34 protein-coding genes and 1 pseudogene (1 of these 35 cut by a window edge) are annotated in these 42768 nt (G+C 43.9%); 12 read left to right on the forward strand and 23 right to left on the reverse strand.

Features of this window, described 5'->3' with window-relative positions:
* Positions 1 to 26, forward strand: the final stretch of a protein-coding gene (locus H2O73_RS14515) for an amino acid ABC transporter permease (RefSeq protein ID WP_368737167.1). 859 nt of this gene lie to the left of the window's left edge; only the last 26 of its 885 coding nucleotides appear in the window; the start codon falls outside the window, past its left edge; it ends in the stop codon at positions 24 to 26.
* A 198-nt stretch (positions 27 to 224) separates the two neighbouring features.
* Complete coding sequence (locus H2O73_RS22135) at positions 225 to 449, forward strand: hypothetical protein (protein WP_182109582.1); 225 nt, start codon at positions 225 to 227, stop codon at positions 447 to 449.
* 116 nt (positions 450 to 565) lie between these two features.
* On the opposite strand, the gene H2O73_RS14525 is transcribed toward H2O73_RS22135, so the two are convergent.
* The 11 genes from H2O73_RS14525 to H2O73_RS14575 form a co-directional block, all read right to left on the reverse strand.
* A complete protein-coding gene (locus H2O73_RS14525) occupies positions 566 to 1738 on the reverse strand; it encodes a tetratricopeptide repeat protein (RefSeq protein WP_182109583.1) in 1173 nt (390 codons plus the stop codon).
* Positions 1735 to 2355 carry an energy transducer TonB gene (locus tag H2O73_RS14530; RefSeq protein WP_182109584.1) on the reverse strand — a complete coding sequence of 207 codons (621 nt, stop codon included), beginning with the start codon at positions 2353 to 2355 and terminating at the stop codon, positions 1735 to 1737. The genes H2O73_RS14525 and H2O73_RS14530 overlap by 4 nt, the downstream gene beginning before the upstream one ends.
* Positions 2355 to 2759 carry an ExbD/TolR family protein gene (locus tag H2O73_RS14535; protein WP_182109585.1) on the reverse strand — a complete coding sequence of 135 codons (405 nt, stop codon included), beginning with the start codon at positions 2757 to 2759 and terminating at the stop codon, positions 2355 to 2357. The genes H2O73_RS14530 and H2O73_RS14535 overlap by 1 nt, the downstream gene beginning before the upstream one ends.
* On the reverse strand, positions 2756 to 3319 hold the full coding sequence (locus H2O73_RS14540; RefSeq protein ID WP_182109586.1) for a MotA/TolQ/ExbB proton channel family protein: 564 nt from the start codon (positions 3317 to 3319) through the stop codon (positions 2756 to 2758). The genes H2O73_RS14535 and H2O73_RS14540 overlap by 4 nt, the downstream gene beginning before the upstream one ends.
* Positions 3319 to 4686 carry a MotA/TolQ/ExbB proton channel family protein gene (locus tag H2O73_RS14545; RefSeq protein ID WP_182109587.1) on the reverse strand — a complete coding sequence of 456 codons (1368 nt, stop codon included), beginning with the start codon at positions 4684 to 4686 and terminating at the stop codon, positions 3319 to 3321. The genes H2O73_RS14540 and H2O73_RS14545 overlap by 1 nt, the downstream gene beginning before the upstream one ends.
* 1 nt (position 4687) lies before the next feature.
* Positions 4688 to 5449, reverse strand: coding sequence for a DUF3450 domain-containing protein (locus tag H2O73_RS14550; RefSeq protein ID WP_182109588.1), 762 nt, complete (start codon positions 5447 to 5449; stop codon positions 4688 to 4690).
* A 191-nt stretch (positions 5450 to 5640) separates the two neighbouring features.
* Entirely contained in the window at positions 5641 to 7755 is a 2115-nt protein-coding gene (locus H2O73_RS14555) for a TonB-dependent siderophore receptor (protein ID WP_182109589.1), read from the reverse strand.
* A 135-nt stretch (positions 7756 to 7890) separates the two neighbouring features.
* Entirely contained in the window at positions 7891 to 9207 is a 1317-nt protein-coding gene (locus H2O73_RS14560) for a sensor histidine kinase (RefSeq protein WP_182109590.1), read from the reverse strand.
* A 76-nt stretch (positions 9208 to 9283) separates the two neighbouring features.
* Positions 9284 to 9949, reverse strand: coding sequence for a response regulator transcription factor (locus H2O73_RS14565; RefSeq protein ID WP_182109591.1), 666 nt, complete (start codon positions 9947 to 9949; stop codon positions 9284 to 9286).
* A gap of 168 nt (positions 9950 to 10117) precedes the next feature.
* Positions 10118 to 12679, reverse strand: a complete 2562-nt coding sequence (locus tag H2O73_RS14570) for a TRAP transporter permease (protein ID WP_438696068.1) — start codon at positions 12677 to 12679, stop codon at positions 10118 to 10120.
* Between the two features lie 180 nt (positions 12680 to 12859).
* Entirely contained in the window at positions 12860 to 13831 is a 972-nt protein-coding gene (locus H2O73_RS14575) for a TAXI family TRAP transporter solute-binding subunit (protein ID WP_182109593.1), read from the reverse strand.
* 558 nt (positions 13832 to 14389) lie between these two features.
* On the opposite strand from H2O73_RS14575, the gene H2O73_RS14580 reads away from it, so the two are divergent.
* The 4 genes from H2O73_RS14580 to H2O73_RS14595 all read left to right on the forward strand — a co-directional run bounded on the left by H2O73_RS14580 (position 14390) and on the right by H2O73_RS14595 (position 18129).
* Positions 14390 to 15124, forward strand: a complete 735-nt coding sequence (locus H2O73_RS14580) for a glycerophosphodiester phosphodiesterase family protein (protein ID WP_182109594.1) — start codon at positions 14390 to 14392, stop codon at positions 15122 to 15124.
* 218 nt (positions 15125 to 15342) lie between these two features.
* Positions 15343 to 15738: a SulA-like leucine-rich domain-containing protein gene (locus H2O73_RS14585; protein WP_182109595.1), complete on the forward strand. Its 396-nt coding sequence runs from the start codon at positions 15343 to 15345 to the stop codon at positions 15736 to 15738.
* A gap of 231 nt (positions 15739 to 15969) precedes the next feature.
* Entirely contained in the window at positions 15970 to 17073 is a 1104-nt protein-coding gene (locus H2O73_RS14590) for a phosphoribosylaminoimidazolesuccinocarboxamide synthase (protein WP_182109596.1), read from the forward strand.
* 132 nt (positions 17074 to 17205) lie between these two features.
* A complete protein-coding gene (locus H2O73_RS14595; RefSeq protein ID WP_182109597.1) occupies positions 17206 to 18129 on the forward strand; it encodes a LysR family transcriptional regulator in 924 nt (307 codons plus the stop codon).
* A gap of 5 nt (positions 18130 to 18134) precedes the next feature.
* Here H2O73_RS14595 and H2O73_RS14600 read toward each other — a convergent pair whose 3' ends face one another.
* The 6 genes from H2O73_RS14600 to gyrA form a co-directional block, all read right to left on the reverse strand.
* On the reverse strand, positions 18135 to 19013 hold the full coding sequence (locus tag H2O73_RS14600; RefSeq protein ID WP_182109598.1) for a YjjW family glycine radical enzyme activase: 879 nt from the start codon (positions 19011 to 19013) through the stop codon (positions 18135 to 18137).
* A gap of 5 nt (positions 19014 to 19018) precedes the next feature.
* Entirely contained in the window at positions 19019 to 20560 is a 1542-nt protein-coding gene (locus H2O73_RS14605) for a YjjI family glycine radical enzyme (protein ID WP_182109599.1), read from the reverse strand.
* Positions 20561 to 20711: 151 nt separating this feature from the next.
* The gene (locus H2O73_RS14610) at positions 20712 to 22595 is read right to left on the reverse strand and encodes a methyl-accepting chemotaxis protein (protein ID WP_182109600.1); all 1884 of its coding nucleotides are present in this window, start codon (positions 22593 to 22595) and stop codon (positions 20712 to 20714) included.
* Positions 22596 to 22776: 181 nt separating this feature from the next.
* Positions 22777 to 23034 (reverse strand): hypothetical protein, encoded by a 258-nt coding sequence (locus H2O73_RS14615; protein ID WP_182109601.1) that lies wholly within the window; start codon positions 23032 to 23034, stop codon positions 22777 to 22779.
* A 71-nt stretch (positions 23035 to 23105) separates the two neighbouring features.
* Positions 23106 to 23735: a LysE family translocator gene (locus H2O73_RS14620; RefSeq protein WP_182109602.1), complete on the reverse strand. Its 630-nt coding sequence runs from the start codon at positions 23733 to 23735 to the stop codon at positions 23106 to 23108.
* Between the two features lie 168 nt (positions 23736 to 23903).
* The gene (gene gyrA / locus H2O73_RS14625; protein ID WP_182109603.1) at positions 23904 to 26555 is read right to left on the reverse strand and encodes a DNA topoisomerase (ATP-hydrolyzing) subunit A; all 2652 of its coding nucleotides are present in this window, start codon (positions 26553 to 26555) and stop codon (positions 23904 to 23906) included.
* Between the two features lie 279 nt (positions 26556 to 26834).
* On the opposite strand from gyrA, the gene ubiG reads away from it, so the two are divergent.
* From ubiG to yfaE, 4 genes are all read left to right on the forward strand, one after another.
* Positions 26835 to 27542, forward strand: a complete 708-nt coding sequence (ubiG, locus tag H2O73_RS14630) for a bifunctional 2-polyprenyl-6-hydroxyphenol methylase/3-demethylubiquinol 3-O-methyltransferase UbiG (protein ID WP_182109621.1) — start codon at positions 26835 to 26837, stop codon at positions 27540 to 27542.
* 455 nt (positions 27543 to 27997) lie between these two features.
* Positions 27998 to 30280: a class 1a ribonucleoside-diphosphate reductase subunit alpha gene (nrdA, locus tag H2O73_RS14635; protein ID WP_182109604.1), complete on the forward strand. Its 2283-nt coding sequence runs from the start codon at positions 27998 to 28000 to the stop codon at positions 30278 to 30280.
* A gap of 83 nt (positions 30281 to 30363) precedes the next feature.
* Positions 30364 to 31497, forward strand: coding sequence for a class Ia ribonucleoside-diphosphate reductase subunit beta (nrdB, locus tag H2O73_RS14640; protein WP_182109605.1), 1134 nt, complete (start codon positions 30364 to 30366; stop codon positions 31495 to 31497).
* Positions 31497 to 31775 carry a class I ribonucleotide reductase maintenance protein YfaE gene (gene yfaE / locus H2O73_RS14645; protein WP_182109606.1) on the forward strand — a complete coding sequence of 93 codons (279 nt, stop codon included), beginning with the start codon at positions 31497 to 31499 and terminating at the stop codon, positions 31773 to 31775. The genes nrdB and yfaE overlap by 1 nt, the downstream gene beginning before the upstream one ends.
* Before the next feature lie 83 nt (positions 31776 to 31858).
* On the opposite strand, the gene H2O73_RS14650 is transcribed toward yfaE, so the two are convergent.
* Complete coding sequence (locus H2O73_RS14650; protein ID WP_182109607.1) at positions 31859 to 32113, reverse strand: 30S ribosomal protein S6 modification protein; 255 nt, start codon at positions 32111 to 32113, stop codon at positions 31859 to 31861.
* Positions 32114 to 32293: 180 nt separating this feature from the next.
* Entirely contained in the window at positions 32294 to 33532 is a 1239-nt protein-coding gene (locus H2O73_RS14655; RefSeq protein ID WP_182109608.1) for a CinA family nicotinamide mononucleotide deamidase-related protein, read from the reverse strand.
* Between the two features lie 175 nt (positions 33533 to 33707).
* On the opposite strand from H2O73_RS14655, the gene H2O73_RS14660 reads away from it, so the two are divergent.
* Both H2O73_RS14660 and H2O73_RS14665 read left to right on the forward strand, forming a co-directional pair.
* Positions 33708 to 34592, forward strand: coding sequence for a DUF3943 domain-containing protein (locus H2O73_RS14660; protein WP_182109609.1), 885 nt, complete (start codon positions 33708 to 33710; stop codon positions 34590 to 34592).
* A gap of 206 nt (positions 34593 to 34798) precedes the next feature.
* On the forward strand, positions 34799 to 35311 hold the full coding sequence (locus H2O73_RS14665) for a glycine cleavage system transcriptional repressor (RefSeq protein WP_182109610.1): 513 nt from the start codon (positions 34799 to 34801) through the stop codon (positions 35309 to 35311).
* 82 nt (positions 35312 to 35393) lie between these two features.
* Here H2O73_RS14665 and nspC read toward each other — a convergent pair whose 3' ends face one another.
* The 4 genes and pseudogenes from nspC to H2O73_RS14685 all read right to left on the reverse strand — a co-directional run.
* Positions 35394 to 36527: a carboxynorspermidine decarboxylase gene (nspC, locus tag H2O73_RS14670; RefSeq protein ID WP_182109611.1), complete on the reverse strand. Its 1134-nt coding sequence runs from the start codon at positions 36525 to 36527 to the stop codon at positions 35394 to 35396.
* 70 nt (positions 36528 to 36597) lie between these two features.
* Positions 36598 to 37842: a carboxynorspermidine synthase gene (locus tag H2O73_RS14675; RefSeq protein ID WP_182109612.1), complete on the reverse strand. Its 1245-nt coding sequence runs from the start codon at positions 37840 to 37842 to the stop codon at positions 36598 to 36600.
* 15 nt (positions 37843 to 37857) lie between these two features.
* Complete coding sequence (locus H2O73_RS14680) at positions 37858 to 40743, reverse strand: pyridoxal phosphate-dependent class III aminotransferase (protein ID WP_182109613.1); 2886 nt, start codon at positions 40741 to 40743, stop codon at positions 37858 to 37860.
* A gap of 498 nt (positions 40744 to 41241) precedes the next feature.
* Positions 41242 to 42768: pseudogene (locus tag H2O73_RS14685) on the reverse strand (M10 family metallopeptidase C-terminal domain-containing protein); the annotation flags it as partial.

The raw sequence follows: 42768 nt of genomic DNA on the forward strand, positions 1-42768 counted from the left end.
CTCTCGAAAAGCGCCATAAAGGATGATCTTTTAAACAAAATCCACTCAACCTTGTCTAGTTAAGCCGTAAATAGTGTCAGATTTTGATCTTTGCCACACTCAAAGTGTCTATTTATTGAGCAGTCAGCAAAATCCCTTCTTATAATTTAGTAGTATCAGATTTTCATACAGAAAGTAACGCATGAAAAATGAGCTTCACTGCGTTAACACTAGAGGGATTGACCATGAAACGGGATGTTTTTGGTATTTGCCTATCAAAAAGTATGTTGTCTCAAAACCTTTCAAGCACTTTCACTCATGTCCGTGCTTATTCTCGATCTGAGCTAATTGAGGACGCGCAAGTGCGCCATGCCTACCCACAAATTTCGGGGCAAGATCTACTGAATAATATGCAAACGGATAAGAGCTTATTCTGGCGAGCTGAATATGTTTGTCGAATAGGAAAATGAGAAGCGAACCGACACCCCTTCTCATTATCCTCAAACCAAAGTCCCACCAAGCAAAAAGGGAGCTTGCCGCTCCCTTTTGAAGTTTTAAGACCTTTATTAGTCCAATATTATCTATGCTAACTAACCTGTGGCTTACTCACTTTGCGCAGTTGTGTCAGGTACTTTATCCAACCTTTTGACTGCTTACTTGGGGTAATATTATTGGCTTTTTTCGCTTGTATAAGCGCCTGCTCAAGCTGGTTTAACTTATAGTAAGCTCGTGTCTTTGCCAATGCGACTTGCTCTTGTCGACCTTTCACTTTATCTAAAACGCCTAGCGCTTGTTGATATTGACCTTGCTGCACCATCAGTTGCGCTACATTCCAGTGGTATTTCTCATTATATTTCGCGGCAAGTTGCCACTGCACTAATGCCTCATCCCACTCGCGAGCATGTTGCCAATAGCTGGCTTGAGCGACGATAAGTTGAATATCACTGCGTGCTTGATCAAGCTCACTCAATTCAATCGCCGCACGTTCCGGAATGCCTTGTTGGGCATAAAGTTGCGCAAGTAACCGGCGATCTTGTTGCGAGAGTCTAATTCCTTGCTGTTTCGCCAAAGCTAACGTTGATAACGCCCCCTTGTTATCATTGACTTGCATCTGCAAACTCGCCAATTGTCTCCACCAACTGACCTTTTCTGGTTGCAATACAATCAGCTTCTCTAAAGTCGGAATCGCATCTTTCCAGCGCTTAAGCTGTAATTGCGCCCCCAGTTTAAGTGAAAGCGGCTGTAACTCATCTTTAGATTGAAAACGGCGATACTTGTCAACGGCAGGAATCACACGTTTCCACTCACTGACTTGATAATGAGCCTGTGCAATACGTAGCCAAATTTCGTCAGCTTTTTGTGTTTCTGGTACTTGTTTCGCAAGGTGATAGTAGTGTGGTAAGGACTGACTGAATTGCTGATCATTTAGTAATAAGTCAGCCAACATTTTTTGCGTTGTCCAAGCTTGCTCATCTTGTAGCTGTTTCGAGTTAACCGCGGCTTTCAACTGCTTGATCGACGATTTAACCTGACCATCTTGCCAATAAAAGACGCCTAACATACGAGCCACAAATGCTTTGTCATAGGCGCGCGATGTGTCAATTGCCTTTAACGCTGTGATGGCTTGTTTTAGTTGTTCCTCTTGCGCCATTTGGTTAGCTTTTTGCACTCGAACCGCCGTGTACTGGCTTAACTCCGCGGCAATCGAGTGAGCGGAGCACAAGCTAAGTAAACTAAGCAATAATATACGTATCATCATTTTGCCAACTTAAACTCCAAGCGAACGGTTTGCCCTAGTTGCGCTAACGCGTCGCCATTTTCCACTTTTGGTTGATATTTCCATTTGCGTAGCGCACGTATCGCTTCTTTTTCAAACATACGCCTCGGATTGGCATCCACCACTTCAATGTTCATTGGTCTTCCGGTTGGATCGATAGTAAATCGCAGCACAACAAAACCTTCTGCACCTCGTCTTAGCGCTTTGGCAGGGTAACGTGGCTCTACTCGATACAATGGCATCGCTTGCTGGTTGACGCCAAAATCACCAAAACTCGGCGCACTGATCGCCAGCCCATCGATTGCAGTGTCTAAGCCAAGCGAAGGCTGCATTGACAACGGCGACACTGCCGACGCTTTCGCTTTCGCCTGAGAAAGTGGCATCTGCTCTGGCACTTCAGGTGGTTTAGGCTGCTGAGGCACCGAACGTTGACGACGCTGAACGTCTTGTTCGTTCTCCATCATAACCATATTGAAGCTCACTGCAGCACTTGGCTCAACAGCACGACGATGTCCGCCGTCTACCATCCATGCCATAAAGCTAAACAAAGCAAGTGCTATTGCCGCAGCAATGGGAAGCGAGAGTAAGATCCGTAGCACTATCTTTTCTCCGCTGCCAAAGCGATATTTTTAACACCTGCGCCTTTGGCGGCATCCATTACTTTCACGACCGTGCCGCTGTATGCATGCTCGTCAGCCTGAATAACCAGCGATGCTTCCGGTTTATCGAGCAACAAGTGCTCCAATGTTGCCTGAACGCGCTCGACATCCACCACTCGCTTATCAATATAAATATCGTTTGCCGAGGTGATAGCGACGAAAATGCCCGCATCTTTTTGACTGACAACATTTGAAGCTTGTGGGCGATTAACTTCTACCCCTGATTCGCGTACAAACGAACTGGTAACAATAAAGAAGATCAGCATGATAAATACTATATCAAGCATCGAAGTTAGGTCGATTTGCGCCTCTTCTTGTTTATGCTGGCGTCTACCGAGTCTCATCGCTGACTCCTTAACGATTTTTCTAATTTAAACTCTCGAAGTTGGCATGCTTTAGCTAACCGTGCGTGCACGAACATTCCAGCCAACGCGGCGACCATTCCAGCCATGGTAGGCAATGTCGCCAATGAAATGCCTGATGCCATTAATTTCGGGTTGCTACTGCCTTGGTTGGCCATCACATCAAAAACGGTGATCATACCCGTTACAGTGCCCAGTAAACCCAGCATTGGGCAAATCGCCACAAGCACCTTAATCATATTGAGATTTTGATAAAGCGCCATGTGCGCTTGGGCAATCCAGCTCTCTCGAATCGATAATGCATACCACGAATGCTGCTCTGTACGTGCATGCCATTGGCTGATCCATGCTGAACGCATCTTAGGAAATTGAATAAGGAGAAATATGACACGCTCAATAATCAATACCCAGCAGACAAGAACCACAAGACCTAACCACCAAAGTACCTGACCGCCCTGCTCCATAAAACTTTGCAGTGACAGCAACCAGTGACTCGACTGAAGGCTCTCGGGCAACCATGAGAAGGAAAATAGAGAAGACATTACGCCGCATTCCCTACCGCTTGTGGCTCTGAAAGTTTGCTCAAACTGGCTCTCTCTGCTTGTTCTGCAACTAAGCCGATACCCTGCTTTTCAAGGATATTACGAATATTCTCAGCCTGTGAACTTAAGATGTTATGCGCCAATAGTAGTGGCATGGCAGCAACCAAACCTAATACCGTTGTCACCAGTGCCATCGATATACCACCAGCCATCACTTTCGGATCGCCATTACCAAATTGAGTGATCACTTGGAAGGTTTCGATCATACCGGTTACAGTTCCTAACAAACCCAGCATCGGTGCAAGTGCAGCAAGCAACTTCAACATGGATAAACCACGCTCAAGATTGGTCTGTTCATCAACCACCGCTTCAAGTAAACGCAGTTCTAAAGCTTCTAAGCTGCGGTTTTGCTCTTTGCTATATACCGCAAGAATACGACCTAATGGGTTATTGCCAGGCTCACTTGGTTTTTTAAGTTGAGCTCGAATTTTCTGCCGTGTCGTGGCTAAACTCGCACCGCGAACCAATGCAATCACACCGCCAATCGCCAAAAGACCAAGGATGATTTTACCAATCACCCCACCCGCTTGTAGGCGGTCCATCACACTAGGTGTTAGCGCAAGTTGCTCTAACATCACACCACGTGAAGGATCAACTATGACATTGGAAACCTCACCTTGTGTCATTGAAACAAGCGAGTCTAGCGTTGGGGCATTGTCAGGTTGCTTCACATACGCCGTTGCTTCCTGTCGGTCTCCACTCCAAGCTAGATAGCCTTGCTTTCCGACTAAAGCGATAGAGCCTAGACGCAACGCATCCACTTCGGCTTTCTTGCCTTCTCCATCAATAAATGGGATTTGAACACTTGCCACTTTACTGCTTGCGGAGATTTGCTCATCCATTGCTTGCCAAAGAGCCGTTAACTGCGGCATGGAAGGAAGCGCGGTCGCCGCGATAATTTGGTCAATTTGAGCATTGTAAGATTGAGCATCCGCTCCGGTTACCGAGTACTTAAGCTCACTTTGTAGCTCTTTCGCATTTTGGCGAACAACACCAAAAACTTCACCCAAACTGCCTGTTTCTAAACGAAGCTGTTCTTCTAGGCGAGCCAGCGTATCTTCATTTTGGCTGAACATCTCCGCTAATTTGTCATTGTTGGCTTGAAGCTGTTGACGCTTTGCTATCAATTGCGCCTTAAGCGTTTTTAGCTCTTTTTCTGTCGCTTTAAAGCCGGATTCACGCACTTGGTTGTGCTGCGTTTGTTGCGCGCTCTCTTGGCGAGCTTCAGCGACAAAATCAGCAGAAGCAAACGTAGGTATAGTAAGTGCGGTAACCGCAAGAATGGTGGTGACAAATTTACACTTCATATTATTTCACCTCCGCGATAAGAGACACAGGCAAGGTGATTAAACTTGGTGCCGTTTGCTTAGCTGCAACACCGTATGCTTTATCAAGTTCGGGTTTCATCGAACCATCAATATCAACCCACGTATTGTTCTTTTTGTCCCAAGACCAGTATTTACTGCCGTTTAAACTTCTCGCAACCAATGCGATACGACCAAGGTGTAGAATATCGGTCTCGCGCTCTTCGCCCGCCACTAGGATTTGACCTTGGTATAGCCCCAGCTTGATGCCGTAATCCATTTCGATTTGGTACGCTTCTAAGATTCGGCGGTATTTTTCAGCATCACTAATATCGGCACGAGTCATTAATGCCTCTAGCTTCTCAATACGCGCTTGGCGCTGCTCAAGCTTAATTGGCGCGTCTTGTTCTACGATATTTTTAAGACCATCAACCATTTGATACATTAATGGCACAACGCCTTGGCGCGTGATTTTTATCTGTTGTATCTGGCCATCAATGCTTGCCATTTCTTCATTTTGACTCGCGACTAGCGCAGTTAAATGCGTTTGATATACCTGCAAATTCTTCACTTCCTCTTGAAGTTGCTCAATCTCTGCTTGCAACAATAAAGAGGAATCTGCGCTGTTATTAATGCGCTTTTGGCTCACAGCGGACGCTGAATTAGTTTTATTTTGAATGGATTGTGCATCATTCAAATTTGAAGCTAAAGCTGGCGCTACCATTGTGGAAAGTAAAATGGCTAAACTGGTTTTTAATCGGTTCATAATCGTAGTCGGTTACCTCAGGCTATCGATATTTTGCTTTTAGCAATTCTCAATGAGGTTTTATTAGTGTCCAAATTTTTGTTGATAAATATTATCATTAACAATTAGCAACGCATAGTAACGATTTTTTCTGTCTTTTCCAACGAATACAGGGGAAGGGCTCCCTTCCCCTAAAATAATTCGATGTAATTCTAATATTTTACTTGAAGTGTCGCCATGTAGTTACGACCTTCGCCAATCACAACATCTTCTGCAAACTGGTGTTTAGACGATGTTGTCCCGCCCCCCGCTAAGTAGTCCGTATCAAATACATTTTCAACAGCAAATCGAGCAATTAATTCTAAGTTCTCATCATATTGATGGGTATAGGCAACACCCATATCAACACGGGTATAGCCATCCTTCTTGAAGGTGTTCTCTGCGTTGCCATATCGAGAGCCTTCATAGATTAAACCTACATTTAAATCTAACTCATTGGTTGCCGCGTAAGTTGACCAAACGCTTGCTGCAAACTCTGGCACATCGACAGGACGATTTCCGGAGAATGTCTCATGCTTTTTGATCTCCGCATCTAGATACATCGCAGAAGCTGTCATTGAGAACTGCTCAGTTAAGTAACCCTGTACACTAAGCTCCGCACCATTATGTACTTTCTCACCAGATTGCGTTCTGTTCACCAATGTCTTGCTTGCATCATTTGGATCCGCACCTAAATCCACATCTAACTTGATATCTTGTTGAGTGATGTTAAACACCGCGCCGGAAACAAAAAGTTGCTCATCAAGCAATTCCCACTTTGTTCCAATTTCATAAGATACACCTTTGGCTGCATCTAGAATCTCACCGTCATTCACGTATGTCGTTTTACTGTCAGACATCACTTTACCTTGCGGCTCAAAACTTTCTGCGTAAGAGAAATACACGCTGCCATTCTCAGCAGGGTGATAAATCACGCCTAACTTTGGTGACACACTCTCTTCGGCAACACCTTCTTCCACTTTACGGTCAAAACGCACACCTGCGATGACTTGCCATTGGTCATTGAGCGTGACCATATCTTGTAGATAAAAACCCCAGGTATCGTATCGGCTTGAACGGTTAAAGGAATTGCCGCTATATTGTGGATTGCCGACTGAATCCCCAGGAGCCACTTCTTGAGAAATAAACGATTCTTGTGCACGTAGATAACGGTAACCTAGCCAGTTTGCTCCGATAAGCATTTGGTGATTCATACCAGCAATATCAGTATCGGCAATGAAGTCCATGTAAGCTGTTTTAAAGCGCCACTCATCATTGCGGTGGTTGCCGCCCTGCGTCACGGTACCGGAACCATCGAGCGCGATATTAGCGAAGCTTGGGTAGCTTTCGATATCAACACGAGAGAAATCTTGATAGTTATACCCCACTCGCATAGACCACACATCATTTAAAGACGCATCAACATCAAAACCAAGGTTTTCAACATCATTTTCAATTTCGGACCACTGAGCATCCCAAATATGATTCTTACTTCCAACTCGTTGACCATCTAATGTGTAGAGCGCTCCAGAATCAACACTACCGTGATCATTGGTTTTATCGTAGTGCACCGAAACGGTGACATCGTCACTTAAATCATATTCGACAAATAAGCCTGCTACTAAGCGATCCGTTTGCGGTGATGAGCCATCACCATATTCACGCCAAGAACTGTAGCTTTCTTTTGAAATCACTGTACGGGCACGCAGTGTCTCTGCTTCATTCAATGCACCACTCACATCAACCATGGTGCGTGAGTGATCATCAGATCCAATATCTTGGCTAACGCTAATCTGAGTATCATTGCTCGGTTTCTTGCTCACCATATTAATGAGACCACCTGGCGCTGATGCGCCATAAAGCAAACCAGAAGGACCTTTTACTACTTCCACTTGCTCTAGTAATTCTACTGGTTGGCGATAATGCGACCAATGCTGATTACCATCTTTTAGGAATCCTGTTGAGCTGTTTACTTCAAAACCACGTAACGAAAAACGCTCGCGGTTACGCCCTGTTCCGCCAGCGCTCACACTAGCGTCGTTTTGCAAAACCTCACCTAAGGTACTTGCACGCTGCTCATCAATAATTTGTTCACCAATAACCGCAACTTGCCCAGGAGTTTCTAACTGAGTCGCTTCCATTCGCATTGCCGTTGAGTTGGTTTCGGCTTTATAGCCATACTCTCGGCCTTCCACGACCATATGCTCATCTGTTTTTACACTCTCTGCCATTGCAGGAGTAGCTAGTACTGCGCCTATCACTAGCGCTAGCTTACTCTTAGTAAACATCTTCTTCTCCGAATTTATATGCAGTCTTACCAAAGCTGCTTGTCATTTTCGAAGCGGAATATAAGTGATAATCAGTATCATTAGCATTGAATTTACATTCTTTGCATTCGCACTGTTAAAACAAAAACACGCTGATCAGCGTGCTTTAGAAATTGGAAATAGCAACTCGATATGTAAACCACCATTTTTCCGGTTTCGTACTCGTACCTTGCCTTTCATTAAATCCATCGACTGCTTAACAATCGCGAGCCCAAGACCATAGCCACCAGCTTTCTTATCACGCGAAGATTCGATGCGCGTAAACGGTTGGAAAATATCTTCAAGCTTATTCTCTGCGATCCCTTTTCCATTATCTTGCACTGCAATTGCTATGTATTTATGCTCACCCTCCGTTAGAGCATGAATAAACACATCAATAGCGACCTCTTCACCAGCGTATTTGATCGAGTTGGAAAGTAAATTGCGTACGCATCGTACTACGAGTCGTTCATCTGCAATAACCTGTTTGGTATCATCACTCGCCCAAAAACTCAGTTTTTGATTCCCACCAATATCCAGTTGGCTCTGCTCCACCTGCGAACGGGTATAACTTTCTAAACACACTGGTTTTAGGCTTACTTCGTAGCGTGCATTTTCCAGCTGACTGTAAGTCAAAATTTCCGCCACTAGGTTATCCATCTCTTCAACTTCACGCTCAACACGTTCAACAAGTGCTATGTCCTGATCGGACACTTTATGCTTGAGCAGATGGAGTGCAAGATTTTGCCTTGCTAACGGCGTACGCAGCTCATGGGAAACATCACGGATAAGGCGCTTTTGCTTCTCAGCTAAAGCATGAATCTGCCGACTCATCTCATCAAAATCTTGAGCCAGTTCATTGAACTCAATGGTTTGCGACTGAAGCTCTGCAACCACACTGCCGCTGAACTCACCTTGAGCCAACCTATGACTCGCCTCTTTAAGTCTATTAAGCGGTTGTTGCAACTTACGCGCCAGTATCAACGAAAACAGGGTCAAGATAACTAAGGCTATGACCACTTTGCTCACATTAAGATAATTGAGAAAACGATGAGCTGGGTGCAATTGACTGGGTAATTGAATCACCAAGGTACTCTGCTTGCTCAAAGGAATACCAATGAGCGGTTTATTGACTCGCTCCCCCATATTACCGCCCAGCTGGCGCAAAAACTTAAGCTTAAACTCAAAATGAGGATGCATATCCCGGTGAGTGATCGGCTGGTTATTCTTATTGAGGACAAACAGGTAAAACGGTTGAGCATTTTCCCAATCAGCCAACTCATCCATATCGCCATCTTCGATCAATACATTTGCTTGATAGGCTAAATTACGCATCTGCTCTTTCACTGGCTCAGGCAGTACCAAGAGCGTTCGGATCAGTGCTTGTTCTGTGGCAGATTGAAGCAACAAAATGCATAACACCACAGCTGACATATAGCTAAAAATCTCAAATGCCAAACTGTGTTTATGTTTTTTGAAATTAGAAAGAAATGTAGAACAATTCAAAGCACTATTCTCTGACACTAGAAACAAAGCTATAGCCTTTGCCTCGAACAGTTTTGATATGCTGCTTAGACAAACCCGCCTCTACTAACTTTCGGCGTAAGTTACTAATATGCATGTCTAAGTTTCGGTCAAATGGACTGAGTTCTTTTTTCAGCACTTCGATCTGCAATTGGGCTTTTGATATCACCACACCTTCATTACGGATGAGGTAATTGAGTAAGTCAGCTTCCGTGCCGGTAAACGGCAAGCCCGAAATCGCCTCACCAAAGCTATCTTCTGCTAATGCATTATTTTGACGCTGCTTTTCTAGACCAACCCGACGGAAGATTGCCTTAATACGAGTAAGTAACTCAGGGACTTTAAATGGCTTAACGACATATTGATCGGCACCCGCTTGATACCCATCAAGCATTGATGACTCATCATTTAGTGCAGTGAGCATCAAAATGGGGGTGGCAAAACGTTGGCAAATGCGGCGAGCCACTTGTAACCCACTTAACTGAGGAAGCATCACATCCAGTAACACCAAATCTACGGAATGTTTTTCTATGTAATTCAGAGCTGCCTCACCGCAGTGAACGCAAGTTACTTGATACCCCTCTAATTCCAGAACTTCAGAGATGAGCTGGCAGAGTTCGATATCATCATCAACCACTAAAATTTTCGACATCTTTATTCGCAATAAACAACAAGGAATGCGATTCTAAATCGCAACTATTATCAGTACAAGCCCGTTTGTTAAATTACTCCTTTCCAGTTGATTGCGACAGAATAAAACAAAAACCCGACAATTGCCGGGTTTCTGTTTTATTCTCACTTTGAATGTCAATTCGCTGAATTATTGCGTTCGTTTTATCCGCATACGCTGCATCATCACAACCCCAACAAACAACAATAATGCAGGTATCCACATCCACTCTTTACGAAAACGCTCTACTGGAATTCTGACATCAACTATTTGCTGGTCGAACTGAAGACCAACTGCCTCTGCTGGGCTAGCAAAACTAACGACATCAATCAATGTCTGCTCGCCTTGCTGATAAGTTGCAATACCCAATGCGTCAAGCCTATCTTGACCACTACTACCATGCGGAACTTCGAATAACACCGAGAAATCTCGCATTTTACCGACACTATCTTCCCCACTAATTCGCATTCTAAGCACACTACCCTGCTCTAACGATTCTAGAGTTTGTGCTAGCTGTGCAGGATTACTCGATTGATAAGGTTCAATGACTTGATCTACCCAGTAGCCCGGTCGGAACAGAGTAAAGGCGACCAACAGTAACAATATCCCTTCATACCATTTGTTACGGGTTAGAAACCAACCTTGTGTCGCGGCGGCAAATATCAACATAGCAATGGTCGATACAATAAAAATGGCAATCCCATGCGCCCAATCGACATCAATCAACAGTAAATCGGTATTAAAGATAAATAGAAATGGCAGCGCGGCAGTGCGTAAGCTGTAATAAAAGGCGGTTATGCCGGTCTTTATTGGGTCGCCTTTCGACACCGCGGCAGCCGCAAATGAAGCCAGACCAACCGGAGGGGTCACATCGGCCATAATACCGAAATAGAACACGAACAGATGCACAGCGACTAACGGTACGATCAAACCATGTTGCTCACCAAGTGTCACAATAACTGGAGCTAGCAAGCTCGACACAACAATGTAGTTAGCTGTCGTTGGTAAACCCATGCCCAAAATCAAGCTCAATACTGCTGTCAGAAGAAGCATCAGTACCAAGTTGCCCATCGAGAGCATTTCCACCAAATCCGCTAACACCAAACCAACACCGGTTTGAGAAACTGCACCAACAATAATACCCGCCGTCGCTGTTGCGATGCCGATACCGATCATGTTGCGCGCACCCGCGACTAGACCTTCACGTAGGTCGATTACACCATCTTGAATGTTGCCATAATCGTGCCTGCCATCTTTTCGTAGCCAATTAAGTAGTGGACGCTGGGTCAACAGAATGATGACCAAAATCACCGTTCCCCAAAATGCTGAGAGACCCGGCGACAAACGTTCAACCATCAAACACCAGACCAATACCACCACTGGCAGCAAATAGTGCAATCCAGAGAGTAACACTTGTCGAGTCTCGGGTAATTGGTCAAGAGGCTTATCTGGGTTTTCTTGCGCCAAAGGTTCATTACTTGCGGCGATTTTTAATAACCCTATATAAACCAGCGCTAACAACACTGCGACACCTTGCAGGGTGTAATCACCGAGTATGGGCTTGAGCCAACTTAAACCGTAATAGACCAACAAGGAAATGCCGCTCACTAGAGCAACACCAAAAGCAAAGCCCGTTAAACGTAATAACCATGGTTTGGATTGCACGGTTTCCAGAGGCTGCATACCGAGTTTAAGCGCCTCTAAATGAACGATATAAAGCAGTGCGATGTATGATATTGCCGCCGGTAAAAAAGCATGCTTGATGATTTCAACGTAAGGAATACCGACATACTCCACCATTAAAAATGCGGCAGCCCCCATCACCGGTGGCATAATTTGCCCATTAACCGACGATGCCACCTCTACAGCGCCAGCTTTCTCTGCGCTAAAGCCTACTTTCCGCATCATTGGAATAGTAAACGTACCTGTAGTGACTACGTTAGCGATCGATGAACCTGAAATTAGACCGGTTAAACCCGAAGCAACCACAGCCGCTTTTGCTGGTCCCCCTCTAAGGTGCCCTAACAAACTAAACGCCAGCTGAATAAAGTAGTGTCCTGCTCCCGCTCGTTCTAGTAATGCGCCAAAAAGAACAAACAAAAACACAAAGCTAGTTGAAACCCCTAGCGCAATGCCGAACACCCCTTCGGTGGTGATCCACTGGTGGTTTGCCAAAGCTTCAAGTTGAACACCACGGTGCGACAACAGACCTGGCATCCATGGTCCTGCAAGGCTATAGCCAACAAATGCCAGTGCGATCAATGGTAACGCTGGACCTAGCACACGGCGCGCCGCCTCTAGTAGTAGCGGTAAACCAATCAATGCAGTGGTAAAGTCGCCAATGGTTAAAATGCCCGGACGAGTAGCCAATTGTTCATACAGCACAAACAAATAGAGGGATGACGCGCAAGCAACCAAACCCAGAATCATGTCTGTCGCTGGCACTCTATCTCTTGGAGAACGCTTAAACGCTGGAAAAACTAAAAAGGCTAATAACAACGCAAAACCTAAATGGATTGCTCTTGTCTCTGTATCATTCATCACGCCAAAACCGATAATAAAAGGTAACGGTGATGCAATCCAAAGTTGAAATAGTGACCAAAATAATGCCAGTAGCGCAATGGATTTCTCCATCACCCCACCAGGTAGACGAGCGCCAACATCCTGAGCGATCAACTCTTCAGCCGACGTCGGAGCTGCAGTTGCAGACATCGGTTTGTCCATAATAATTCTCGAAATTAAAAATCAAACCCTACTCAAGGAACCCATGTAAGGCTTAGAAGAAAAGGAAAACATAGAACTTTAGAAAGCACGCGTCACCGTGCTTTGCCATTCAACTTTCTCATCCAGTATTATCATTCGAACAGATGAGAGGTGCTGTTTTATAAAAGCTTACAGCCAACCGCGTTCTTTGTAATAACGAACCGCGCCTTCATGTAGGGGTGCCGATAGCCCCACTTCAATCATTTCACTCTGTTGGAGATCTTTAAAGGCAGGGTGAAGACGCTTAAAACGGTCAATGTTATCGAACACTGACTTTACTAACTGATAGACCAACTCTGGATCGGTATCAGCCGTGGTAGACAACACCGCTTTACCACCGATTGAAGGTGTGTCGTCTGGATTACCTCGATACATTCCTCCCGGAATCACCGCTTTAGTAAAGTAGGCTTTGTCTGCGAGCAACTGGTCAATTTCAGGTCCTGTTACAGCAACCAGTACCGCGTCTGTCGTGGTTGATGCTTCTTGAATTGCACCATTAGGGTGACCGACAAAATAACTCATAGCATCAATGTTATTATCACTCATCGCTGATGCTTGTTCAGCTGGCTTTAAATCTGAAACTAAGCTAAATACTGATGGTTCCCAACCCTTAACCTTCATTATTTGCTCAAAGGTATCTCGCTGCCCTGAGCCCGGATTACCAATATTGACCCGCTTACCTTGCAAATCATCAAGGTGAGCAACATTGGCATCTTTGCGCGCAAGAATCGTGAAGACTTCGCTTTGCAAAGAGAAAACCGCACGAATGTTTTCCATCGGTTGGCTATTTTGGAATGGAGCTACCCCTACGAGTGCTTTGTATTGGTGATCTGACTGCATGATGCCGAAATTATATTCACCACTACGTAAACCATTCACGTTAGCAACACCACCACCACTTGCTGGCGCGTTGCACTTAATACTATGTTCATCAGCACCACGATTTACAAATCGACAGATTGATTGCCCAGCAACGTAATAGACTCCGGTTTGTCCCCCTGTTCCTATAGTGATAAATTTATCCGAAGCAACTACATTCTCACTCAATGAGATACCACCAAATGCTAGAGCACACATTGAGACTAGCGTTAATCCTTTCATGACCAATTCCCTTATAAAATGCCACTGCCGTTCTATGCGCAGCAAAGTCAATATCCACAATCTGTGTTAGAAACCAACACGCGCGCAATACCTTGCAATAAAAAGCCATTTAACCAATGCACTAACAAATACCAGCAACAACACTTGAATAAATATGCCGATATATTTTTTATGTTGATTAAAACTATTTCAAATTTAATGTCAGCGCTTAAAAAAATTAACACAGACACCAACAAAGTGATAAACAGCAAAATAACAACATTTCTCACAATATAAGAATGACTAAAAAATTAGCATTTTAGAAAATACTAAAATGACAGGGTGAATTTTCGATAACCTCATGTTTTGGCGGGGCATTTCGAACAGAAGCGCTCTCCATTGCCGGATGTTGATCAAAGGCTATTTCTCAAGCTATCTACGTAGCACGCTAAAACGCATAGAGCTCGTGAAGTGATTAAATGAACCTTTCGCTGTACAGCAATGGTGAATTTTGCGATACCTTGCAGCTCAAGTTGAAGCTAAAATAGCGTTAATAAAAATATAATAAGAGGAAGAGCAATGGCACTCACCATTGTGGGACATCGCGGAGTCGCCGGGTTATACCCGGAAAATACACTCGTCAGTGTTCAAGCAGCCATCAAGATGGGACTGAGTTGGATTGAAGTCGACATTCAACCGACCAAAGATAAACAACTTGTCGTTTGCCATGACCATACTATCGATCGCTGTAGTAATGGCTTCGGACGCGTTGACCAATACACGCTAGAAGAGCTTCAACAATTCGATTTTGGTGGCTGGTTCGCACCTCAATTTAGCTTTCAACCGATAATGAGCTTGTCACAACTGCTTGAGCTAATTGCACCACTGGATATTGGTTTAAACATCGAAGTAAAAATTGATACTGACCGATATACAGAAGTAGTGAGCGAATTGAAAACACAGTTAGAACGCCACCACATAGCAAAAAGTAGAATCCTTATCTCAAGCTTTGACCACGCCACCTTACGAGAAGTGCACCGTGCAAAACTGAACTACCCCATCGCGGTTCTAAGTGAAAAACTGGATAAAAAAGCGTGGCAACTATTGGAAGAAATCGATGCTGTGGCGTGTAACTTAAACGCCAAACACACAAATAGCCATCAAATAGCAAAGCTACAAAAGTCAGGCTATCAGGTGTGGTGTTTTACCGTGAACAACCCAAATCAGTTAAGAGATTTACAGCATGTAGACGCTATTTTTAGTGACTATCCTCAACGCTTTCTCACCACACCTAACAGTAAAACTACTGTATAAAGCCTAAACCATACTGTACACAACCAGAGTAAAGCCTTGCCAAAGCTCTGGTTCCCCCCGCTGCCTTCCCAAAATAAATACCTTTAAATATCATAAGGTTAATAATCACACATCTATTCAACACGTCAAATACGCTTAATATTCACACAAAGTACTTGACCATTACTGATAAAATAACTACTGTATAACCATACAGCATGTATAAAAGGACAGTAATCATGATTTATTCACAAACTCAAAGTCGCACTTTCTCTAAGTACAATGTTTTGGCTCAACCAACTCAGCCAATGAATATTAACGACACTGTGTTGAATCGTCTTGCCGGTCTTTCTATGCAAAAACAATGGATCTTTTTTACCGCGGAGTGTCCACGCCCAGATTACTCGCAGTTTGCTGCATCAAATGTTAGCTGCCAAAAAATTATCCAACTTAAATCGTCTAACTCACAGTCAGAGCTTGAAATCGTCATCAAAGCGATCAAATCAGGTAATGCTAGTGCAGTCGTTGCCACGACTCAGATTGACTGTGTAAACCAATCATTACTACATGAACTTGCAATAAGCCATGGCTGCGAAGTATTTTTTGTTGAAGGCAGAGCGAATCAGTTCCATTAATAAGTTCAACAGAATCCAGCACTGTCTTTTGCCCCTTTTTGATTAAGGGGCTTTCTTTTTTCTTCTCGACTCCACCGGACACCCATTGTGTTTTTTAAATTTTCAATCATCACAAGCACGCCTCATAAAAAATACGCAAACGTTTGCTTTTTATCTGGAAGCCAATCTCAATTCTGGTATGATGCTTTCAAATCGCACTACTCATTTTTATGTAAACGATAGGAATGTCTCATGAGTCTCGCAGATCAAGTCCTCGCCGTTAACGACGATCTCCCTATTCGCACCAATAAACCCGTTCATAGTGGCAAAGTTCGTTCCGTTTATTGGCTAACCGAAGAAGACAGCCAACGTCTAATCAAGGAAAAAGGTTACGACGTTGCGCCAAATGCCCCGCTCGCTATCATGGTGATCAGCGATCGTATTTCAGCCTTCGATTGTATTTGGCATGGTGAAGGCGGTTTAAAAGGCGTCCCTGGTAAAGGCGCAGCACTGAATGCTATCTCCAATCACTGGTTTGATTTATTTAAGAAAAATGGTCTAGCAGATAGCCATATTCTTGATATCCCTCACCCATTGGTTTGGATTGTGCAAAAAGCCAAACCAATCATGATCGAAGCTATCTGCCGTAAGTACATCACAGGTTCTATGTGGCGCGCATATAGCAAGGGCGAGCGTGACTTCTGTGGTATTGAGCTTCCTGAAGGTTTAGAAAAAGATAAGCAACTGCCTGATCTGCTAATGACACCTTCAACCAAAGGCATTCTAAAAGGCATTCCAGGGGTACCTGAAGCCGATGATGTAAACATTAGTCGCAGCAACATTGAAGAAAACTACGCAGCATTTAACTTTTCTTCAGCAGATGATATTGCTGTGTACGAAACCTTACTTAAACAAGGCTTCAATGTGATCAGCAACGCGCTAGCTGACGTCGATCAAATCTTTGTCGATACTAAGTTCGAGTTTGGTTACGTTACAGATGCTTCTGGTCGTGAAAAACTGATCTACATGGATGAAGTGGGCACACCTGATTCATCTCGAATTTGGGATCAACAAGCTTACCTGCAAGGTAGTATCGTAGAGAATTCGAAAGAAGGTTTCCGTCAGTTCTTGCTCAACCATTTCCCTGACCCTGACATTCTGTTGAATAAAGAGCGCATGCCAGAGCGTGAAGCCTTAGCGCGCGATAATGCACTTCCGTTAGATGCACTTATGAGCGTATCTAATACTTATACTGCAATCGCCGAGAAAGTGACTGGTCGTCCGATCACACTGAGTGACAATCCAAAACAAGAGATCATTGATATTCTTGGTGCTCACTATGGCTTGATTGACTAACCACTCGCGAATAGAAATGTAAAAAACGCTCAGGTAGTTGGGCGTTTTTTATTTTACGCCAATGAAATTGATCGACAATTTACCAGTAAGAGATACTATCGCTTACTGCACCAATTTATCGAACCGATCGCCATGGATTTTCTCGCTCTTTCCCGCATTAGCTTAAAGCACTTAACCGTTTTGCATGTGATGCTGAGCACGCACAGTGTTACACAAACAGCGAATACACTTTGTGTGACGGCGTCCAGCGTAAGCAAAACCATTAGCCAACTGCGTGAGCAACTCAATGATGAGCTTTTCTATCGTGATGGCTCACAATTGGTTCCCACTCCTTTTGCTTTAGGCATTGCACCGCAGATACACAAAATTCTCGCCAGTATGAACGGTATTCTTCATCAAGGGGATTTCAAACCTGATAGCTTCACCGGTTCTGTTTCACTCTCGATGCGCGAAAGTACATTTGAATTATTCGCGACCAAGATTAGCCAGATCTGTGCAAAGCTACCCACTGCCAATCAAATTAAGGTGTACGCCAAAGAACAGATGAGTTTTGATGCGCTTATTCGTGGGCAAGTGGACTTTATGCTACTCCCCCATGACATCAGCCAACCACCAACAAAAAGCCGTGAACTGGTCTGGGAACAAATTTTAAGTGATGAGATGGTGTGCTTAATGAATCCACAGCACCCATTAGTGGATCAAGATCTGACAATTAAAGCGTACTTGAGCTATCAACACATCGGCATTCATGACAAAGATTTGTCTGAACCTTATTTTGAGCAAAATCTGAAACAACAACATGGCAGCCGTAATGTGGCGATTTCCGTTGCGGATTTTGGTTCGGCGGCGGTGTTATGCCATCAATCTAACTACTTGCTCACCTGTTCAAAAATGTGGGCAAATCAGGCATTGCAGGCACACGGCTTGGTACAAAAACCATTGCCATTTGAATATGGCAAAGTCGCGTACAGTTTAGTATGGAATGAGGCGAGTCTTAACGATCCCGCCCTTCAATGGCTCTATTCACAGTTAATTTCTGGTAACAACAGCAATTAATCGCACTAGAGGTAAACGCTAGGAAGCACGATGGAATTGGTAATTTTCCCACTAAGTGATTGATGAAATTCTTCTATTTGTCGCTCTGTACATTTCGACCAATTCAGTGCTTCACCCACCACGCCATGATGTTGAAAAGCATTTAAACGTACAATTACGCTTGTCGGTAAGCGGTTAATCAAAGTTGCGATCGCATCAACCTCGTCATCAAGATCACTCTTACCTGGGATGTGCAGTAAGCGCAGCTCATAGAGCTTATCTTGTGCTGCCAACAACCGTATAGACTCAATCACACGGTGATTGTCTCGCCCCACCAACCATTGATGCGTTTCATTTTGCCAAGACTTTAGATCGATCATCGCCCCATCTAAATAGGGTAATACCCTTTGCCAACCACTTTCGGCTAAATAACCATTGCTGTCGATAAAGCAGCTCAAGTGGTTTAGTTCAGCATCCGATTTAATCGCTTTAAACAGGTCAACAATAAACGGCAACTGCAGCGTAGCTTCCCCGCCGGAGACGGTAACACCGCTTAAAAATAGGTGCTGCTTGCGGATCAACGCCATCACATCACTAACCGTGTAATGACGGACTTTAGGGCTCGAGCTTTTAGGGCAAGTGTCCAAGCATTGGTCGCACTGAGTACAAAGACTTTCATCCCATACAACCTTCTGCTGCTGATTGATCGACAGAGCTTGAGCCGGGCAACCAGCCACACAATCACCGCAATGATCACAGTGATTGATGGTATGTGGGTTGTGACAACTGATGCAGTTGAAGTTACAACCTTGCAAGAAAATGACCAGGCGATTGCCTGGTCCATCAACACAAGAGAAGTTTAGAATTCGGCTTATAATTGCACGCTTTTCAGAAACAACACTCATCATCACTACTTATACGTTGGAGCCATTTCCAAACTGACTACACGCGGTGCACGCTCAAGAATACCCGTATTTTCTGCAGCACCCGCGCCCAAGAAGGTGGTATTAGTCCGTGAACCTTGCTCGGCAAATTTCGCAATATCAGACAGCTTCACCATGTAGCCAGTCACTCGAATCAAATCGTTTGATGCAACATTGGCAGAAAACTCACGATAACCTAAGCCCAGCGCACCTTTACAAAGGTTAAACATTGCTTGTGGATTCGATTTCACTGTTTCATCAATGGTAAGAATGTCACTAATACCCGACTTGTAGTATTGGTGATGACCAGCAGTCGCTTGAACATAAGTCACTGGATCAGGTTCCGTTCCGTAAGGAATACGTACACCCGGAGTGACTGCTTCATCGATATTGATGCCACCCTGAGCATGCAACAAAGAGCGACCTTCCAAACCGTATTTCACTGGCGAACTTTCTACAATCTCAGCCAACTTAGCTGAAATGACATGACCAAGTTCATTCGCTTCAGCAGCATGACCGTATTGTGCAGAGTTACCCTCTTTCTCCAGCAGGATATGTACCGCTTCAGCCATACCATAAATACCAAACATTGGCGCAAAACGGGACTCTTCAAGCAGTCCTTCTTGAGTCAAAAAGCCTTTAAAGAAATTTGATTGCTCATGAAGATGGCTACTACGTGCATCAATGAGGTTGATCATCAATGCGCTGTAATGTGGCAACACATTATTGAGGAAATCTTGCGTATTCTCTGCTTTGCTCGCAACTTGCTTTAAGTTCATACGAACTAATGTGTTTGCGCCACCAGCTAGAGGCAATGAGTTATAGCAACTGACGATACCAAACTTTTTGTCGCCATAGCTTTGCGCATGAACTGGGTAGTTAGCAATATGTGGCTTGCTGCATTCACAAATATTAGTCGTCGCTTGCAGTAACAAATCGTCCGGTGTGATTGCAGGGTCGTACATAAAGGTTAAGTTAGGTGCGATCTGCTTTAGCTCAGCATCTACTTTTAAAATTGTACGACAAATGATGTTGTCTTGCGGACCAATATTCACATGCATAAAGGCATCCGGCAATGTGCGGTCCAGCATGATCCAGAAGCGTTTTAGTTTGGTGTAAATCTCTTGTTCAGAGAGCTCACCAACATATGGCATTAACACATCATCAAGTTGACCTAGGTAAACTGGGATATTGGTAACGGAAGGAACATGATGATAAATGATCGTTAGTAGATTCAATGCATCATCAAAATCTTGCGCGGATTCAAGCTCTAAATATTCTGAACCTTGTTGTAAGAATTTCGCGTAGTCAGGCAGAACATAACGAGGCTTAAAAGGGGCGTGACCTTCAAACATGTCACACAGCATGCCCTCTTCCATCGCTTGTCTCACCTCGTCCGAAATTGGCATATATGGCAAGTTTGCTTCGGCTTCCGACGCTAGAAATTGACATTTCTGCTTTGGGTTCAGATTGGCATCGGTCACGATATCGTGAATACGCTGTTGGAATGTATCGAGAGAGTTGGACATGGTGTAATTCCTTATTATTTTTAAGGATTTTATGTTGCTTTATCGATGTCCACAATTGAAATTAGATGAAAGACATTTTTCCAAAATGGAAAATAGGAAAGACAAAAAAGCTCGGAAGATCCGAGCTTTGATTGGAGGGTCAGTTTACCAATTATAGCTTGAAGCGATTAATTTCATTTTCAAGTTCATAGGAAAGCTGAGAAAGCTGAGTCGCTTGTTGCGCGGCATCCGTTGCTTCCGTTGCAAGCTCTAGAGAAACGTCGCGAATGCCAACAGTATTGCGTGTAATTTCAGCCGTAACAGATGCTTGCTCTTCCGCCGCGGAAGCAATTTGCATTGCCATATCGCTGATTGCTTCAACAGCCTTTTGAATTTGCGTCAAACTCACTGCCGCCGAATCGGAGTCAACCACGCTGGTATCAGCCAGTTGGCGGCTGTCTCCCATGATGCCGACCGCTTTCAATGTAGTCGCTTGCAACGTTTCAATCATTTGCTGGATTTCTTGAGTTGAAGAGTGAGTACGTTGGCTTAATACTCGAACCTCATCCGCAACAACAGCAAATCCTCGTCCTTGTTCACCCGCTCGCGCAGCTTCAATCGCCGCATTCAATGCCAGTAGGTTTGTTTGCTCGGCAATACCTTGAATGGTAGACAAAATAGTATTGATACTGTGGCCATGTGCTTCCAGTTCTTGAATAACATGCGTTGCAACTTCCACTTCTCTTGCAAGATTTTGAATTGAAGACTGTGTTTGAACAACTTGTTCACCACCGTGAACACAGACATCAACTGCTTGAGATGAATGTTGAGCCGTGTTGTCGGCATTGCCTGCTATTTCTTGAGTCGCTGCCGCCATCTGGTTTACAGCTGTTGCTACCATGTTAATTTCGTCTTGCTGCGCACGAATACGCGCACTACGCTCATCCGCTTGTTGTGCCGTCGCCGTTGCCTGCTCACTCAATGAAGCGGAAACTAGGCTCAATTTCGACACCATTTCATGCATATTACCGACAAAAGTATTGAAGCTTATCGCCAAGCGACCCACTTCATCATGACTGTTTGGCACCAAGCGTTGAGTCAGATCAGCTTCGCCAGAAGCAATCTCATCAAGTGCTTTTGAAACGCGCACAAGATCGCGGAACAAAAAGCTTACTAACCATGAAACCGCAACACCCACTAACAATGTAATGATGGCAGCCGTTAGCAATAATTCAGTAAGCAAAAAAGTGTGTCCGGCTTGCTCAGTATCGCGGTCCATTTCAATCGCGAATATCCAATTCGTGTTTGGTACTTGCTTGAAATAAAACAGTTTTTCTACACCTTGGCGCTCAACAATTTTGATACTTCCATCTTTCGAATAAGAATCAACCACATTCATGGTTAATTGTTGAGACAATGCCGTGATAGGCTTAAGCAGCATATTGTTATCAGGGTGAGCAAGGAAAGTACCGGTTTGCTTATCGATCAGCATTGCATAGGCATTCTTACCGGCATCTAGATTGATCACGTCACTAATCAATTGGTCAATCAGAACATCAGCACCCACGACACCAAAAAGCTGACCATTTTTGCGGATAGGTTCAGCAATAGTCACCAATAAAGAACCAGTAATTGCATCTTTATACACAGGGGTAATCACTTGTTTACCCGCTCTTGTCGCATCTTGGTACCAAGGGCGAGTTCGTGGATCATAATCAGCACGATGACGCTCTGGGTGCGAACGATACATATCACCCGCAGGCGTGCCTAAAAAGATATCGTCAAAACCACCAGCGATACGGGCCTGCTGTAAGAAAGGGACAACATCAGGTTGAGTCGCATAACCATTGAAAGCTGATGCGATATCTTCTCTCACTGCTATCCAGTCAGAAATACCAATCGCGGCAGTATTCGAAAGACTTTCCGCTCTCGCGTACATACCATTTCGAGTTTGTTGATAAAGTTGATCGGCAGAAAGCCAAGTTAGCGCTCCTGCCATTAGGATGACGGCTAACAGGCTTGAGCCAATGAGTTTTTGTTTTAATGAGAGGTTCATGATGAGCTTTGTAGCAATGCAGAAATACAGTGTGCGAATACTAGCTACAAAAATATATAGATGCACGATAATTTAAGTCAAATTTATATAATCAAATCAATAAACGATTATTTAAAAACCGACCAATATGAATCAAATTTAATAAAATATTATCTCAGCATGGACTTAAATTATGCCGTGGCTATTTAGAGGGTTTATTTTCCAACCAATTGAGCAATTCTTGTCCATAAACAACTTCTGTTCTTAAGTGCAAAACCAACAGAATGATAAATGCCAGACCAATAACAACATTTAAATAATTGGTGTATTTTTTCTTAGTGACATCAGCGTAACAACACATTTGCACCACGACCAATGCAAAAGGATAAGTTAAAAGTAAAAAGATCAAACCGCCTAAATAGGCACTGGTTGCCATTTCTGTCATTTGCCCATCAGGCATAAAATGCTCCTACCTTTGTTATATTGATAAAGCGAATATAACAAAGGTAACGAATATACGTTGCGAGGCACTTATGCTTTTGAAGCGGTAGAAAGAATCGTCCCTGCGCCGATAAATACCCCACCAGACACGCGATTAAAAATCTTAGCTCGACCTTTAGCAAACAACCAGTTGGATGACTTTGCTCCTAGTAAGGCATAAATCGCCAGCCATGAAAATTCCATAACCATAAAGGTTGAGGTAAAAATAAGATATTGACTAAGCAGTGACTGCTCTGGGCTTATAAACTGAGGAAAAAGTGCGGTAAAGAAAAGAATCGCTTTCGGATTACTGCTGCCGACAATAAAACCGGATACATAGTGTTTAATCGGTGTCGAGGCATCTTGCTGCTGGCTTTGCTGCAATTGATATTCTTCTTCTTTTGAGAATATTGCACGTAGCCCTAAATAGATAAGATAAGCTGCACCAAGATACTTAATCACATTAAAGACCAACTCTGAAGAGCCTATCACTAACCCTAGACCAGTAAATGATAAGGTAAGAATAATCGTAATAGCAGTTAAACTGCCTAAAGCCGTGAATAATCCAACTTTAAAACCCTGTGTTACTCCTTTGGTCATGCACAATAATGAACTGGGTCCCGGTGAAGCGGTTAGTATTAATATCGCGATAAAATAGATCGCCCAAGTTTCCAAACTCATGCTCATCTAGCTCCTTGCTGACTGTGTGAATTTATTTTGTTAACTTCCCTGTAACACAACCAATTCAACAGAAATAAAGGCATTTGTCTAGAAAAACACTAACTTTCGCGGGAAATAGACAAAAAAAACCGAGCACTAGGCTCGGTTTTATATATCAAGTATTAAGCGTTATTCAGCAGAGTCTTCTGATGAGTCATCCGCTTCAGCTTCGTTTTCAGCTGGAGTTTCAGTTTCCGCTGTTGCTTCAGTTGCAACAACTTCGCCTTCTTCACCCTCTTCTAACAATTCTACTTCTTCAATCTCATCAATGCGCTGTAGACCAACCACTGATTCATCTTCTGCAGTACGGATTAACGTAACACCTTGAGTATTACGACCAACCTGGCTTACTTCAGATACGCGAGTACGTACTAGTGTACCAGCGTCAGTGATCATCATCATTTCATCGCCGACTTCAACTTGAACAGCACCAACGACTGGACCGTTACGTTCTGAAACTTTGATTGATACAACACCTTGCGTTGCACGACCTTTGGTCGGGTACTCTGCAAGTTCAGTACGCTTACCGTAACCATTTTGTGTCACTGTTAAGATGTCGCCTTCATTTGAAGGAACAATCAACGACACAACTTGGTCTTCGCCAGCCAATCTCATACCACGGACACCCGCAGCAGTACGACCCATTGGACGAACTTTATCTTCACTAAAGCGAACTACTTTACCCGCTTTAGAGAACAGCATGATGTCACTTTGACCATCCGTGATATCAACGCCAATTAGCGCATCATCATCACGAAGGTTCACAGCGATCAGACCGTTTGAACGTACGTTTGCGAATTGATCTAAAGAAGTCTTCTTAACCGTACCATCACCCGTCGCCATAAAGATAAACTTGTCAGCGCTGAACTCAGAAACAGGTAGAATTGCGGTAATACGCTCACCATCTTCCAGTGGAAGAATGTTAACAATTGGCTTACCACGTGCAGTACGGCTTGCTTGCGGCAATTGGTATACCTTCAAGCGGTAAGTCTTACCACGAGTTGAGAAGCAAAGAATGTTATCGTGAGTATTGGCAACGAGTAGACGCTCGATGAAATCTTCATCTTTCATTCGAGTTGCACTCTTACCTTTACCGCCACGACGCTGTGCTTCGTAGTCGCTTAAGATTTGGTATTTAACGTAGCCTTCGTGAGATAGTGTTACCACTACGTCTTCACGTGCAATTAGCTCTTCAAGATCGATATCATGGCTTGCAGCTGTGATTTCAGTACGACGAGCGTCACCGAAACCATCACGAACAGACTCAAGTTCTTCACGAATCACTTCCATCAAACGCTCAGTGCTTGCAAGGATATGCATTAACTCAGCAATTTCTTCTAGTAGTGTTTTGTATTCATCAAGAATCTTTTCATGCTCAAGACCGGTTAAACGGTGTAGGCGCAATTCAAGAATGGCTTGTGCTTGTTGCTCAGTGAGGAAGTATTGACCGTCACGGATACCGTATTCAGCTTCTAGCCACTCAGGGCGAGCTGCATCTGTACCAGCGCGTTCAAGCATTGCAGCTACATTACCAAGGTCCCAACCACGAGCGATAAGACCTGCTTTCGCTTCTGCTGGTGTTGGCGCACGACGAATCAACTCGATGATTTCATCGATATTCGCTAGTGCAAGAGCCAAACCTTCAAGGATATGTGCACGTTCACGAGCTTTACGTAGTTCGAAGATAGTACGACGAGTAACAACTTCACGACGGTGGTTAACAAAGCACTTCAACATCTCTTTAAGGTTGAATAGCTTAGGCTGACCATTATCTAGGGCAACCATGTTGATACCGAAAGTCGTTTGCAGCTGTGTTTGAGCGTATAGGTTATTAAGAACCACTTCGCCTACTGCATCGCGCTTACATTCAATTACGATACGCATACCATCTTTATCAGATTCGTCACGTAGCGCACTGATGCCTTCTACTTTCTTGTCTTTCACTAGCTCAGCAATCTTTTCAATCACACGAGCTTTGTTCACTTGGTATGGAATTTCAGTAACAATAATGGTTTCTTTACCATTCTTGTCTGCCTCAATTTCCGCTTTTGAACGCATGTAGATTTTACCGCGACCTGTTTTGTACGCGTCTACAATGCCTTTACGACCGCTGATCAATGCTGCGGTAGGGAAATCAGGACCAGGAATGTATTCCATCAACTCATCAATAGTGATTTCTTCATTATTGATGTAAGCAAGACAGCCATCAATGACCTCAACTAGGTTGTGAGGTGGAATGTTGGTTGCCATACCTACTGCGATACCGGATGAACCGTTAACCAATAGGTTAGGAACTTTCGTTGGCAGAACCGCAGGAATCTGCTCTGTACCATCGTAGTTAGGTACGTAATCTACCGTTTCTTTATCTAAGTCAGCCAATAGTTCGTGCGCAATTTTCGCCATACGAACTTCGGTATAACGCATTGCTGCTGCTGAGTCACCGTCGATCGAACCAAAGTTACCTTGACCGTCTACTAGCATGTAACGCAGTGAGAATGGCTGAGCCATACGTACGATAGTATCGTAAACCGCACTATCACCATGCGGGTGGTATTTACCGATTACATCGCCAACAACACGGGCAGATTTTTTATATGATTTGTTCCAATCGTTGCCTAGTACGTTCATCGCGTAAAGCACGCGGCGGTGTACTGGTTTTAGGCCATCACGCACATCCGGAAGAGCACGACCCACGATAACTGACATCGCGTAGTCTAGGTACGAACCTCTAAGCTCGTCTTCAATGTTTACGGGCGTGATCTCTTTAGCTAAATCGCTCATAGAGCCATTATCCCTCTATTATCTGATCGTAAATACGATACGTGTAAGGTGCAAAAATATAACATAGAAATAGTCACTTCGGCATCACTTTCCCTCTCCTTTTATCAGGTTGTGAGGTCCGTTGTGAATCAATTGCCGACTATTTGCACACAACTTACATATCCCGCTGATAGTTGGTTATATTCTAGCCAATTCCTAACAAAAGATGCATTCTCTATGGAGAGCGGCTCATTTCCCGTTATAATGCCAAACGAAGTTTGCCAACAAGATATATGGATGATGACAAAAGCACAGAATGTAGATCCAAATGAGATCAAGAAGTTTGAAGAAATGGCTTCACGTTGGTGGGATCTAGAGGGTGAATTTAAACCTCTGCATCAAATAAACCCACTGCGCCTCAATTATGTATTAGATAATGCGGAAGGTCTTTTTGGTAAAACGGTACTCGACGTAGGATGTGGCGGTGGGATTCTTGCCGAAAGCATGGCAAAAGAAGGCGCCGTTGTCACAGGGCTTGATATGGGTAAAGAGCCACTAGAAGTCGCACGACTGCACGCTTTGGAAACCGGTACTAAGTTAACTTACATTCGTAGCACCATTGAAGATCATGCCGCAGAAAATGCGGGGCACTATGATGTGGTCACCTGTATGGAAATGCTTGAGCATGTCCCTGACCCACTTTCTGTCATCAAATCATGTGCAGCATTAGTGAAACCAGGTGGTCACGTCTTTTTCTCAACGTTAAACCGCAACTTGAAGTCTTACTTATTTGCTATCGTCGGTGCTGAAAAGCTATTGCGTATCGTGCCAGAAGGGACCCACGACCATGAAAAATTCATTCGCCCTTCGGAAATGATCAAAATGATCGATCAAACTGATCTTATTGAATACGGTATTACTGGCTTACATTACAACCCTCTTACCGATAGTTATAAATTGGGACGTAATGTTGATGTGAATTACATCGTTCACACGCGTAAATTCTAAGCTGAGCACAAATCAAACGTTCCAAGGCGGTCGCACATTGCGACCGCTTTTTTGACTAAATTTGCATAAATTCCGTGCGATCGATTCCAAAATAATCACTCTCAATTCCATCTCCAACTTTTGTCTAAGATCAAGGGATTTTTTTTTCGTCATGGTTAACAATAAAGCGAATCAAAAATCATAATTTCCTACAGTCACGCCACACCTAATTTCAACAGTTAGTATCCACTTACTGATTTTTTTTTATTTACCAGTTATCCACAAGAACTCCAAGATCTTGAACTTGAAAATCCCACTTGATAGCACTATCTTGTAATCCGCAGGCAAGATTACCCCTATATCTTGTGTTTGCACTACAATATACAGATAGATTTCGATCACAAAGCCGAATTATAATTTACAACAATTACACTAAAACACGGCTTTCATCAGTTTTCTTAGGGAAATGAACCAGAATGAAACAACAACTCACTGTCACAAAGCGTGATGGCCGTAAAGAAACCATTGATCTAGAGAAGATTCACCGCGTCATTACATGGGCGGCTGAAGGTCTAGACAACGTATCGGTCTCACAAGTAGAACTAAGAGCTCACATTCAGTTTTACGATGGTATTACTACATCCGACATCCACGAGACTATCATCAAGTCTGCCGCTGATCTGATATCTGAAGAAACACCAGATTATCAATATCTGTCAGCTCGCTTGGCGGTATTCCATTTACGTAAAAAAGCGTACGGTCAATACGAGCCACCAACGCTGTATGATCACGTGTCTCGTCTAGTAGACATGGGCAAGTATGACAAGCATATTCTTGAAGATTACACGAAAGCTGAGCTGGATGAGCTAGACGCTTACCTACAGCACAGCCGTGATTTAGACTTCTCATACGCCGCAGTTAAGCAGCTTGAAGGTAAATACTTCGTTCAAAACCGAGTGTCTGGTGAAATCTACGAAAGTGCACAGTTCTTGTACATTCTGGTTTCTGCGTGCCTATTCGCTAAGTACCCGAAAGAGACCCGTCTTGACTACATCAAACGCTTCTATGATGCGACGTCAACGTTCAAGATCTCTCTGCCGACACCAATCATGTCTGGTGTACGTACCCCTACTCGTCAGTTCAGCTCATGTGTACTGATCGAATGTGGTGACAGCCTAGATTCAATCAACGCGACGGCAAGCTCAATTGTACGTTACGTTTCACAACGCGCAGGTATTGGTATCAATGCAGGTCGCATCCGTGCACTTGGCTCTGAAATCCGTGGTGGTGAAGCATTCCACACAGGTTGTATCCCATTTTACAAATACTTCCAAACAGCCGTTAAATGTTGTTCTCAAGGTGGTGTTCGCGGTGGCGCTGCAACTGTTTTCTACCCAATGTGGCATGGTGAAGCACGTTCACTAATGGTGCTTAAGAACAACCGTGGTGTTGAAGAAAACCGTGTTCGTCACATGGACTACGGCGTTCAGCTAAACAAGCTGATGTACCAACGTCTTGTTGAAGGCGGTAACATCACCCTATTTTCTCCTTCTGATGTCCCAGGGCTTTACGATGCGTTCTTTGAGAACCAAGCAGAGTTCGAGCGTTTGTATGTAAAATACGAAAACGATCCATCAGTGAAGAAAGAGACGGTAAAAGCGATAGAAATGTTCTCTTTGCTGATGCAAGAGCGCGCTTCAACGGGTCGTATCTACATTCAAAACGTGGATCACTGTAACACACACAGCCCATTTGATTCTGAAGTCGCACCAGTTCGCCAATCAAACCTATGTTTAGAAATCGCTCTACCAACCAAACCACTGGTTAATGTAGAAGATGATTCAGGTGAAATCGCACTGTGTACACTTTCTGCATTCAACCTTGGTGCAATCAAAGAACTTGACGATCTAAAAGAGTTGTCTGAGCTTGTGGTTCGTGCCCTTGATGCGCTACTTGATTACCAAGACTACCCACTACCGGCTGCGTACAAGTCAACCATGAACCGTCGCACTTTGGGTGTGGGTGTGATCAACTACGCCTACTACCTAGCGAAGCACGGCGTGAAATACTCAGACGGCAGTGCGAACGGTCTAACTCACCGTACCTTTGAAGCGATTCAATACTACCTATTGAAAGCCTCTGTTGAGCTAGCGAAAGAGCAAGGTAAGTGTCCGCTGTTCAATGAAACGAACTACGCGAAAGGCTTGTTGCCAATCGACACTTACAAGAAAGACATTGATAGAATCTGTGATGAACAACTTCATTATGATTGGGATGAGCTACGCCAAGAGATCATGGAACATGGTCTACGTAACTCTACCCTAACAGCATTGATGCCTTCTGAGACCTCTTCACAGATTTCGAATGCGACAAACGGTATTGAGCCACCACGTGGTTATGTATCAGTGAAAGCATCGAAAGACGGTATTTTGAAACAGGTTGTGCCTGACTTCATTAACCTCAAAGACAACTATGAGTTGCTATGGGACATCGGTTCTAACGATGGTTACTTGCACCTAGTCGGTATTATGCAAAAGTTTGTCGATCAAGCTATCTCTGCGAACACCAACTACGACCCGAGCAGCTTTGAAAGTGGCAAAGTGCCAATGAAGAAACTGATTCAAGACCTGCTAACCGCATACAAGTTTGGCGTGAAAACGCTTTACTACCATAACACTCGTGATGGTGCGAAAGACGATCAGAAAGACGCGGTTCAACCCGTTGATGACGATTGTGAAGGCGGCGGTTGTAAGATCTAATTTAGGTCCTAAGTCGACAATATTTTTCTTTAACGAACATTTGCCTCTTGAGTATCGAGAGGCTTAAAAGGAATTGAGGCATCATGGCTTACAGTACTTTTAACCAAAATAAAAATGACCAGCTAAAAGAACCTATGTTTCTTGGTCAATCGGTTAACGTTGCACGTTACGACCAACAAAAATTTGAGATTTTCGAAAAACTGATCGAAAAGCAGCTCTCTTTCTTCTGGCGTCCAGAAGAAGTCGATGTATCAAGTGACCGCATCGACTACAACAAGCTACCCGATCATGAAAAACATATTTTCATCTCAAACCTAAAATACCAAACGCTGTTGGATTCTATCCAGGGTCGTAGTCCTAACGTTGCGCTACTGCCGCTTGTTTCTCTACCAGAATTGGAAACTTGGATTGAGACTTGGTCGTTCTCTGAAACGATTCACTCACGCTCGTACACACATATTATCCGTAATATTGTGAATGATCCGGGTATCGTATTTGATGACATCGTAGAAAACGAACATATTTTGAAGCGTGCGAAAGATATCTCTCGTTACTACGATGAACTGATTCAGATGACGAATGACTTCCATCGCTTTGGCGAAGGGACGCATGAAATTGCGGGTGAAACAGTCAAACTCAGCCTATATGACCTCAAGAAAAAACTGTATGTGTGCTTGATGTCGGTAAACGCACTTGAAGCCATTCGCTTCTATGTTAGTTTTGCTTGTTCATTTGCGTTTGCTGAACGTGAGTTGATGGAAGGTAACGCAAAAATCATCAAGCTAATCGCTCGTGATGAAGCACTGCACCTTACTGGTACTCAACACATGATTAACTTGCTGCGTAACGGTCAAGATGACTTCTCGTTCATGCAAGTGGCCGAAGAGTGTAAGCAAGAGTGTTTTGACTTATTCAAAGAAGCAGCAGAGCAAGAAAAAGAGTGGGCAGAATACCTATTCAAAGACGGTTCAATGATCGGCTTAAACAAAGATATTCTTTGCCAATATGTTGAGTACATTACTAACGTACGTATGCAGGCTGTCGGTCTACCAATCGCCTACCCTGGTGCAACATCAAACCCAATCCCTTGGATTAATGCTTGGTTGTCTTCTGACAATGTTCAAGTTGCCCCGCAAGAAGCTGAAATTTCATCTTACCTTGTTGGCCAAATTGAAAGTGACGCAAGAGTCGATGACTTTAAGGACTTCGAACTGTAATGCCAAACGTAAAAATCAACGACGATATCAGTATCACGTCGAATCCTAGCAATACTCTATTAGAAACATTGGAGAACGCGGGAATCGAGGTTGAATACAACTGCCGAGATGGACATTGTGGCGCCTGCCGCTGCAAGCTTAAATCGGGAGAGGTTGAATACGTTGGTTTTGCAATGGCGTACACTCAAGCCAATGAGATTTTGCCTTGTATCACTCGAGCAAAGAGTGATGTTGAGCTAGAAGACGTCGTTTTTAAGCTCAAAGAGAAACGAGCATAAACGCAAAAAGACCAGTCTTAGACTGGTCTTTTCAATTCTACCGCTGCTCTCTATTACCGCTACCGGTAAAATAAGCATCAAGACTAGACGTCATTCAAACACGTACCTGAGAGCAATAAGTCAGCTGTACCCATCGAAATGGCTTTACCCGCAATTTCTCGACCACCATCATCATAAAGTGATAAACGAAACCCCATCTCTTGATGCGGCTCATTCTCTTCTGGTGCTCGACGCCACAAAGAATGAACATCATACTTACTAGAGTTAAATGCTTCACCTAACACAACTTTTTGACTGGCTACTTGATACCAAACCAAAATCTTAGACTGCTGAAACATACCACCCTCCTTAGTGCGTTTCTGCGCCGGAACTTTCAGTTTATGATCAATCGGGCAAAGATCATGTTTCAATTTCAAGACACTTACACTTGCCCCTGCAAATCAATAACTTAGCTCTTAGATGATTTTAGAATAAGACGATTGCTAATCTCGCTTTTTCACAGTCAAGCGGTAAAAAGATCAACCTAATACACTGCGCGGAACGTGCATTTCTTTTTCTCGTTTCAAAGAGCTGTAATCCACAAATATAGGCTTAGCAGATAGATAACGACGTAGCATATCACTACAAACCGTGGTGATGAGCGTCACTTGATCTTGGCGTGAGAAACGTCGATTAAACGTTAGCACTTGTCCCCACTCACCTTCAGGGGTAGCAAGTGAAACCGCAAAGGTATTTTCAATCAACCGACCTGACACTATCGCTATATCTGTTGCACACTTATCTTTTGTCGCTCCTGCTAATGCCAATGTTTCCGCAAGAAGATCCCCTTCTGCAACACCCACTTCGACTTTACCGCCCAACACCCAGCCATGACCACAATAGTTCTGCGCGTCATGGTTAGCATGCAACCAACTTGCAATGCTCCCGTGTGTAGAACGCTCAGCAAGTGAAATCGACATTTTCCGCTCAGCAACTAATTGACCAACATAGTCATTCATTGGTTGATCAATGCTGACCACATTTGTCTCAATCAACTTATGAATGATCTGCATTAGTTTCAAGCGTGTATCAAGGTCACCTTTAGGACCAAACAACTTCACCTCTATATAAGGTAAATAGGAACGGTATCCGAGTTGATAGCCTTGAGGTAAATGCAGTTTATCGAGCTTATCAGATAAACCCGACTCTGATGTGCCAAAGGTGTATATACGACCACAATCCAAACCTTCAACATTAGTATATGTGCGTTGTAAATCAGGGAGTATTTGCTCACTGACCATGCGCTTAAACTCACTTGGTACGCCGGGTGTAAAATAAAATACGCAGTCATTAATCAGCATTTTAAAACCGCAAGCCGTACCAATTGGGTTATCAATTAATACTGAACCTTTAGGTAACATTGCTTGTTTGCGGTTACTTTCTGGCATCGCAAGACCACGTGCAGCAAAAAACTGCTGCAAGCGATCTAGCCATAAAGGTGATAGTTCCAACTCAACTTCAGCAGCAACCGCCGCCGCCTCTGTACTTAAGTCGTCGCTGGTTGGTCCAAGACCACCATTTACGATTACGATCTCGCTGTTAAAACTCAACATCAGCAGCTCTTCAACCAACCCGTTGAAGGTATCACCAACCGTTGAACGCTTGGTGAGCGGAAAACCTTGCTGAAAAAACACCTCAGACAACCATGACGCGTTAGTATCGACGATATCTCCGTGCAATACCTCTTCACCCGTACTTAACATTGCGATTTTCAACATACTTTCCCTTTCACAGAAAATTGACGACTGACTGATTTATTAAATCTATGCAAATACTCCCATTAGTTTTACTACACTATCAAGAGAATATTTCGTCAATTTCTTGTTGATTTATTGGCAGCTTAGGCCGCTACCCGTGATTAGCATCACTAGAACAATAATAACGGAGTTGCTTGTGCTAAAAACACGTATCGCCACTTTAGCGTTGTCACTCTCCGCATGTGCCTGCGCTGTGAGTAATGAACTTGACCCATTACCATTTAAGACTTATCTACCCGACAGTGTAATCAGTACTGACTCTGGCTTCTACTCTTTTCAAGACTTTAACGCCTTTAAGCAAAGTGAATTGGAACTTAATAGCGATCCGTCTACAAGCCCACGCTATTTGCAAGTTTCAGATCAAGAGGATTGGCAGTATCTAAAAGAGCAAACTTACACCATCCTTGGACTTAGTATTGCCACGGTGGGTTTAATGACGTTGCTACCCGAGTCAATCACTAAATGGGACTCTGACGACCGTGATCTTTCAAACCTTGGGAAAAAGTGGGTCGACAACGTAAAAGAAGGACCCGTTTGGGATCGTGATGAACACTTTTTAAACTATATTATGCATCCTTACTTTGGGGGCGTGTATTACACCACAGCACGTCATGCTGGCTACAATGAGTTCGATTCGTTTCTATACTCTGCTTTTCTATCAACTTTTTTTTGGGAATATGGTGTAGAGGCCTTTGCTGAAGTCCCTTCATGGCAAGACCTATTCATTACGCCCTTTTTTGGATCAGTTGTCGGTGAACTCATGTTTGAAGCAGAACAAGAGATAGTCGCATCAGGCGGCGAGGTTTGGGGATCCGATTCAATGGGAAGCGTCACCTTGTTTTTCTTAAACCCAGTTGGGCATATTCATGGTTGGGTCACCAATGCTTGGGGAGGCAGTGTGAATGTTCAATACAGCAGTACACCTTGGTTTGGGAATCAGGAGGCAGCTCAATTTGCCTTAGATTCAGGCGCACGTTACGACTCTGTGTTTTATGGCGTAGAGTTGCAAGTAACGTTTTAAAAAATTGTTACTTAACAAAAACATCCGAGAAGAATATGTGCTTAACATTGGATTCTCACCATACAAACCATCCTTTAGGTCAAAAAATTGACCTAGATCAAACCCAACAGCCTCTCGCGTTCTACACTGAAACTAAGGCAGAACAAGAACTAACACTCTGTGATGCTTTATTTTCTCGACCTTCGCATGCATTCAGGAGGCATCATATGAATACCACTTTCATCGCAAACTTTGTCGGTAAAGCAACACCTTCGACAATTAAAAAACTTGCCGCAGTCACTCATGAAAATGGTGGTAAATGGCTAATTAGCAAAGTTAATTTTATTGAAGATCAAGTCGCGGCTGTTATTAAGGTTGAAATGCCGACAGAAAATGTCGCCACTGTTCAGCAAGCATTCAAAGAACAGCCTTACCTAACGGTAGAAATCGTTGAATCTTCAGCACATACACACAATGCCGAAACTATTTTCCAAATAAGACTGGATGCTAATGATCGTGCAGGTATCGTCAACGAGATTACTCACCTCTTGGATGACCAAGGCATCGATATTTTAGATATGGACTGTCAGCGCGTATTTATTGCTGGTGGTGGCGGTGTAAGCTCTAGCCTCTTTACATCACAAATAGCACTACGACTACCACGCAATGTACTCATTGCGGATGTCGCCAAAGAGCTTGAATCTTTAAGCGAAGATACTCGAGTCGTGATTCAGCAATAGTGATCAATCTTAATCTGTAAATAAGCCCGCTATTGCGGGCTTTCTTAGATTTGTAAGCGGCAGAGCTGAGCCCTATCTAGCTTTACTTCACACTCCACTGAGAAAGCGATCGTTTAAAATCAGCGTAATCAAATTCGTTCAGTTTCTGAATTTCACCGCTTGAACGCTGGCAATAGACCGAAGGCATACGTAATCCATTGAACCAGTTCAGTTTGACCATGGTATAACCTGCACTATCGGCAATGTGTAACCGTTGCCCAATGGTTAACGGCTTATCAAAGCTCGTTTCACAGAACTGATCCCCCGCCAAGCAAGAGCAAGAGCCAATCACGTATTGATGAGCTCCATCCTCATCGGCTTCCAAAATGGACGCGGGTTCATTGTAAATAAGCGTATCAAGACGGTGAGCCTCTGTCGCTGAATCCACAATCGCCGTTTTCTTCACATTTTCGACAATATCAACCACGGTCACCACAAGATCGGTGGTTTTAGTGATGATTGCTTCGCCCGGCTCCAAATAGAGTTGCACGCCATGCTTTGCTGAAAAAGCTTTTAGTGCCAAGCCCAGCTTCTCAACATCATAACCTGGCCACGTAAAGAAAACGCCGCCACCTAAACTCACCCAATCGAGCTTATCAAGGTATTGCCCAAACTGAGTTGAGATAGAATCAAGTAAGCGAATAAACGCCTCAGCATCTTTGTTTTCACAATTCATGTGAAACATCACGCCATTAATCGAATCAAACAATTCCGGTGTAATGTGATCCGCTTGAACACCAAGACGTGAGAACTGACGAGCAGGATTGGCGAGATCTTGTCCCGCATAGCTCACACCGGGATTCAGACGAACACCTAGCGATACCTTACCTTCAACAATGTGTCGGTACGCAGCAAGTTGCGATTGTGAGTTGAAAATCATCTTGTCACAAATATCCGCCACTTCTCGCACATCATCTTCGCTATAGCCCACACTATAAGCGTGCGTTTCACCACCGAAGGTTTCGTAGCCAAGTTTTACTTCAAACGGGCCAGAACTGGTCGTGCCATCCAGATATGGCTTAATGATGTCGAACACACCCCAAGTAGAAAAACATTTCAGCGCCAATACCAATTTAACACCTGATATCTCTTTAAGCTGTTTGGCGATTTCTAAATTCGCAATCAGCTTATCTTCATCAATCATGAAGTACGGGGTTTTTAGTTCATTCTGCTGCATGTTTACAATCACTTATTATCAAATTAAGCCGATACATCTGGTATCGGCTTAGTTATGCATTGGTCCCAAGTTATTTCAAAACATGGATAATCGGTTGACCGACTTCTAGCTCCAAAACGTCCCAGCTCAAACCAATGGATGGCATTGTCTCTAAGAACGGATCTGGGTCTAGTTGTTCCATGTTGAACACACCCTTATCTGCCCATTCTCCGCGGAAATATTGCAACGCAGCTGTGATGGCTGGCACCCCAGTCGTGTAAGAAATAGCTTGGTGTTCTACATCTTCATACGCCACTTCATGATCGGCATTATTGTAGATAAAGACACTACGTTCTTTACCGTCTTTACGACCTTGTACCCAAGTACCAATACACGTTTTACCTGTGTAACCTGGCGCAAGCGACGTTGGATCTGGCAACAATGCTTTAAGTACATGCAATGGCTGCACTACCGTACCATCATGCAGTGTAAGCGGCTCTGGGCTGAGCAAACCGATATCACGCATGACATTAAAGTAGTTTAGATAGCGGTCACCAAAGCCCATCCAAAACTCAATGCGTTTTGCTGGAATAAACTCTTTCATCGATCGAACTTCATCATGCGCCATCGAGTACACTTTGTGCGTACCGCAATTTGGGAAGTCAAATTCGAGCATGCGCGAATGACAAGGCACTTGTTTCCACTCTTCATTTTCCCAATAGAAAGAATCACCTTGGATCTCTAACATATTGGTTTCAGGGTCAAAGTTCGTTGCAAATTTCTTGCCGTGGTCACCAGCATTGACATCCATAACGTCGATAGTATCGATCTCATCAAACAGATGTTTTACGGCGTAGGCTGCGAAAACAGACACCACACCAGGATCAAAACCTGCTCCCAAAATACCCGTGATACCAGCCTCAGCAAATTTTTCGCGGTAGCCCCACTGCCAATCATAAGCTTGTGGAACTTGCTGCCCTTCGCTACACAGATCAACCGCAACCGATGTATCTAAGTACGACACTTTGGCTTGGTAACACGCTTCCATAATCGCCATGTTCACCCATGGAGGACCTGCGTTAATAACCAAATCAGGTTGTACGTCTTTAATCAGAGCGACCAATGCGTCCACGTCATCTGCATTAACGGTACGTGCTTGAAGCGTCTTTGAGCCATCTTTTAAGTTGTTTTTATTGTGAATTGACTCAATGATTTTTTCACACTTAGCGACGGTACGAGAGGCAATAGTGATATCACCTAGAACATCATTGTTTTGCGCCGCTTTATGAGCAACAACCCAACCAACACCACCAGCACCAATTTGTAGAATTGCCATTGTTTTCCATTACCTCTATTTAACTAGCTCGGTGGCTAGAGATTCGACTTCATTGAGTAAAGATTCAAAATCAGACATCTTTAAACACGGGTTCAAAATTGTAAATTTCAAGGCAGATTTGCCTTCGACCACTGTTTCACCAAGTACTGCGACCCCACGGGTAAGCGCTTCAAGCCTCAGTGAGCGGTTAAATGTATCAAGATCGGCAACGCCACGGTTGACCGCTCGGAACAACACGGTTGTCAATGAAGGCTCGGCAAGCAGTTCAAAACCTTGATGGTTTTGCACTAAAGCGGCGACTTGCTGCGTTTGCTCGACCAAGTGATCATACATTTGCCCTAATGCACTAGGACCGACACTTTGCATGGTCATAAATACTTTCAGTGCATCAAACCGTTTGGTGGTCGCGATCGATTTATCGACCAAGTTAGGTAACTGGTCATGTTCTCGGTTCAAGTAATCCGAGTGGTGAAGCAGATATTTGAAATTAGCGTTATCTTTGACTAACAACGCACCACAACTGATGGTTTGAAAGAACAGTTTATGAAAATCAACACTGAGCGAGTCTGCGAGTTCTATCCCTTTTAAGCGTTGTTTATGCTGACTTAAAATCAATGCACCACCATAAGCCGCGTCCACATGGAACCACAACTGATGCTGTTTAGCGATTTGTGCCATCGCATTTAAATCATCAATCGCACCATGATCGGTCGTGCCTGCGGTGCCGACAACGGTAAATGGAATCAACCCCTGTGCCTTCAGCGCTTCAATCTCACGGCTAAGTGCATCAATCTTTAACGTACCGTTACTATTGCACTCAACACAGCTGACACTTTTCTCGCCTAATCCCAGCAAAGAAGCTGATTTCTGTACTGTAAAGTGGGATTTCTCAGAACAAAGAATACGCAATTTATCGGCAAACTGCGGTAACCCATGTTGTTGAATAGAGTGCCCGTCGAGCTTGTCAGCTATCCAGTCGCGAGCGAGTAACAACCCCATTAAATTGCTTTGCGTACCACCGCTTGTAAAAATACCATCGGATTGATTACCGAGTTGATATTTACCACACATCCAATCAACCACTTTTTGCTCTACATAGGTCGCGGCAGATGCTTGATCCCATGAGTCCATTGATTGATTCAAAGACGCAATCATTGCTTCAGCCACAACAGAAGGCATTAACGGCGGGGTATGTAGGTGGGCAATGCAATTTGGGTGTTGCACTATGATGGAGTTTTTCGCTACTAGCTCAGCGGTATCTGAAATAACTTGGGTTAAGCTAGTTTGCTGGTTGTCTAAATCAACCGCATTAATGGCATTTTGTAGCAATGCGGGCTCAACGCCTGAGTATGGGGCGTCGATTTGCTCAAACACTTGCTTCATTGCCGAAGTGGTATGGTTCATCGCTTTGGCAAAGTGTTCGCTACCTTGTGAACCAGTATGGATAAAATGCTCACGCCAACTGTTTTGCTCATTCGCTTCAACAGGGTTTCCACCGGCAGTCAAAATGGCTTCTTCAATCACACGTAAGGCAAAATCAATTTGCTCATAAGAAATGATCAACGGCGGTAACAGACGAATAACCGCGCCTTCCCTGCCGCCTTTTTCCAACATAAGACCGCGCTCAAGCGCCGCTCGCTGAATGCGTAGCGTCAGTTCACCGTCAGCTACGGGCTCTGAGAATTTATTGAGTTCTCCGCCAGGTTTACGGATCTCAATACCCAGCATCAGCCCTTTACCACGGACGTCAGCGATGCAATCCACTCGTTTTTGTATCGCCTCTAACCCATGACGCAAATACTGTCCAGCAATGTTGGCATGCTCAACCAGTTTATCGCGTTCAATGATTTCCAGTGCTTTTGACCCTGAGATCATCGCTAATTGATTGCCACGGAATGTACCGGTATGTTCACCCGGCAACCAGGTATCGTACTTCTTATTAATAACCAACAGCGACATAGGTAACCCACCACCAATCGCTTTCGATAGGCATAGAATGTCCGGCTGGATACCCGATTCTTCATAAGCAAAGTGATAGCCCGTCTTACCCACGCCACATTGAATCTCATCAAAAATAAGCAAGATTTCATGTTCATCACAAATTCGGCGTAATTCTCTTAACCAGAATGCTGGCGCGGGTACAACGCCACCTTCGCCCTGAACGGGCTCAACGATCATCGCTGCCGGTTTCATAATGCCCGCTTCGTCATCCTCAAGCAGTCGCTCGATATAACGAATACTCGCTGTCGCACCTTCCTCACCACCTAAACCAAACGGGCAACGTAGATCGTAAGGGAATGGCATAAAGTGAACATCTGACATTAAGCCAGTTCGGCGGGCTTTGGTATTTAAATTACCCATCATGCCCATCGTACCGTTAGTCATACCATGGTATGCACCGCGGAAGGCAAACATGGTATTTCGACGCGTGGTTTGTTTGGCGAGTTTAATCGCGGCTTCAACCGCGTCTGCTCCAGAAGGACCGCAAAACTGAATAACCGCATTTTCAGCAAGTTCTAGCGGCAAAAATTGCTTCACCCGTGCGATAAAGTCGTTTTTTGCTTGTGTGGTGATATCCAGTGTCTGATATGGTAAGCCCGAATCTAACTGCTCTTTGAGCGCTTGATTCACTTCTGGGTGGTTATAGCCCAGCGCCAATGTGCCCGCGCCAGCTAAACAATCTAAAAACATTTGTCCCCGAGTATCTTCCACCAATGCACCGTAAGCTCGCTTAATGGCGATAGGTAAACGACGCGGATATGAACGAACTTGAGATTCATTTTGCTCTTGTTCTAGTAATACTTGATCAAGAGTTAAATCGTATGTCCCTTCCACGTGTGGAATTTGGGTCGAAAAATAGGTTGCGATATTTTCAGTATCGACTTCAAAGGCTGTGCTCATCAATATTCCCTTGAAATGCAATTAACTCGCCCAACAATGAGGTGTGCGAGATATAACAATGCTTCCGCAAGCGACAGACGTGCGAAAACCGTTCCATCATAAGAATGGATTACATATCAAAAGTGGGGATCAAGGCTCAGTAATGCTGCTGTTTTGTAGCACAGGGCATTTAGGTAGAACAAAGCTGATTTGAGTGTGTAAGTTATGTGGTTTCAATGTTGGGTTTCCCATTCACATGCCGCGACTGCGACATAAGTATCCCGTCTATCGATAAAAGGTTTATCGATACCTACCCTACGAGTGTTCACTCAGCCCGAATGTTCACTCGCGTATCCCCCAGAATTATCTCCGAGATTGCGCGGAAAATTATCATAAATAGACATTTATTGGCAATGATTTTTCATAAATCTATTAACACCGCCCCGTCAGTAATTAAAAATAAAGTGCCTTGTCGCTAATATATAAGCAACAAAACACTCAATAATTAAATATTCAAGATTACACAACGTCGTTCTTAATAATCTGAGCCAATAATTCGACCGAATCAAAACTGTTATCCATTGCGATATATTCATTAAGAATATTGACGCCATTTTCTATCACAATGGTTTGTTCATCGCTGCCATGAGGAATTGACAATTCAATGTTGTCATCTACGATTTCAACTCCTATTTTGGCTATCAACTCGTCGATGTCTGCACTATCAGTTTGATCCAGTAAGTCATCTAGATTAATTAGGTCTTCATTCAATGTGAAATCTTTCACCATATCTGTACCTGAATCGAGCGTATTATCTAACCAGGTAAAGATGTTTTCGCCCTCATCACCAATCAGCAGATCATTCCCGAGTTGTGCTTCCAATTCATCGTCATTTCCAGCAGCCAATACCGCGTAACCATGGGCGTCAGAAATACCAATCGTCACTTCTGCCTCATTACTTTCGGCAAGGTTGGAATCGACAGCGATATAATCAAATGTCACTTCTTCTTCAGCATTTTGTAACCCTGACAAATAACGCAGCTCCCAACTACCGCCATTTGAACTGAGCTCTAAACCGACAACAGGGTTGTCAGGTGAAGAATAACTAAACTCATACAAAATCTGTTCATTACCGACATCACCCGGATCTTTTTGATATTGTTCAACAACGACCGTCCCATCTTGCAACGTATACGTCGCTTCGATATGAACCGCGCTACTCGTAACAAACTGTCCTCCCATCCCATCTAAACCAAGCGTGATGACCGCGAGCGGGTTGTTGGTCAAATCAATCACCAGCGTCTCTTTCTTATTCATCCCACTACCATCGATGTCACCAATACCATAACCAATGTGCGATGGACCATTTGAGTACTGTTTTAAAGGCTTATCGTTATTGTCGGTAATACTGATACCAATCGTGTTGCCGTTTTCTAAGGTAACGAGGCGTTCAGTATCACTGACGTATTCGCCCCAATTAAAGAAACCATCCTCTAATACGATGTCTTCTGGGTCACCACTGTAGCCCAATTCGAATTCATCACCTTGTCCGGGGACATAGGCAATGTTGTCAGCAATAAACAACTTATCTGGATCGATTGTATCGCCTGGCACATGAAGATCATCTTCGGTCAGCTTACGTGTGGAACCATTTTCATCGGTATAGAGCAATTCTCCAGTTTCAGGAAGCGAAGTAATCATCACCTTAAGCTTCACGTTGTTCGCGTCATCTTCAATATCTGAGATATGGTCATCACCTCCCTCTGAATCAAAAACAATGGGAATTACGATTTGATCTTCTGTCGCTACATCAAAATCTTCAGCTAATGGTGGGTTATTCGGAATCGGCTCATAAACGTCCAATTCATGTAGCTTCACCGTGATTGGCGTGTCGTTGACACCATCAGAAGCAACCACGGTAATTTGATGCTGATTGCCTAAGGTTTCAAAATCATTGGTAAAGGCTTCCACCCCTGCTTCGGTCAATGAGATATTACCGTTGGCGTCAATCTCAAACAGTCCATCAAGTGGGTCGTTCGCTCCATA

Source organism: Vibrio marinisediminis, assembly GCF_014050145.1.
Taxonomy (GTDB): domain Bacteria; phylum Pseudomonadota; class Gammaproteobacteria; order Enterobacterales; family Vibrionaceae; genus Vibrio; species Vibrio marinisediminis.

Bases quoted from the DNA above. Each gene is read 5' to 3' on its own strand.
- H2O73_RS14555 (WP_182109589.1), bottom strand. From the start codon at position 7,755: ATGTTTACTAAGAGTAAGCTAGCGCTAGTGATAGGCGCAGTACTAGCT.
- H2O73_RS14570 (WP_438696068.1), bottom strand. From the start codon at position 12,679: ATGTCTGCAACTGCAGCTCCGACGTCGGCTGAAGAGTTGATCGCTCAG.
- yfaE (WP_182109606.1), top strand. From the start codon at position 31,497: ATGCCAAACGTAAAAATCAACGACGATATCAGTATCACGTCGAATCCT.
- H2O73_RS14545 (WP_182109587.1), bottom strand. From the start codon at position 4,686: ATGAAGTGTAAATTTGTCACCACCATTCTTGCGGTTACCGCACTTACT.
- H2O73_RS14565 (WP_182109591.1), bottom strand. From the start codon at position 9,949: ATGTCGAAAATTTTAGTGGTTGATGATGATATCGAACTCTGCCAGCTC.
- nspC (WP_182109611.1), bottom strand. From the start codon at position 36,527: ATGCAGCAGAATGAACTAAAAACCCCGTACTTCATGATTGATGAAGAT.
- H2O73_RS14650 (WP_182109607.1), bottom strand. From the start codon at position 32,113: ATGTTTCAGCAGTCTAAGATTTTGGTTTGGTATCAAGTAGCCAGTCAA.
- H2O73_RS14535 (WP_182109585.1), bottom strand. From the start codon at position 2,759: ATGAGACTCGGTAGACGCCAGCATAAACAAGAAGAGGCGCAAATCGAC.
- H2O73_RS14590 (WP_182109596.1), top strand. From the start codon at position 15,970: ATGAGTCTCGCAGATCAAGTCCTCGCCGTTAACGACGATCTCCCTATT.
- H2O73_RS14595 (WP_182109597.1), top strand. From the start codon at position 17,206: ATGGATTTTCTCGCTCTTTCCCGCATTAGCTTAAAGCACTTAACCGTT.
- H2O73_RS14525 (WP_182109583.1), bottom strand. From the start codon at position 1,738: ATGATGATACGTATATTATTGCTTAGTTTACTTAGCTTGTGCTCCGCT.
- H2O73_RS14655 (WP_182109608.1), bottom strand. From the start codon at position 33,532: ATGTTGAAAATCGCAATGTTAAGTACGGGTGAAGAGGTATTGCACGGA.
- H2O73_RS22135 (WP_182109582.1), top strand. From the start codon at position 225: ATGAAACGGGATGTTTTTGGTATTTGCCTATCAAAAAGTATGTTGTCT.
- gyrA (WP_182109603.1), bottom strand. From the start codon at position 26,555: ATGAGCGATTTAGCTAAAGAGATCACGCCCGTAAACATTGAAGACGAG.
- H2O73_RS14600 (WP_182109598.1), bottom strand. From the start codon at position 19,013: ATGAGTGTTGTTTCTGAAAAGCGTGCAATTATAAGCCGAATTCTAAAC.
- nrdB (WP_182109605.1), top strand. From the start codon at position 30,364: ATGGCTTACAGTACTTTTAACCAAAATAAAAATGACCAGCTAAAAGAA.
- H2O73_RS14575 (WP_182109593.1), bottom strand. From the start codon at position 13,831: ATGAAAGGATTAACGCTAGTCTCAATGTGTGCTCTAGCATTTGGTGGT.
- nrdA (WP_182109604.1), top strand. From the start codon at position 27,998: ATGAAACAACAACTCACTGTCACAAAGCGTGATGGCCGTAAAGAAACC.
- H2O73_RS14675 (WP_182109612.1), bottom strand. From the start codon at position 37,842: ATGGCAATTCTACAAATTGGTGCTGGTGGTGTTGGTTGGGTTGTTGCT.
- H2O73_RS14620 (WP_182109602.1), bottom strand. From the start codon at position 23,735: ATGAGTTTGGAAACTTGGGCGATCTATTTTATCGCGATATTAATACTA.
- H2O73_RS14610 (WP_182109600.1), bottom strand. From the start codon at position 22,595: ATGAACCTCTCATTAAAACAAAAACTCATTGGCTCAAGCCTGTTAGCC.
- H2O73_RS14580 (WP_182109594.1), top strand. From the start codon at position 14,390: ATGGCACTCACCATTGTGGGACATCGCGGAGTCGCCGGGTTATACCCG.
- H2O73_RS14665 (WP_182109610.1), top strand. From the start codon at position 34,799: ATGAATACCACTTTCATCGCAAACTTTGTCGGTAAAGCAACACCTTCG.
- H2O73_RS14540 (WP_182109586.1), bottom strand. From the start codon at position 3,319: ATGTCTTCTCTATTTTCCTTCTCATGGTTGCCCGAGAGCCTTCAGTCG.
- ubiG (WP_182109621.1), top strand. From the start codon at position 26,835: ATGACAAAAGCACAGAATGTAGATCCAAATGAGATCAAGAAGTTTGAA.
- H2O73_RS14680 (WP_182109613.1), bottom strand. From the start codon at position 40,743: ATGAGCACAGCCTTTGAAGTCGATACTGAAAATATCGCAACCTATTTT.
- H2O73_RS14550 (WP_182109588.1), bottom strand. From the start codon at position 5,449: ATGAACCGATTAAAAACCAGTTTAGCCATTTTACTTTCCACAATGGTA.
- H2O73_RS14615 (WP_182109601.1), bottom strand. From the start codon at position 23,034: ATGCCTGATGGGCAAATGACAGAAATGGCAACCAGTGCCTATTTAGGC.
- H2O73_RS14585 (WP_182109595.1), top strand. From the start codon at position 15,343: ATGATTTATTCACAAACTCAAAGTCGCACTTTCTCTAAGTACAATGTT.
- H2O73_RS14605 (WP_182109599.1), bottom strand. From the start codon at position 20,560: ATGTCCAACTCTCTCGATACATTCCAACAGCGTATTCACGATATCGTG.
- H2O73_RS14560 (WP_182109590.1), bottom strand. From the start codon at position 9,207: ATGTCAGCTGTGGTGTTATGCATTTTGTTGCTTCAATCTGCCACAGAA.